Origin of the sequence: Aeromonas sp. Prich7-2, assembly GCF_017939255.1 — a bacterium.
In the GTDB taxonomy this organism is placed as follows: domain Bacteria; phylum Pseudomonadota; class Gammaproteobacteria; order Enterobacterales; family Aeromonadaceae; genus Aeromonas; species Aeromonas caviae.
This window is the reverse complement of record NZ_JAGKRI010000010.1, coordinates 1-55,935: the sequence shown is the minus strand read 5'-3', so window position 1 is coordinate 55,935 and position 55,935 is coordinate 1. Positions and strand designations below refer to the sequence as shown.

The following is a 55,935-nucleotide window of genomic DNA, read 5'->3' as shown; positions in this document are numbered from 1 at the left end:
CCTTCATCGTCCACGCCCGCAAGGCCTGGCTGAGCGGCCTGAGCCCGAAAGAGAACCGCGAGATCCCGCCCCTCGATTATCCTCGCGTCTACCGGGTCAAGCAGGATTATCCGGAACTGACCATTGCCATCAACGGCGGGGTGACCAGTCTGGAACAGACTCTTGAACATCTGCAGCACCTCGACGGGGTCATGATGGGCCGCGAAGCCTACCAGAATCCCTACATTCTGGCCCAGGTGGACAATCTGGTGTTCGGCGAGAACCATGCCGTGCCAAGCCGCCACGAGGTGGTGCGGATGATGCAGCCCTACATCGAACAGGAGCTGGCCAAGGGCAACTACCTCTCCCACATGACCCGCCACATGCTGGGGTTGTTCCAGAACATGCAGGGGGCGCGCGCCTGGCGTCGCCATCTGAGCGAGAATGCCTGCAAGCCGGGGGCCGACATCCAAGTGGTGCTGGACGCCATGGCCAAGGTGCCGGAGTTCGCGCCGGCCGACGCGGTGGAGTGATCATGTACCGCTTCACCGGATCCTGGCTGCACAAGGCCCTGGTGCGTCTGTGCGCCGGCCTGCTCACCATTCTCGGCATCAAGCTCAGCGCCTTCTATTTCATCGGGCTGCTGATCGTGCTGGGGCTGCACCGGGACCAGATCCTGGGCTAAGCGCCCCACGCTCCCGAACAAGAAAAAGCCGGCGCCCCTGCGCCGGCTTTTTTGTCACCACGGAGGTGACCCGACAGTCTGGCTTACTCTTCCTGAACCATGAACTGGAGTTCAGGGGGAGAAGAGGTCAGCACATCGGCGCAGTAATCCCAGGTCGAGATGCGGTAGTGCTGCAAATCTTCATCCAGGTGCAGTCCATCGGATTCCTGATGGAACCAGCTGGCGAAACGGGACGGGGTGATGAGCTGGATCTGCTCCTCGATGACGTGGCTGTCACGCCCCTCCGCCAGATCGCAATCCTCCATCACCCGCACCGCGAAGATGTGGCGAAAACTCACCCGGCACAGGGGCAACGGAGGCAGATCGATACTGCGAGCACGCCCCAGCATGACGGTCAGGGTGTCGCTCCAGATATCCTGATGCAGTTCGGCCACGACTAGGCCGGGAGGGAGTTGACGAGAGGGAGCCCAGGGGACGGCTACCTGCCGAATGGCATTTTTCTGTTCCATATCCACCTCGCTACAGCGCATGCCATATCCTGAGTGTATCTGAAACAAATTTTGACGAAGATGGCAAGAAAAAACCCGGCACAAGCCGGGTTTCATTTGATTACAAGACGACCTTATTTGACGGCGTCTTTCAGCGCCTTGCCAGCCACGAAGGACGGCACATTGGCAGCTGCAATCTGGATCTCTTTACCGGTTTGCGGGTTGCGACCGGTACGGCCCGCGCGATGGTTGACCTTGAAGGTACCAAAACCCACCAACTGAACGGCATCGCCCTCTTTCAGACTCTGGGTAATACCATTGATGATCTCTTCCAGAGCGACTTTGGCCTGAGCTTTGCTCAGGTCTGCTTTGGCGGCAATTGCATCGACAAGTTGAGCTTTGTTCATAACATTTCCTTTATGATCGGGCATTTAGCACCGGGCCACTCTATTCAAAAAAAAACACTCAGGCAAAGGCTTTATCAGCCGGATTGGCTTGAATGCTGGGGTTTTCATCAAGATCTGCGGAAATAGTCACATATATCGCCCCCTTGTCCCCTGGATGGGCGACAGGATGCGAAGTACCGGTGGGGAGAGGCATGCAAATCCCCGCCTGATGTAACAATATCCCTACACTCCTATTGACGGTCAACTGGATTTTCCCTAGTTATAGGAGTGTCGTCAGTCGATGAGAATGACCGAAGGCATGCGACCCGAGAGCCGCATGCCATGCCCATGGAGGGACTATGTTAACTGAACTGGAAAAAACCAAGCGCGCACTGGCAGGCAAGCACAGAGCAATAGATGACTGGCTGGATGCCAGACAGGCGTTGCTGGTCGAGTACATGCGACTGGCAGGCCTCATGCCCGCCAAGTGCAAGCAACGCACCCTCCCAGGCCACGTCGAACTGCAACGTTTTTGCGAACAACTGGTCGATTACGTCAGCGCAGGCCATTTCGAGATCTACAACCATGTCGTCACCGCCTTTGAGCAAGCCAGCGGGGACAAACTGGAGCTGGCCAAGCGCATCTACCCCCATATCCGTGCCTGTACCGAATTCGCGCTGGAGTTCAACGACAAGTACAGCAACGCCGACGAAGCCCAGTTGCTGCAACTGGACGAGGATCTGAACCAGCTCGGCCCCGTGCTGGAGGACAGGTTCAAACAGGAGGATCGGCTGGTCAAGGCGCTGCAGGTGGTGGAATCCCTCAGCCATCAGCAGGTCTGATATTCAATATCGGAGCCAGTTCAATATCCTGGCGTGCCAGCTGGATTACACTCTGCAACATGAAGGATGAGCATCTTGCTCGCACGCAGACCGGAGACGACCATGGCCGAGCGCCGCCACTTTACTCGGATTTTCTATTTGACCGCCGCCAAGCTCACCCAGGGTGAACACCAGTGGCGCACCCAGCTGGTCGATGTCTCCCTGCAGGGAGCCCTGCTGCTCAGACCCGAGGATTGGGTCGCCAGCGAGGACAAGGAGTACGAAATCTGCTTCGTGCTCGGGGGCAGCGACATCGAGATCAAGATGCAGGTCGAGCTGACCCACGAAGCCAGCAAGAAGCTGGGGTTTTACTGCCACCACATCGACATCGACAGCGCCACTCACCTCAAGCGGATGATCGAGCTGAACATCGGAGAGGAGCAACTGCTCCATCGTGAGCTGGAGCAGTTGCTGCAAGAGCACCGAGACCACGTCCCCCCCGAATCCTGAACGGGCGGGCAGAAAAACAAAGGAGCGTCCATACGCTCCTTTTTCATGGTCGGTTACAGGGCCTCGAGGGCATCGGAGAGTTTCTTCACCGGCACCACCTCCATCCCCTCGATGGGATGTTTGGGCGCATTGGCATGCGGGACGATGGCTCGGCGGAAACCGTGCTTGGCCGCCTCCTGCAGTCGCTCCTGACCCGAGGGCACGGGCCGTATCTCGCCGGAGAGTCCCACCTCGCCAAAGACCACCAGATCCTTGGGCAGGGCCTGATCCCGGAAGCTCGACACCATGGCCAGCAGCAGCGCCAGATCCGCGCTGGTCTCCTCGACTTTGACGCCACCCACCACGTTGATGAACACATCCTGATCCGCCATCTGCAACCCGCCGTGACGATGCAGCACCGCCAGCAGCATGGCGAGACGGTTGTGGTCCATCCCCACCGCTACCCGGCGCGGATTGGAGAGCTGGGAGTAATCCACCAGCGCCTGCAACTCCACCAGCAGGGGGCGCGTGCCTTCCCAGATCACCATGACGATGGAGCCCGGAGCCTGCTCCTCCCCGCGGCTGAGGAAAATCGCGGAAGGGTTGCTCACCTCCTTCATTCCCTGCCCGGTCATGGCGAAGACCCCCAGTTCGTTGACCGCACCGAAGCGGTTCTTGTGGGAGCGCAGGGTGCGAAAACGCGAGTCGTGCCCGCCATCCAGCAGCACGGAGCAGTCGATACAGTGCTCCAGCACCTTGGGACCCGCCAGGGTGCCGTCCTTGGTGACGTGGCCCACCATGAAGATGGCCACATGATTCTGCTTGGCATAGCGTGTCAGCAGCGCCGCCGACTCCCGCACCTGGGAGACGGACCCCGGCGCGGACTGCACATCCGCCACGTGCATCACCTGGATGGAGTCGATGACCATGATCTGAGGTTGCTCCTGCTGGGCGATGAGGCAGATCTGCTCTACGCTGGTCTCGGACAACATGCGCAGCTTGTCCGTGGGCAGACCCAGCCGACCGGCCCGCATCGCCACCTGTTGCAGTGACTCCTCACCGGTCACATAGAGGGTCTTCATGCGCTGCGCCAGGCCGCACATGGTCTGCAGCAACAGGGTCGATTTGCCGGCCCCGGGGTTGCCGCCGATGAGAATGGCCGAACCGGGGACCACGCCGCCACCGAGTACGCGGTCCAGCTCCTTGAAGCCCGAGCTGAAACGGGGGATCTCCGTGGTGGCGATCTCCGCCAGGGTCTGCACCTGGCTGCCGACGGCGCCCGCATAACCGGTATAGCGAGCGCTCTTGCCGGGTGTCGTCACCCCCAGTCGCACCTCGGTGATGGTGTTCCACTCCTTGCACTCGCTGCACTGGCCTTGCCAGCGGGTGAAGTCGGCTCCACATTCGGAACAAACATAGGCGGTTTTGTTTTTGGCCATGGATAACTCGGGGACAGGATGAATTCCTGCTTGATATACTTGTTTGCGACCGGCAGATCAAACCCAGAATCGGAAAAGTGACTTTCCGCGGCAGGAATACATGGATTCAGAACAACCACTACATCTGATAGAACAACTTGTCCCCCTGCTCCGGGAAAAGGACTTCGACGAAATCTTCAACCGTCTAACCCAGAACGAAAATACCAACAGCCGGTTCCTGCTGAAGATGGAACTCAAACGCAAGTGCACCCCCTGCCGGCGCGTCATCGACATGCGCAACGAGCTGGGCGCCCTCTGTCAGGTGCATGAGTTCGACGGGGTGACCCACTTCATGCCCGCCGAGGCCATCGAGCTGTTTCAATCCCAGTGCTACCTCTACCGGGACAGCTACACACTGGGGGTCTACGAGGCGCTGCAAGCCTGGTACAAACTCAACCAGGGGCGCAGCGACAATCTGGCGCTGCCCATCAGCCCGTTTCGTCCGTTCGATGTCAGCGCCATCCCCTTCGCCAGCCATTACGGGCGGCAGGAAGAGCGCATGCACTTCAGCTCTCCCATGGTGCTCCAGCTCGCCAACGGCGAGAAGATCCTCGCCAAGAGCTCCGACATCTCCCTTGGCGGCATCCGGGTATCCGTGCCCTATCTGCCCGACTACCAGACAGGCGACCTGATAGCCGTCTTCTTCACCGGACTGGAACGCGATCATCCCCATCCCCTGCTGCGTGACCCGGTCAGCTACCAGATCCTGGGGGAGGAGAGAAAAGAGGACAAATTCTGGCTCAGGCTGCTCAAGAACGGCGAGCATCCGGTGTTTGACGAGTTCCTGCGCGACTTCATCGAGCGCAACCGCAGCCGCTATCGCGTCAGCGTCGACTACCTGCTCTCCGCCGCCGTCATCAAGGGGTATGAGCAGTTCTATCTGCCGCGCATGACCGGCATGCCCCTCTATTTCGGCAAGGGCAGCGTCCCCGCCCTCGAGATCGCCCTGCGCACCGAGAACAACCAGCACATTCTCGAATACTGGCGCGACGCCAAGAACCGCGACATGCTCGCCAGCCTCTTCACCGCTGCCCGCATGCCCTCGTTGCTCCCAGGCAAAGCGGGGCTGCGCGAGACGCTGATCTACTGCTTTACCCATGCGGTACGCAGCCACCTCTACTTCTTCTCCGCGACCCGGGAGGAGCTGGAACAGAGCGGACTGACCGCGCTCTTCTTCCAGATCGGCGCCCGCCGCCCCAGCTGGCGGGTATACAAGTTCAGCATGGAAGCCTGCACCCTGCGGGAGGCCGACCTCGACAACCCCCAGGGCGGGGCGAGCCCGTTGCAGGACAGGCTGCTGCGCGAGCGCCTGGCCCAGCTCGGATACGTAGGCATGCTGCAGGAGATAAACCTGGACAACCAGCGCGACGAGTTCCAGCGAGAGACGGGTCAGGATCCGCTCAACGCCAACGCCTTGCAGCGCTTTGGCCATGACATCCATGCCGCCCCCTTCGAGATAGAGACGCTGCACTATGTGCAACTGCGCAAGGAGGCGCGCTACATGCACAAGACGGCCATCGTCTTGCATCACAAGGAGCGATCCTGGGTCGGCTGGACCCGAGACATCTCTGCCCACGGCATGCAAATCGAGCTGGAGGAGCCGTTCGACGGGGAGAAGGGAGACATCATCACGGTGGCTCTGCCCCGCTTGCAGGAGCTCGCCAGGAACATGGACCTGCAACGCCTACCCTATCGGCTGGTCAGCCTCAACCTGAGCAGAACCGTGCTGCATCTGTGCATCGAGGGGACGGCCGAGCGCCATACCGGCCACCAGTTCTTCAGCCTGCTGATCGAAAGCAACCAGAACAAGCTCAAGACCACCCGGGAGTTCAATCGCTATCGCGGCATGGCCAGGGCGCTGCGCAACCTCTACACCCACCACCTGTTCAACACCCCCGTCTATGTGAACAAACTCAAGGCCGCCCCGAAACTGGCCGCGGCCGGCCTCTCGCCACAACCACGCAGCCTTTCCCGTCTTCTGCGCATCTGTGCCGAGCAGGATCAGCAGTTGAACCTGTATCCCCTGTTCCAGGGGGCTCTGCTCAAGGCCCTGCTGCTCAATCCCCTGCGCGCCATCGAGCGGGAAGACAAGCCGGAAGAGGAGGAGGTCTACATCGCCGCCCTCCACTCCCAGGGGGGAACCCCCCTGTTTCGCAGCCACCTGGCCAGCAGCTTCAGCTCACCGGATCAAAAGCGCCGCTTCATCGAGCTGGCCCGGCAACAGGGCGAGTTCTATTCGGTACTGGTGGGTATTTCGCGCACCGGCCGCCCGGACACCAGCTTCATCGCGGGTGAACTGGACTACATCGCCAAGTTCGCCATTCACAAGGCCAAGAAGCTGGAAGAGGAGCTCTGGAGTGTCGTGGGCGTGGGTGAACTGACCGATACCACCGAGGCGACCCTGTTCCGCCTTGGCATACCATCCGGGCCCCGCTAGCCAGCAGGGCCGGGAGACAACAAAAAACGGGCACGCAAGTGCCCGTTTTTTGTCTATCAGGCAGCCTGGGGGTTACGCAGCCAGGCGAGGATGTCGGGGAAGTGATCCTCCTGTGCCTGGGGGGCCGTCAGCATGTTGATGTGGTCGTAATCGAGGCGGTTGCCGTTGTCCCGCCCAAGGCGGGTGTGGCGGGCGGCCGAGCCCATCTCGTCGCTGAAGCGGCGCACGTCGACGGGGTGGCCAAGTACCTTGTCCGCCTTGGCGGAGATCATCCAGAGCGGGGGCCAGTTGACCCGGCTCGCCGCCTCGTCATAGGCGAAGCCGTCAAAGGGGTCCAACCAGGGCCCGCACTTGACCCAGGGGATGGTCTCCTGCAAGTAGCGCAGGGGCTCATCATCGGCCCCTATCTTCAACCGGCGGGCGGCCAGAAACCCCCGGCGGCGCGCCAGCCAGGGGGCGAGCCGGTTCCAGATCAGATCCACCTTCAACCAGCGCTCCGGGTTCTGCACCGAGACCCCCCGCTTGGTGCCGAAGAACACCAGGCTGGCAACCTGCTCCGCCAGCTCGGGGAAGCGCACCAGGGTCGAGGCCATGATGACGCCGCCCCAGGAGTGGGCCATCCAGTGCACCCGGGCACCGGCATGGCGGGCCGATACCCAGCGCTGCAGGGCGGGCAGATCCTCGGTGATCAGCTCATGCTGGCCGTGGCCGGCCCGCTCGGCGATGGTCGGTGTGCTCAGACCCCGACCACGCAGATCCGCCACATAGACCTGATACCCGTGGCGAGCCAGAAAGCAGGCCAGCCCCTTGCCCGATTCGGTGTAGAAGATGCGGCCGTTCTCGATGGCCCCGTGCACCATCAGGATGGGGTCGGCATGCACCGCGACACCGGGCTGGATATGGCGCACATGGAGTCGATGCTCACCGCAGGGGACAAACAGGGATTGCTGTAACAGTTCCATCTCGTGATCGGCTCCTCCTTGAGCGGGATCAGCACCAGCGTCGGTCGCGACAAGCCAGGGCGCCGAGCAGGCAGAGCACCCCTTCCAGATCGTGGTGATTGAGGGTCGCCGCCGCCTGGGCACGAACCAGGGGTTTGGCATGAATGGCAATGCCAAGCCCCGCCACCCCCATCATCTTGAGATCGTTGGCCCCATCGCCGACCGCGACCGTCTGGGATGCAACCACCCCGTACTCCGAGGCCAGCTGTTGCAGCGCCTCGGCCTTGGCGGCGGCATCGACGATGGGGCCGCTCACCTTGCCGGTCAGCAAGCCCCCTTCCACCGCCAGCTCGTTGGCGAAAATGGCATCCAGACCCAGAGCACGCTGCAACTCGCCGGCAAAGCGGGTGAAGCCACCGGAGGCGATCGCCACCTTCCAGCCAGCCTGCTTGAGGGCATCGACCATGAGTGGCAGGCCCGGCATCCAGGGCATGTCGGCCGCCACCTCGTCGAGGATGGTGACCGGCGCCCCTTCCAGCAGCGCCACCCGGGCACGCAGACTGTCGGCAAACTCCAGCTTGCCCTGCATGGCCGCCGCGGTAACGGCCGCCACTTGCTCACCGACCCCGGCCAGCCGCGCGATTTCGTCGATGCACTCTATCCTGATCGCGGTGGAATCCATGTCCATCACCAGCAGACCGGGCTCACTCAGGGTAGGCAGGGCGGCCAGATGACACAGGTCGATGTCCCACTCCTGGGCTTTGAGCGCCTGCACCAGCTCGGGGGAAAAGCGGTTGGTGCCAAGCAGCAGCAGCGGAATACCGGCCTGCTCCCCTGCGGGATAGAGGCTTGACTCAAGCCCCAGGGCATCCAGCTGCTGGGCCAGGCGGGCCAGATGACCGGCCTCCAGCCCCTTGCCAAACAGGACAATCCAGGCGCTGTCGTGGGCGTTGGCCGCGGGCAGCAGGGCTTCGTTGGTGAGCTGCCAGCAGGGAGCACAGCTCAGGGCCCCGGACCAGTCGTGCAGGGAGCGGGGAAGTTGGGACAACAACATAAGAGAGACGCCTTCCTTGGAAATCATGGGGTTCATCATGCGGGCCCAGAGTAGCGTATTGCTTTTTGTACAGGCAAGCGCCAAGATCCCGCCTGCGGTGCGGGCAGACATGGAAACAGACCACCCTGTTTCCCGCTTCGCGGCACCGGGGCACCAGCCAGCCCCGCTCATCCATTACCAGAGGCCCGGTTCTGTGCGTCATCTTCCCATCAAACGTGTTGTCAGCCTGGCGGCGGGAGTCCTGCTCGGTCTCTGGGTGCTGGTGCTGCTCATCCACATGCAGGGAGAGAGCCAGGCCGCCCTGCACGCGGCGGCACGGGACAGGGCACAGGCGCTGGTCGCCTATGCCGCCCGGGACATGCGCCGCTGGATCAAGGAGGACAAGGAGAGCGAACTGGAGAGACTGGCGCAGGATCTGGCCGCCGAGCCTGACATTCTGGATGTCACCCTCTATGACGCCCGCGGCATTCCCCTCGCCCAGTCGGACAACGCCCTGCCGCTGGACAGTCTGCTGCCCATCGGCAGCGACAACAAATCCCTGCCGGAGCAGGGCAAGGGGCGCATCCAGTTCGTCCAGGAGATCCAGGACGGAAACCTGACCCTGGGCTATCTGAGGATCACCCTGGAAGAGCAGAAACTGCTGGCCGCACAAGATACCCATCTCAAGGTCAACCAGGAGAAACAGCGCCTGATGCTGCTGGTGATGCTGCTGGCCGGCCTGCTCATCTCCTACGGGGTCCGTCGCAACTACATGCGGGTGCGCAAGCACAAGAAACAGAGCAAACCCGCCGCTCCGCAATAAGCGGGAGTGGATCACATCCTCCGGCTTGTATATAACACTGGCAAGATCACTGGCAGGAGAGCCACATGATTGCCCCCCCCTTACCGCTGGATGAACACAGTCGACTGGAACGACTGCGCATCCTCGGCCTGCTCGACCACGAGCCCATCGATCAGCTTGATCGCCTCACCCGGCTCATCACCAGGCATTTCGCACTCCCCATCGCCATGGTCTCCCTGACCGACGTGAACAGGCAGTGGTTTCTCGCCCGCACCGGGGTCGATATGTGCGAGATCAACCGGGAGCACTCCTTCTGCGGTCATGCCATTTTGCGCCCCGACATCATGCAGGTACCGGATGCCAGACGGGATCTCCGCTTTGCCGACAATCCGCTGGTGACCGATGATCCCGGTGTGGTCTTCTACGCCGGCCGACCCCTGCGCGCCCTCGATGGCGTGGTGCTCGGCACCCTCTGCCTGGTGGACCATGTGCCGCGCCATCTCGACGAAGATGCCTGCCGGGATCTCGACGACTTCGGCCGCCTGGTGGAGAACACCCTGCACGATCTGGAGCGGCGCCACCAGGTGCGCACCCTCAATCAGGTGCTGGAAGACAAGGAGCATCTCTTCACCCTCACCTTCAACCAGTCGTCGGTGGGCATGGCCCTCTCCTCCCTCGAAGGCAAGTGGCTGCGGGCCAACCCGGGGCTGGAGCGGCTGCTCGGTTACAGCGAGCATGAGATGCTGAGCCGGACCTGGCTCGCCATGACCCATCCCGAAGATCTGCAACGGGAGCAGCCCCTGTTCGATGCCCTGATCGCGGGGCAACGGCAGGATTACCGGCTGGAGAAGCGGATGATCCGGGCCGATGGCACCCAGTGCTGGGTCCAGCTCAGCGTGACCCTCTGCCAGAGCCGCACCATGGCCCCCCACATGATCGCCGTGTTTGCCGACCTCACCGAGCGCAAACAGGCCGAGGCCGAACTCGTGCGGCTGCAGCAAGGGCTCGAGCAGCAGGTGCAGTCACGGACCCGGGAGCTTTCCCGCACGGTGGAACAGCTGCATCAGGAGATGCGCGAGCGCGGCGCCATGCAGCAGCAGCTGTGGCAGGAGCAGCGCCGCTTGCAGCACATGCTGGAGCACACCAGCAATGCCTTCCTCGAGCTCGATGCCGATTTCATCATCACAGGCTGGAACCCGGCCTCCACCACCCTGCTCGGCTGGCACGCCGACGAGATGCTGGGCCGTCCCCTCTTCGGGCTGCTCGGCGCCGAGCATCCCCTGCTGAGCCTGTCAGGCAACCCGCAGAGTCCGCCACGGCGGCTGGAGTGCGACATCATCACCCGCACAGGCCGGCACATCCCGGTCGAGGTGATTGCCGAGCGTTACCAGTTCGACGGCAAGGTGCGCATCGCCCTGTTTTTGCACGACATCACGGCCCGCCGCCAGGTGCTCGCGGAGATCGAGCGTGGCCGTGCCCGACTGCGGGCCATCACCGATGGCCTGCCGGTCACCATCAGCATGGTGTCGCCCGAGGGGCGTTACCTGTTCGCCAACCAGGCCTATTGCCGCTACTTCGGGCTCGATACCGAACAGATGCGGGAAATGAGCGTGCGGGACGTCATCGGCGAGGAGGCCCACGGCAGGGCCATGGCCTATGTGGCAAAGGCCCTCGCCGGTGAGCAGGTGAGTTTCGAGCACCGTTTCGATCTCCCCATAGGCCGACGCGACCTCAGGATCACCATGATCCCGAGCCGGGGCGACGAGCCCGGGGTCTACATCCTCGGCAGCGACATCACCGAGTTCAAGGCGCTGCAAAGCCAGCTGGAACACGAGGCGGCTCACGACCCCCTCACCGGCCTGCCCAACCGGCGCGCCTTCACCCTGCGCCTCTCCCGGGAGCTGGAGCGGGTGCGCCAGAATGCCGAACCCCTGGGCCTGCTGTTCCTCGATCTCGACGGCTTCAAGGGGATCAACGACAGGCTGGGACACCACGTCGGCGATGCCCTGTTGCAACGCTTCGCCCAGGTGCTGAGTGCCGAGGTGCGCCCGGGGGACATGGTGGCGCGCCTGGCCGGCGACGAGTTCACCATCATACTGCCCGCCCTGCGCCAGCCGGAACTGGAGCTGCCCGCCCTGTGCGAGCGGCTGCTGGCGGCCATGGCGGTTCCTGGGGACGTGGCCGGTCACCGGCTGCCCCTTGCCGGCAGCATAGGAGGCGCCCTCTGCCAATCGGGCCAGTATTGTCACATCGATGATCTGCTGCACCGGGCCGATGCCGCCATGTACCAGGCCAAGCAGTCGGGCAAGGGGCGCTTCGCCCTCGATCTCTGACCGTGCTTCGCATAAAAAAACGGCGGCCCGAGGGCCGCCGTTTTTTTATGCGCGAGGGGGATCAGTTGTCACCCAGCAGGACGGAGTCCAGCGCGATTTCGATCATGTCGTTGAAGGTCAGCTGACGCTCTTCGGAGGTGGTCTGCTCACCAGTACGGATATGGTCGGAGACGGTGCAGATGGTCAGCGCCTTGGCACCGTACTCGGCGGCCACGCCATAGATACCAGCAGCTTCCATCTCGACACCCAGGATGCCGTATTTTTCCATGACGTCGAACATGGAGGGGTCCGGGGTGTAGAACAGATCGGCGGAGAAGATGTTGCCCACGCGCACGGCCACACCCTTGTTCTTGGCGGCCTGAACGGCATTGGCCACCAGGTCGAAGTCGGCGATGGCGGCGAAGTCGTGGTCCTTGAAGCGCAGACGGTTCACTTTGGAGTCGGTGCAGGCACCCATGCCGATCACCACGTCACGCAGTTTCACGTCTTCACGCACGGCACCGCAGGAGCCCACGCGGATCAGGGTCTTCACGCCGTAGTCGGTGATCAGCTCTTTTGCGTAGATGGAGCAGGACGGGATGCCCATGCCGTGACCCATGACGGAGATGCGACGACCCTTGTAGGTGCCGGTGAAACCGAACATGTTGCGCACGTCGCACACCTGCTCGACGTTCTCCAGGAAGGTTTCGGCGATGTACTTGGCACGCAGGGGGTCGCCCGGCATCAGCACGGTATCAGCAAAGGCGCCATCTTTCGCATTGATATGAGGAGTTGCCATTCTCTTTATTCCTTCACACTAGGTTGAGTTTTATTGTCTTTATGGATTGTCCGCTGCCTGCGCGGCGGCGGTACATTACAGGAAACCGGGGCCCTGTGGCACCCCGGGCAGGCGAACCGGCCCGGGGTCACCATCACAGGAAGCTGGTACCGTATTGCAGCTTGGGCAGGCCGTGGTAGGCCGCGATGCTCTGGCCGATGTCGGCGAAGGTCTCGCGACGACCGACGGAGCCCGCCTTGACCGGCTTGCCGTAGAACAGTACCGGAATGTATTCGCGGGTGTGGTCGGTACCGCTCCAGGTCGGGTCACAGCCGTGGTCGGCGGTCAGCACCACCACGTCGCCATCCTGCAGCAGGTCGAACAGCTCCGGCAGGCGGGAGTCGAAGTACTCCAGCGCATCGGCGTAGCCCTTGACGTCACGGCGGTGACCGTAGGAGGAGTCGAAGTCCACGAAGTTGGTGAAGACGATGGTCTGGTCACCGGCCGCTTTCACCTCTTCCAGAGTCCTGTCCCACAGCTCGGTCAGACCGGTCCCCTTCACCTGCTTGGTGATGCCCTGCTGGGCATAGATGTCGGCGATCTTGCCGATGGAGACCACCTGGCCACCCGCTTCCTTCATGTAGTCCAGCACGGTCGGCGCCGGCGGCAGCACGGAGTAGTCGTGGCGGTTGCCGGTGCGCTTGAAGTTGCCCTTGCCGCTGCCCACGAACGGACGCGCGATGACGCGGCCGATGTTGTAGGGCTCCAGCAGCTCGCGCACGATGTGGCACAGCTCATAGAGCTTCTCGAGGCCATAGGTCTCTTCGTGGCAGGCGATCTGGAACACGGAGTCGGCGGAGGTGTAGAGGATCGGCTTGCCGGTGCGCATGTGCTCTTCGCCCAGATCGTCCAGCACCTGGGTGCCGGAGGCGTGGCAGTTGCCCAGATACCCGGGCAGACCGGCCTTCTCGACGATGGCATCCAGCAGCTCCTGCGGGAAGCTGTTGTGATGGTCGTGGAAATAACCCCACTCGAACAAGACGGGCACGCCGGCAATCTCCCAGTGACCGGACGGGGTGTCCTTGCCGGAGGAGAGCTCCTGGGCAAAGCCGTAGGCACCGATCACCTCGACATCCTTGTTCAGTCCGGCCGGGAAGGTGCCGCTGGCGAGTTCGCCCGCGTGGCCCAGACCCAGCTTGCTGAGGTTTGGCAGGTTGAGAGCGCCACGGCCCTCGATCTCACCGGCGGCGCACGCCTTGGCGATATGGCCAAGGGTATTGGCACCCACGTCGCCGAACTTGTCGGCATCGGCGGCAGCACCAATACCGAAAGAGTCCATCATCAGAATAAAGGTACGTTTCATGGGACTTCCCCTTGTTACAAATCAGCCAGACCGATGCGACGGTAAACCTCGGGCAGCGCCTCTGGTCGGGTGTCGCCGATCTTCACGGCAGCCTGCACCATGCGGGCAGCCTCGGCAAATTGAGCTTCTGTCTGAGCGTGGATCAGGGCGAGCGGCTTGTCAGCATCGACGCTCTGACCCAGGCGGATAAAGTCGGTCAGACCGACCGCATAATCGAGTTTGTCGGCGGCGGCGCGGCGACCACCGCCCATGGCGACCACCGCCAGGCCCAGTTCACGGGTATCCATCGCGGTGACGAATCCGCTGTGGGCCGCGTAGACGGGGCGCACGATGGCGGCTTTGGGCAGGTAGGCGTCGTAGCGCTCCATGAAGTCGGCGGGACCACCGAGGCCGGTCACCATGCGCCCGAAGATCTCGGCTGCCTTGCCATTGTCCAGCACCGCCTGCAGCTTGGTGCGGGCATCGCCGTCATCGCTGGCAAGACCGGCGGAGATCAGCATCTCGGCGCACAGGGCCATGGTCACTTCGTGGATGCGCGGGTTGCGATACTCACCGGTCAGGTAGCGCACCGCTTCGCGCACTTCCACGGCGTTGCCGGCGCTGGAGGCCAGCACCTGGTTCATGTCGGTCAGGAGTGCAGAGGTGCGGCAGCCGGCCCCGTTGGCCACGGCGACGATGCTCTTGGCCAGTTCCTCGGAGGCTTCAAAGGTCGGCATGAAGGCGCCGGAGCCCACCTTCACGTCCATCACCAGCGCTTCGAGCCCGGAGGCAAGCTTCTTGGAGAGGATGGAGCCGGTGATCATGGCAATGGACTCGACGGTGGCGGTGATATCCCGTACCGCATAGATACGCTTGTCCGCCGGGGCGAGATCGCCGGTCTGGCCGATGATGGCGACACCCGCCTCTTTCACCACTTTCAGGAAGCGGTCGTTGTCGACCGAGGTCTGGTAGCCGGGAATGGCATCCAGCTTGTCCAGGGTACCGCCGGTGTGGCCGAGACCACGGCCGGAGATCATGGGCACGAAACCGCCGCACGCAGCGACCATGGGGCCCAGCATCAGGGACACGACGTCACCCACACCGCCGGTGGAGTGCTTGTCGACGATGGGGCCGCCCAGGTTGAGGTGATCCCAGGTCAATACCATGCCGGAGTCGCGCATGGCGCAGGTCAGGGCAACCCGCTCATCCATGGTCATGTCCTTGAAGTAGACCGCCATCGCCAGGGCCGCGATCTGCCCCTCACCGATGGTGTTGTTGGTTATGCCTTGGACGAAGAATTGAATCTCTTGGGTACTGAGCGCTTCACCGTTGCGCTTCTTGCGAATAATTTCTTGAGGCAAAAACATCTTTCATTCCCTCCGTGCATCACGCACGAACACAGACCGAACCAGATCCGGAAGGGGGCGGCGCACCGCCCCCTGCCACCGCTTAGTAACCGCTGGTATTAGCAGGCTTGTCGCCATGCCCCAGGGTCGCCAGCAGGCTGGCCAGCAGGCTGGAGGCGCCGAAGCGGAAGGTGCGGGCGGATACCCAGTCCTTGCCCAGGATCTCTTCGGCCATGGCCAGGTACTGACCCGCCACGGCGGCGTCTTTCACGCCACCGGCCGGCTTGAAGCCCACTTTCGGGTTCTTGGCCTTGATCACTTCCATCATGATGCGGGCAGCTTCCGGGGTCGCATTGACCGGCACCTTGCCGGTGGAGGTCTTGATGAAATCGGCACCGGCGTCGATGGAGATCTCGGAGGCGCGACGGATCAGCGCCTCTTCCTTCAACTCGCCGGTCTCGATGATCACTTTCAGCAGTACCTTGGCGCCGCAGGCTTCCTTACATGCTTTGACCAGATCGAAGCCGACCTGTTCATTGCCGGCCATGAAGGCGCGGTACGGGAAGACCACGTCCACCTCGTCGGCACCGTAGGCCACGGCGGCGCGGGTCTCGGCCACGGCGATCTCGATGTCGTCGTTGCCGTGGGGGAAGTTGGTCACGGTCGCGATGCGCACGTCGGCGGCGCCGATGTCACGCAGGGTCTTGCGTGCGATGGGGATGAAACGGGGGTAGATGCAGACGGCGGCGGTCAGGCCGGCCGGAGACTTGGCCTTGTGGCACAGGTCGATCACCTTCTGATCGGTGTCGTCATCGTTCAGGGTGGTCAGGTCCATCAGGTTCAGGGCACGTTGGGCGGCCACTTTCAGATCAGTCATGCTATGTCTCCAAAGTCTTGTTAAGCCCCATCACCCGCGATCGGCTTCACCGAACACCAAGGGTCGGCAGAGACGTTCCCGGAGCAACGGGATATGGAATTGCAGCGCAAATGCACAGGCAATACGGCTGCAAATAAGGCAAGAGCCCTGTCACTTTCTTACAAAAGTGCGGACTTGGTTCCATGAAGACTTGAGAAAGGCCGACTACGCAGACCCGACTTCCCAATCAATTCCATTTGACCGCCAACACCCGGATTCACCGGGCATTAGTCAATGCCAGCACCCTGCTGGCATCGCCTATTTCAGCCGAGATACCCCGTGTTTGCAAGCCGGATTTGCCAATTTCAGAGGTACCTCACACCCGGCAAATCCAGCGCTGGAAGGCGCTTAAGAGAAGAAGCGGGTCAGGATCCAGGAGTAGGCAATGCCCCCCAGATAGACCCCCACGATCCCCATGACGCCGGAGAGGACGGGCGGCGCCGGTATCGGCAACTTGAGGAAAGAAAACAACACCCCAACGATAAAGCCGGCCGCCATAGCCAGTAGCACTTCATTCATAGAACCTCCGATTTGACTCACTTTATTATTAGTCTTGACAGGAAAACGGTTGTCACCACCCCAAACGAGAACGCCACAGCAAATCGCTGTGGCGTTCGTCTTTATCCTGTCAGTCAGGCGATGTTACATGCCGGACAGCGCCAGGAAGAAGCCTGCGATGGTCGCAGACATCAGGTTGGACAGGGAACCTGCCAGCACGGCCTTCAGACCGAACTTGGCGATGGTGCCGCGACGGTTCGGTGCCATGGAGCCCAGACCACCCAGCAGGATGGCGACGGAGGACAGGTTGGCGAAGCCGCACAGGGCGAAGGAGATGATCGCCTTGGTGTGCTCGGACATGGCCACACCGTTGATCAGCACTTCATCCTTCAGGTAGGGGGCAAAGTTCAGGTAAGCCACGAACTCGTTGACCACCAGCTTCTGACCGATGAAGGAACCGGCCACGACCGCTTCGCTCCAGGGCACGCCGATCAGGAAGGCCAGCGGGGAGAACAGCCAGCCCAGCAGCAGCTCCAGGGAGAGTTGCGGGTAACCGAACCAGCCGCCCACACCGGAGAAGATGCCGTTGATCATGGCGATGAGGCCGATGAAGGCCAGCAGCATGGCACCCACGTTCAGGGCCAGTTGCAGACCGGCGGAGGCACCGGCGGCGGCAGCGTCGATCACGTTGGCCGGCTTGTCGTCCAGCTCACCTTCTGCGGTGTTCTCGTCGTAGCTCGGGGTCTCGGTTTCCGGTACCAGCAACTTGGCGAACAGCAGACCACCCGGGGCAGCCATGAAGGAGGCGGCGATCAGGTATTCCATCTTGACGCCCATGGAGGCGTAACCGGCCAGCACGGAGCCGGCAACGGAAGCCAGACCACCACACATGACGGCGAACAGCTCGGAGTCAGTCATCTTGGAGATGAAGGGACGTACCACCAGCGGGGCTTCGGTCTGACCGACGAAGATGTTGGCAGTGGCGGAGAGGGATTCGGTACGGGAGGTGCCCAGCACCTTCTGCAGACCGCCGCCCAGCAGCTTGATCACCCACTGCATGATGCCGAGGTAGTAGAGTACCGCGATCAGGGAAGAGAAGAAGATGATGACGGGCAGGACGCGGAAGGCGAAGACGAAGCCACCGCCACCGAACACTTCGAACATCTTGTTGCCAACCAGACCACCGAACAGGAATTCGATGCCGTTCTGGCCATAACCGATGACGCTGGAGACGGCGTCGGACACGCCCACCAGGATGTCACGACCGACCGGCACGTAGAGCACGAAGGCCCCCAGACCGGCCTGGATGGCAAAGGCGCCACCTACGGTACGAATTTTGATTGCCTTGCGGTTGCTGGAGAACAGCACCGCAATAAGGATGAGCGTCGCCATCCCTACCAGACCCATTATCAGATTCATTATTAACACTTCCTCTTTAGTAGCACCTGCCAGCTTGTTAACGATTTGTGTATTGAAGCCGCTAATCAAGGGTGCGCATTATACTAATTACGGTGCGACAAAATAGAATACTGGTCACATTTTATAAGCCACAAACGGCCTGAACATCGTTTAATTAGACCGCAAACGATTTTTATGGGCCCTGTTTTTTATCACTCGGTCATCATTTGATAATCAAATGTTAATTTCATGATTTCCTGGGGGGAACAGCCGCCGGGCGGAGTCATGTAACACCGAAATAACATCCTCCAGCGGTTGCTGCCGCAATTGTGCCAACAAGCGGGCTATGGTCGGCAGGCTGGCCGGCGTGTTCACCTCCCCCTGCTGGCCTTGCAGCGGCATGTCGGGAGCGTCGGTTTCCAGCAGCAAGGCCTCCAGCGGCATCTGGCGTATCGCCTCCCGGGTCTTGTTGGCCCGCTCATAGCTGATGACCCCCCCGATCCCCAGCCTGAAACCCAGTTGCCAGAACACCTCCGCCTGATGCAGGGAACCGCTGAAGGCGTGAATGACCCCCCCTTGTGGCGGTGTGAAGCGCCGCAGGATCTTGGCGACCGTGTCGTTGGCACGCACCGAGTGGACGATGAGGGGCAGCGCATGCGCCATGGCCAGCCGCACCTGCGCCTCGAACATCTCGACCTGCCCCTCCTGCGACACATGGGAGCGCAGATCCAGCCCGCACTCCCCCACGGCCACCAGCCCACGGGGCCGACTCGCCAGCAGGGTCTCCAGCCGGGTCAGTGCATCCCGGGGCTGCTTGCCCACATACCAGGGATGGATCCCCAGGCCATAGCGGATGTCGTCGTGGCGCCCGGCCAGCGCCATCACCCGCCCCCAGTTTTCCTCTCCCACGGCGGGGATGATATACTCGCCCACCCCCAGCTGGCGCCACCGGGTCAGCAGCGCCTCCCTATCGGCGTCAAAGACCGGAAAATCGAGGTGGCAGTGGGTGTCTATCAATTCCATGTCGCGCTTACCTGTCTGTCGTACTCAATGGGTTCATTCCATGCCAACACACGTTTCCCGAGGCTTTACCCTGATAGAACTGGTGCTGGTCATCATCGTGCTGGGGATCCTGGCCGTGACCGCCCTGCCCCGCTTCATCAACATCCAGGACGACGGGCTCAAGAGCAGCGTCTCGGCCACGGCGGGCAGCTTTGCCAGTGCCGCCCGGCTCGCCCACGCCGGCTGGGCGGTCAAGGTAAAGGGGGGAGCCCCTGGCACTCTACAACTTTAGCGGCATGGGCAGGCAGGATCTCGACATCAACAGCCATGGCTGGCCGGTGGGCACCAAGGAGGACCAGGGAGGTCAGGGGCCCGATACCGTCTTCCCCGGTGGCGACAGCGATCAGATCTCCGTCAGCAGCCGGGACGACTGCGAGAGCCTGTTTGGCGCCCTGCTCGATACCGACCTGACGGTGGCCGATGAGTTGCACCAGGATTCGGACAGTGACTACATCTCCCGGCTCATCCCGGCAGACGCTCAGGCTGACGGCGCCCTTCGTCACGACAACTGCCGCTATACCCTGCGCAGCTCCGTTGGCCGCTTCCCGACATACCCCGATGGGCTATCGTTCGACTACAACAGCGTCACTGGCGCCGTGACCCGCCAGTTCCAGTGAGGTCGTCGCCCTTCTCCGGGCGCTTCTCGTCTTCATCATGGCGTACCGGCGCGCAGCAGCGCCGGTTCTCCGGTGTGAGTCCCCACTCCTGGCACCAGGCATCGTAGCGAGCCAGCCAACGCAGCAATATCCCCTTCATGGGCGCCTCCTTGTCTTGATGGTTTCCCCACAAGCCTGCCCCAATCCAGCGCCCCAGACCAGCATCTCGGGGCCAGCGGCGTCATGGCCTGTCCAGCGGCAGCAGCAGCCCCATGGCAATCTCGTCCACATAGCCCTCGTCCAGCCGATAGGCCTGCCGTCTCACCCCTTCCTCCACGAACCCGCACTTGCGATACAAGGCGTGGGCCACCTCGTTGTGGGCCATCACTCCCAGCTCCAGCCGGTGGATACCGAGATCCCTCGCGGTCGCGATCAGGGTACGCAGCAACCGTTCACCCCATCCCTGCCCGCGCGCCGACGAACGCAGCCCCATCACCACCAGGGCGCAGTGGCGGTTGCGTGCCAGGCCGCCACCAAGGAGCGCGGCAAACCCTTGCACCTCCCCCGCCAGCTCCAGCAACCACATGGCCTGATTGGGGGCCGCGGCCATGGCCTCGAGCCGCCTGCGCTGCCCCGCGATGTCCGAGGGGCGCTCTCCCGCTTCATACAGCATGAAGCGGGTCTCCCTGTCCAGTTGCCCGAAGAAGTGATCCAGCACCGCCGCATCCTCCACCCCTGCCATACGAATCATCACGCCGATCTCCCTGCCTGGTGGTTCTGCCGACCACGACCATAAAAAAACGACTCCCTCAGGAGTCGTTTCTATCAGAGCCATCTGGCTAACGCCACGCCCTCGGCCCGATCAGGCTTTCGCTGACAGGCTCAGGCGAGCAACGGCTTCCACGTGCATGGAGTGCGGGAACATGTCCACCGGCTGCACCTCGTCCAGCACGAAGCCCTGCTTGACCAGCCAGGCGAGATCCCGGGCCAGGGTCTGGGGGTTGCAGGAGACATAGACCAGCCGGCGCGGCGCCATGGCCACCAGGGTCTGCAATACCGCCTTGTCACAGCCCTTGCGGGGCGGATCCATCACCACCACATCGGCACTCACCCCGTCGGCATGCAGGGCAGGCATCAGCTGCTCCGCCTTGCCCACGTGGAACTCGGTCTGCTCGATGCCGTTGAGGGCCGCATTGCGACGGGCGTCGCTGATGGCACTCTCCACCGACTCAATCCCCACCACCTTGGCGGCCTTGCCTGCCAGGAACAGGGAGATGGTGCCGATGCCGCAATAGATGTCGAACACCGTCTCGCTGCCGGTCAGCTCGCAATACTCCAGCGCCTTGGAGTAGAGCACGTCGGTCTGGCTCGGGTTGTTCTGGAAGAAGGAGAGGGGCGAGATCTCGAATTCGAGCTCGTGGATCTTGTCGCGGATCACACCGCTGCCCAGCAGCACCCGGTTCTTGTCACCCAGGATGCGGTTGGTACGCACCTCGTTGATGTTCTGCACCAGGGTGGTGACCGGCAGATCCGCCAGGGCCGCCAGCAGCTCGGCTTCGAACGGCAGCGCTTCGCCCAGGGTCACCAGCACCACCATCAGCTCGCCGCTCTTGAAGCCCTTGCGGGTCATCAGGTTGCGCACGCAGCCGGTGTGGGCCACCTCGTCATAGGCCGCGATGTCGTGCTCGCGCATCCAGTTGCGTACCCGGGCGTTGAGCTCCACGTGCAGCGAATCCTGCACCGCGCAATCATCGGCGGTGATGAGGTCATGGGAGTGCTTGCGGTAGAAGCCGATCTCGGCGCCCGCCTCGCTGCCACGCACCGCGTACTGGGCCTTGTTGCGGTAGGCAAACGGCGTCTCCATGCCGAGGATGGGGTTGACCACGGCCTCACCCAGCCCGACCTGCTCCAGTGCGCTCTGCACCAGGCTCTGCTTGAGGGCAAGCTGGGCCGGATAGGCCAGCGGGCGCACCTGGCAGCCACCGCATTCGGTGTTGGGGCAAAAATCGGCCACCCGATCGGCAGAGGGCTGGGTCAACTCGACCAGCTTGCCGTGCAGGTAGTTCGGTTTGACCTCGGTCAACTCGACCAGCGCCTGCTCACCGGGCAGCAGACCCTCGACAAACAGGGGGCGATCGAACAGGCGACCCTTGCCATCCCCCTTGTCGGTCAGTTCCAGAATATCGATCTGATGTTGGTGTCCCACTAACGGCATGAGCGGCTCCGAAGGCATGAAAGAGAGGGTGACGACGGGGCAGACCCGGCGACCCCGAATAAAGGGTGGCAGAGTTTAGCGGAGATCCGCCCAAAATGCAGGCATAAAAGACCCCGCAAACACAAATAGCGACCCCGGCCACCAGCGGCCCGGTCCGGGCAGCCTGGCCAGTCCGCCCCAATAAAAAAACCGCCGGACGGGGCCGGCGGTATGACATTCATGGCAGCAGGATCAATGGCTGTAGGCTTTCTCGCCGTGGCTGGTCACGTCCAGCCCTTCGCGCTCGGCATCTTCCTTCACCCGCAGACCGATCAGCAGGTCCACCAGCTTGTAGGCCACGGCCGAGACCAGGGCGGTCCAGACCACGGTCACCCCCACGCCGATGACCTGTACCTTGACCTGGGCCAGGATGGAGTACCCCTCGGCCACCTGGTTGGTCACATAGTCCCACACCCCGGTGCCGCCCAGATCCGGGCTGGCGAACACCCCAGTCAGCACGGCACCCAGGATCCCGCACACCCCGTGCAGGCCGAACACGTCCAGGCTGTCATCGGCCCCCAGCAGACGCTTGAGACCGTGCACGCCCCACAAACCGGCCACACCGCTGAGCAGGCCGATGATGAGGGCGCCCCCCACACCGACGAAACCGGCGGCAGGGGTGATGGCGACCAGGCCCGCCACCGCACCGGACACGGCGCCAAGCAGGGAGGGACGGCCCTTCATCGCCCACTCGGCGAAGGTCCAGGAGAGGGCGGCAGCGGCCGGTGCGATCCAGGTGTTGGCGAAGGCCAGGGCCGCCGTGCCGTTGGCTTCGAGGGAGGAACCAGCGTTGAAGCCGAACCAGCCGAACCACAGCAAGGCGGCACCGATCATGGTCATGGTCAGGCTGTGGGGGGTCATGGGGTCACGGCCATAGCCAACCCGTTTGCCCACCATGAAGGCCCCAACCAGACCGGCCACCGCGGCGTTGATGTGCACCACTGTGCCGCCGGCGAAGTCCAGAGCGCCGTGCTGGAACAGATAGCCTGCGGTGGCACCGGCCGCTTCGGCGGCGGCCGCATCCGTGTAGGCATCCGGACCCGCCCAGTACCACACCATGTGCGCCATCGGGATATAGGCGAAGGTGAACCAGATCACCGCGAACAGCAGCACCGCCGAGAACTTCATCCGCTCGGCAAAGCCGCCGACGATGAGCCCGCAGGTGATGGCGGCAAAGGCGCCCTGGAACACCACGTAGATGAACTCGCTGATCCCGACCCCCTTGCTGAAGGTGGCGGCGATGGAATCCGGCGTCACCCCCATCAGCAGCACCTTGTCGAAGGAACCGTAGAAGGCGCCGCCCTCGGTGAAGGCCAGGGAGTAGCCGTAGACCACCCAGAGGACGGTGATGAGGCAGAACAGGGTGAACACCTGCATCAGCACACTCAGCATGTTCTTGGCGCGCACCAGGCCGCCGTAGAAGAGGGCGAGGCCCGGCACGGACATCAGGATCACCAGGGCCGCCGCCACCATCAGCCAGGTATTGTCCCCCTTGTTGATGGTCACGGTCGCGGCCGCCTGTACCACATCGGCCTGCGCGGCCACCTCTTCGGCCCAGCCCGGGGCGGCCATGGTGGCGGCCAGCGCCAGCAGGCCAGTCATTACGAGTCTCTTGAACATACAGCCCTCTCCTTGTCGTCCCGGCATCCGGGTCCATTTCCTGATATGCATTTCCAACCTGGCCACCTGCCCACCGCACCTGTGTGGCTCACGGAGACATCATGGCGACATGACATGGGGAAAGCATAAAGCAGGCCAAGAAAAATAATCCTTTTATTTCATGGCGTTATGTTTTTATCACATTCAACACGCACCATCTTGGCGCACGATGCCCGGTTACAGGGGGAAAATCGCACTTTGGCTGTGCATTGCCGGGAAAATGCACCAGGATGACCCAATCGCCTCACAATGACGGGGCGAACCCGTGGTGATGTCACCCTGGCAGGCTTATCTATCCCGCTAAGGTATTTATGAAATAAATGAAATGGGCCATACCATGGTGAAATCAAATGAGGCTGACGGCCAATATCCCCCCACCCGAGGGGCACAAGCACGATAAGAGTGCAAACTCGCGCCATTCGTCTGGCTTGCCCCGAAATGCCCGGTCATACTGGCAAGCCATCATCCCCTGTTCCCAGCGCCGCGAGGAGCCCATGCCCAATCTCAACGTGACCGAAATCAAGGCGTTCGTGCCTGCCCGGGATTTCCCGCTGTCAAAGCAGTTCTATCAGGATCTCGGCTTTACCCTGGCCTCCGATGGCGACGGCGTGGCCTATTTTCATCTCGGCAACGCAAGCTTCCTGCTGCAGGATGGCAACCCCCCGGGGCTGGCCGAGCAGCTCATGATGCACCTCCTGGTGGAGGACGTGGCCGCCTGGCAGGCCCAAGTGGAGGCGAGCCATGTCGCCGCCCGCTATGGCGTCAGGGTCACGGAGCTCGTCACCCAGCCGTGGCGCATGAAGGAGTTCTGTCTGTACGATCCCTCAGGCGTGCTGTGGCGCATCGCACAGAATATCGACTGAGGGGATGGCAGTCCGAGAGGCTGATGGCCCGAGAGCCTGTGGCTCTGAGGGTCTGAGGGTCTGAGGGTCTGAGGGTCTGAGGGTCTGAGGGTCTGAGGGTCTGAGGGTCTGAGGGTCTGAGGGTCTGAGGGTACACCTCTTCGCACCGCCCGGAAAAACAAAAGGCCATCCGCGAGGATGGCCTTTTGTCATGGAATCTGATGGTGCCCGGGGTCGGACTCGAACCGACACGTATTGCTACGGCGGATTTTGAATCCGCTGCGTCTACCGATTTCGCCACCCGGGCAGCTGCGAGGGATTATACGAATGGCGCTTGGCCATGCAAGGTGTTTTTCTTGCGCCCACCGTTGTTTGCTCATTTATTCAACGCCTTGCCGATGCCAGGCCAGTTACATAGAATGCCCGCATCATATTAATGGAATAATCATCATGGCCAAGCGCAAGACCCCCTCCCCTCTCCAGCCTGCTCCCCGGCATCCGTCTGCCGGTCTGCTGCGCCGTCTCGGCGCCCTGCTCTATGACTATCTGGTGGTGATTGCCCTGCTGATCATCGCCGGCTTCATCGGCATGGGGGTGGCCCACCTGCTGCTGGCCACCGGCATGGCGCACGTCCCCGAGGGCAAGGATGCCGCCTGGCTGCTCACCAGCCCCCTCTACAGCGCCTGGCTGGCCTTCGTCATCTGCGGTTTCTACACCTGGTTCTGGGTCCGCGCCGGCCAGACCATCGGCATGCGGGCCTGGCGCCTGCGCATCCAGAACCTGGACGGCAGCAACATTCGCGTCACCCAGGCCCTGATCCGGCTCGCTACCTCGGCCTTTGGCCTGGGCAACCTGCTGTGTGTGTTCAATCGCGCCCGCCCCCGCGCCTTCCAGGACATCTGGGCCGAGTGCGAGGTGGTGGTGCTTGGCAAGACGGAAAACCTGGAGCAGCTCAATCGCTGATCCCAAGACGGCAACGAAAAAGGGCACCCCGAGGTGCCCTTTTTGTTGACCAGAACTGACGGCTTGCAGCCCAGAACCTTGACGGAAACGGTGCATCGAGAGCAATGGCCGCCTTTTGTCAGCAACCCGCCGTCCTTCAGGCCGCTACTGCTTGCGGCTCAGGATATAGAAGGAGATGCCGCCAAACAGCAGGCTGGGTGCGATGGCCGCGAGGATGGGCGGGACCGCATAGACCAGGCTGACCGGGCCGAACACCCTGTCGCTCACATAGACCGCGAAGCCGGTCATGATCCCCATCAGCATCCGCGCCCCCATGCTCACCGAGCGCAGCGGACCGAAGATGAAGGAGGAGGCGAGCAGTATCATGGCCACCACGGAGAGCGGTGAGAGCAGCTTGCGCCACATCTCCAGCTTGTAGCGTCCGGCATCCTGCTTGTTAGCATCCAGATAACCGATGTAGTCCCGCAGCCCCGAGATGGGCAGGTTCTCGGGATCGATGCTGACCACCCCGAGCTGCTTGGGGGTCAGCTCGGATTGCCAGGCCATCTGGGCATGCTCTTCGTCCTGGATCCGGGTGGGATCGTCAAACCGGGTGATGTGCACCTGTTTCAGCAGCCAGTGGTGATCCTCGAACACCCCCTCCTTCGCCTGCACCACGTCGATCAGGTTGCGGGACGGAGTGAAGCGGTAGAGGGTGATGCCGGTCAGGGCGCCATCGTTGCGCACCCCGTTGATGTTGACGAAGTTGTTGCCATCCCGTGCCCAGACCCCGTAGGCCGAGACCGTAAGCCGCCCTTCCGACATGGCCCCCGCCTTGATGTCATCCGCCATCCGCTTGGCGGCCGGTGCGACGTACTCTCCCATCAGCCCCACCAGCAGCATCAGGGGAATGGCGGTCTTGAGCGCCGCCATGACGATGCTGATCTTGGAGCGTCCCGCCGCCTGCATCACCACCAGCTCGGAGCTGGTCGCGAGCTGGCCCAGACCGATGAGGCCACCGAGCAGGGCAGCCAGGGGGAAGAAGAGCACCGCCTCCTTGGGCATGGAGAGCAGCACGTAGTAGAGGGCGTTGAGCATGTCGTAGTTGCCTTCCCCGACCGCCTTCAACTGCTCCACGTACTTGATGAGCGCGGCGAGCCCGACCAGGGTCAGCTCGCACAGCAGGATCGACATGAAGATGACCCTGCCTATGTATCTATCGAGAATGCCGAACATCAGCAGAGACTCCCAGGTTGCAGCATCACGCTGACTTTCTCTTGAACAATTGCCCTTTGACCCCGTTCCACCAGCTGGTGCCCTGCAGGTTGAGAGGCAACCCTATCAGCAGCAGATAGACCAGGGGCACCAGGAACATCCCGGGCCAGTGGGGCAGACGCCCGCTGTCGATGGCCGACCGGGCGGCGCTGAGCAGCAGGAAATAGGAGAGATAGAGCAGGATGGCCGGCAGCAGCTTGGCGTAACGCCCTTGACGGGGATTGACCCGCGCCATCGGCACCACCAGGAAGGTGAGCACCAGGATGGAGAGGGGCAGCGACAGGCGCCACTGCAATTCGGCCATCAGCTGGTTGTCCTGGGTGCCGAGCAATGCCAGGGTCGGCTTGGCCGCCGCCTTGCGGTTGGATCGCTCCATCTCCTGCTGGCGGATCACCAGGCTGTATTCACGAAACTCCGAGACCTGGAACTGCTTGCCGGTGAAATGCCCCTCGTAGCGCGAGCCATCCTTCAGGGTCAACCACTGCAAGCCGTTGCTGTCGGCGGTCACCTGCCCCTCGTTGGCCACCACCACTGACGGGGGTGAGCCCCCCTCGGCCCGTTGCAGCACGAAGATTTTCTGCAACTCCGACCCCTTGTCGTTCAGATCCTGGATGTAGGCCACCAGGCGCCCCTTGTCGAGCTCCATGAAGCGACCGGCCTGCAGGAAAGAGATACCGGGATCGGCCTTGAACTCGTCGATCACCTGGTACTCCCGCTCCTTGGCCTGGGGGGCGACCCAGCCGGTATTGAACGCCGCGACGGCGGCGGTCAGCAAGGCCAGCACCAGGGCGCTGCCCATGATGAAACGGTGACTGAAACCCACCGCGTGCATCACCGTCATCTCGCTTTCCGCGTACAAACGGCCGTGAGCAAACAGAATGGCTAAAAACAGACTGATAGGCAGCATCAACAACGCCATATTCGGCAGGTTGAGCAGCAGGAGGGTGGATACCAGGCGCGTCGGCACCTCACCATCGGCGGCATCGCCAATGATCTGGATAAATTGCTGGCTGACGAAGATAAGCAGCAGCACGAACAGCACCGCCAGCTGGGTTTTCAGGGTCTCCCTGAACAAATATCGGAAAACGATCACAGTCATTCCCAAGTAAACTTGTGTTTTTAGTCGAATGCCTGAAAAATAGGGCCCTATATTGGATTTTTACCAGTTTGAACTGCGGAGCCTGTGACTGTTCGCTCCGCCTCTGATACCCCAACAAGCACCGCATTATTCAATAAATGGTGCCTTTTGTCTTTAGGATGTAGGAGATTCCATGGAGTTCAGTGTAAAGAGTGGCAGTCCTGAGAAGCAGCGCAGCGCCTGCGTCGTGGTCGGCGTTTTTGAGCCCCGCCGCCTCTCTCCGGTTGCCGAACAGCTGGACAAGATCAGCGACGGCTACCTCAGCTCGCTGCTGCGCCGTGGCGACCTGGAAGGGAAACCGGGCCAGATGCTGCTGCTGCATCAAGTACCGGGCGTGCTCAGCGAGCGCGTACTGCTGGTCGGGTGCGGCAAGGAGCGCGAACTCGACGAGCGCCAGTACAAGCAGATCATCAACAAGACCATCACCACCCTGAACGAAACCGGCTCCATGGAAGCGGTCTGCTTCCTGACCGAGCTGCACGTCAAGGGTCGGGATACCTATTGGAAGGTGCGTCAGGCGGTGGAAACCACCAAGGCGGGCCTCTACAGCTTCGATCAGTTCAAGACCAACAAGGCCGAACCGCGCCGTCCGTTGCGCAAGCTGGTCTTCAACGTGCCGACGCGTCGGGAACTGACCATAGGCGAGCGCGCCATCAACCACGGCCTGGCCGTGGCGAAAGGGGTGCGCATCTGCCGCGACGTGGCGAACATGCCGCCCAACGTCTGCAATCCCGCCTACCTCGCCTCCCAGGCCCGCCGTCTGGCGGATGCCTATGACAACATCACCACCAGGGTGGTGGGGGAGCAGGAGATGGCCGAGCTCGGCATGAACTCCTACCTGGCAGTGGCCCGTGGTTCCGAGAACGAAGCCATGATGGCCATCATCGAATACAAGGGCAACGCCGACGCCAAGCCCATCGTGCTGGTGGGCAAGGGGCTGACCTTCGACTCCGGCGGCATCTCCATCAAGCCGGCAGACGGCATGGACGAGATGAAGTACGACATGGGTGGCGCCGCCTCCGTGCTCGGCACCATGCACGCCCTGGCCCAGTTGCAGTTGCCCATCAACGTCATCGGCGTGCTGGCGGGCTGCGAGAACATGCCGGGGGGCAACGCCTACCGCCCCGGTGACATCCTCACTACCATGTCCGGCCAGACCGTCGAGGTGCTCAACACCGACGCCGAAGGCCGCCTGGTGTTGTGCGATGCCCTGACCTATGTGGACCGCTACGATCCCGAGACCGTGATCGATGTGGCGACCCTGACCGGTGCCTGCATCATCGCCCTGGGCCACCATACCTCTGGCCTCTTGGCGAACCACAACCCCCTGGCCCACGAGTTGCTCAACGCCTCCGAACAGGCCGGCGATCGCGCTTGGCGCCTGCCCCTGTTCGACGAGTATCAGGAGCAGCTGGAAAGCCCGTTCGCCGACATGGCCAACATCGGTGGCCGTCCGGCCGGTACCATCACCGCCGCTGCCTTCCTGTCGCGCTTCACCAAGAAATACAACTGGGCCCACCTGGATATCGCAGGGACCGCCTGGAAGAGCGGCAAGGAGAAGGGCTCCACCGGCCGTCCTGTGCCCCTGCTGACCCAGTTCCTGCTCAACCGGGCCGGCGTGGCGGACGTCGAAGACAAGGAGTGATCCCCTTCCCCATCGACTCGAAGAGCGATGCGAGAAGGCGTTACCCTGTATCACAAGGAAGAGGCCTGCCTCTTCCTTGTTTCATTGAGAGAATCCGGGAAGTCCGTGCCAGACGCGGCTCCCGAAGACGGCCAATCGCTGTCCGTCACAGCCAAACGGGACCGACCTGATGAGCCAAGTGACCTTTTACCTGATGAGCCTGCCCGATGATGCGGATGCCTCCGCCGTCGAGCGCCTCGCCTGCCAGCTTGCGGCCGATGGCTGGAGCGCAGGTCACCTCTATCTGCTGTGCGAGGACGAGGCCCAGGCCCTGCGTCTGGACGAGCTGTTGTGGCAGTTGCCGCCCGATCGCTTCGTGCCGCACCAGTTGCAGGGGGAGAGCGGTCAGGCCCCGGTGGAGATAGGCCATCAGCCGCCACGGCGGCGCTATGCCTGCCTCATCAACCTGGCCCGGCAGACACCTTTGTTTGCAGGACACTTCGCTCAAGTGGTAGATTTTGTCCCCACTGACGAAACGCAAAAGCAGCAAGCCCGCGAGCGCTACAAGCACTATCGCCAGGCGGGCCATACCCTCGAGATGAGGGATCAGCCCGTCCTTGCCGCACCGGATCCGGCGCAGCCCTGACTGTGCCACCCTCGATCCACGACGAATCAACACCAGAATCCATCCATCCAGAATACGGCGAGACCATGGAAAAGACTTTTAATCACAACGCCATCGAACAGGCGCTCTACCAGCACTGGGAAGCCCAGGGCTACTTCAAGCCCCACGGCGACACCAGCAAAGATTCCTTCTGCATCATGATCCCGCCGCCGAACGTCACCGGCAGCCTGCACATGGGTCACGCCTTCCAGCAAACCCTGATGGATACCCTGATCCGCTACAACCGCATGCAGGGCAAGAACACCCTGTGGCAGGCGGGTACCGACCACGCCGGTATCGCCACCCAGATGGTGGTTGAGCGCAAGATCGCCGCAGAAGAGGGCAAGACCCGCCACGATTACGGCCGGGAAGCCTTCATCGACAAGATCTGGCAGTGGAAGGAAGAGTCCGGCGGCACCATCACCCGTCAGATGCGCCGTCTGGGTGACTCCGTGGATTGGGAGCGCGAGCGCTTCACCATGGATGAGGGCCTCTCCGCCGCCGTCCAGGAAGTGTTCGTGCGCCTGTACGAAGACGGCCTGATGTACCGCGGCAAGCGTCTGGTGAACTGGGATCCCAAGCTCAACACCGCCATCTCCGACCTGGAAGTGGAAAACCGCGAGATCAAGGGCCACATGTGGCACCTTCGCTACCCGCTGGCCAACGGCGCCAAGACCGCCGAAGGCCAGGATCACCTGATCGTCGCCACCACCCGTCCGGAAACCATGCTGGGTGATACCGCCGTGGCCGTGAACCCGGAAGACCCGCGCTACAAGGCGCTGATCGGCCAGCACATCCTGCTGCCGCTGGTGAACCGTCTGATCCCCATCGTTGCCGACGAACACGCCGACATGGAGAAAGGCACCGGCTGCGTGAAAATCACCCCGGCACACGACTTCAACGACAACGAAGTGGGCAAGCGCCACAACCTGCCGATGATCAACATCTTCACCCTGGACGCCCACGTGCGTGCCGAGGCCGAAGTGGTCGATACCAATGGCAACCCGAGCACCGCCTATGACGCCGCCCTGCCGACCGAGTTCGCCGGGATGGAGCGCTTCGCCGCCCGCAAGGCCATCGTCGCCAAGCTGGACGAGCTGGGCCTCCTGGCCGAGATCAAGGATCACGTGCTGCAACAGCCTTACGGCGATCGCGGCGGCGTGCCCATCGAGCCCATGCTGACCGACCAGTGGTACGTCCGCGTGGCCCCCATGGCCAAGACCGCCATCGAGGCGGTGGAAGATGGCCGCATCCAGTTCGTGCCGAAGCAGTACGAAAACATGTACTTCTCCTGGATGCGCGACATTCAGGACTGGTGCGTCTCCCGTCAGCTGTGGTGGGGTCACCGCATCCCGGCCTGGTATGACGATGCCGGCAACGTCTACGTGGGCCGCAACGAAGAGGAAGTGCGCGCCAAGCACAGCATCCCGGCCGTAACCGTACTGCGTCAGGACGAAGACGTGCTCGACACCTGGTTCAGCTCCGCCCTGTGGACCTTCTCCACTCTGGGCTGGCCGAACAACACCGAGGCACTCAAGACCTTCCACCCGACCGACGTGCTGATGAGCGGCTTCGACATCATCTTCTTCTGGATTGCCCGGATGATCATGATGACCATGCACTTCATCAAGGACGAAAACGGCCAGCCGCAAGTCCCGTTCAAGACCGTCTACATCACCGGTCTTATCCGTGACGAAGAGGGCCAGAAGATGTCCAAGTCCAAGGGCAACGTGCTGGACCCGCTCGACATGATCGACGGCATATCGCTGGAAGATCTGCTGGAGAAGCGCACCGGCAACATGATGCAGCCGCAGATGGCCGAGAAGATCGCCAAGCGTACCGCCAAGCAGTTCCCGGAAGGGATCGATGCCCACGGTACCGACGCCCTGCGCTTCACGCTGGCAGCGCTGGCCTCTACCGGTCGTGACATCAACTGGGACATGAAACGCCTGGACGGCTACAACAACTTCTGCAACAAGCTGTGGAACGCCTCCCGCTATGTGCTGATGAACACCGAAGATCAGGATTGCGGCTTCTCTTCGCAAGGGAATGGTGGCGAGATGCAGTTCAGCCTGGCGGATCGCTGGATCCAGTCCCAGCTGCAAGTGGCCATCCGTGACTTCCGCACCGCCCTCGATACCTACCGCTTCGACATCGCGGCAGGCGTGTTGTACGAATTTATCTGGAACCAGTTCTGTGACTGGTATCTGGAGCTGACCAAGCCGGTACTGACCAAGGGCTCCGAGGCCGAGCAGCGCGCTGCCCGCCACACCCTCGTCAGCGTCCTCGAGAACCTGTTGCGCCTGGCACACCCGATCATCCCGTTCATCACCGAGACCATCTGGAAATCGGTCGCCCCGCTGGCTGGCGTACACGCCGACACCATCATGATTCAGGCTTTCCCGGAGTTCGACGCCGCCAAGGTGGACGACGCCGCGATGGCGGATCAGGAGTGGGTGAAGGAGTTCATCGTCAGCATCCGCAACATCCGCGCCGAGATGAACGTGGCCCCGAGCGTGCCCCTCAACGTGCTGCTCCAGTGCGATGCCAAGGATGCCCAGCGCGCCGCTGACAACGAGGCCTTCCTCAAGTCGCTGGCCCGTCTGGAATCCATCCGCGTACTGGCGGCCGGTGAAACCGCCCCGCTGTCGGTGAAGAAGCTGATCGGTGCCACCGAGCTGATGATCCCGATGGCCGGTCTCATCGACAAGGAAGCCGAGCTGGCCCGTCTGGCCAAAGAGGTGGCCCGTCTGGTGGGCGAGTGCGGCCGCATCGAAGGCAAGCTCGGCAACGAAGCCTTCGTCGCCAAGGCGCCGGAAGCGGTCATCACCAAGGAGCGCGAGAAGCTGGAAGATTACCGTCTCCAGCTGACCAAGCTGGAAGCCCAACAGGCCGAGATCGCCGCGCTCTAAGCCACAGCGCAACATGACAAGCCCCCGTTTATCGGGGGCTTTTTCATGTCAGGGGTTCAGTTCTCCCTCTCCTGCCCCGCGGTTTTATCCCTCCCGCCGGGGCGATATTCAAAAATTCACGAGCCAAATCACCTCCTTTCACAAGCGCAGAGCCCGCAAATTCATTACACTGCCAGCGGTCTTTTCTATCGGGAGTGCTGCTGCAGTATGGAAATATTGATCCTGTTTGGATTGATTTTGCTCAATGGCGTCTTCGCCATGTCGGAAATCGCCATCGTGACGGCACGCAAGGCACGCCTCGCCAAAATGGCGAGCGAAGGGAGCCGCTCCGCCGCCATCGCCCTCAAGCTCGGGGAAGATCCGACCCATTTCCTCTCCGCCGTGCAGATCGGCATCACCAGCATCGGTCTGCTCAACGGTATCTATGGCGAGTCCCTGCTGGCCCAGCCCTTCGCTCTCTGGCTGCAGGAGTGGGGGCTCTCCCCCAAGAGCAGCAGCCTGCTCGCCACCGTCATCGTGGTCGTGCTGGTCACCTATCTCTCCATCGTGGTAGGGGAGCTCGTGCCCAAACGCCTCGGACAGCTCAGCGCCGAGCGCATCGCCTGTCTGGTAGCCCGCCCCATGCTCTGGCTGGCGACCCTGACCCGTCCCTTCGTCTGGTTGCTCTCCGCCTCCACCAACGCCAGCCTGCGGCTGCTGCGGGTCGATCAGCGCAGCAGCAACAACGTCACTCAGGAGGAGATCCACGCCATGCTGGTGGAGGGCTCCGAAGCGGGGGTGATCGAGGACCATGAGCACACTATGTTGCGCAACGTGTTCCGCCTCGACGAACGCAGCCTGGCCTCCCTGATGGTGCCGCGCAGCGACATCCGCTATCTGGACCTGTCACTGCCGCTGGAAGTGAACCTCCAACGTCTGGTGGAGTATCGCCACAGCTTCTTCCCTGTCTGTGACGGCAGCTTGTCGGATCTCGTCGGCATCCTCAACGTCAGCAAGGTGCTGCACGCCTACATCAAGGGAGAGCCCATCGATCTGGCGGCGCTGACCCAGGACGGCAGCCTGCTGCCGGAGACCCTCAACGGCCTGGAGCTGCTCAACCACTTCCGTACCCACTCCGAGCACATGGTGCTGGTGGTGGACGAATATGGCGAGCTGCAGGGGCTGGTCACCCAGCAGGATCTGCTGGAAACCCTGGCCGGCGACTTCCAGCAGGAAGATGGGGAGGACAACTGGGCCTTCCAGCGCGCCGACGGCAGCTGGCTGCTCGACGGCCTCATTCCGCTGCCAGAATTGAAGGACTGTCTGGAGCTGGTTCGTCTGCCGGAAGAAGAAAAACATCACTATCACACCCTTGGAGGGCTTATCATGCTGCTCCTTGGCCGCCTTCCCCAGACCGGAGACCTGGTCACCCTGGAACAGTGGCAACTGGAAATCGTGGATATGGACGGCCTGCGCATCGACAAGGTACTTGCCATGCCCTTGACCGACCAACCCAGCTAACCTGCGGAGTTTGCATGTATGGAGCAGTTTTACCACCTGGCTCACGCCTTTATGCATCAGGATCTGGCGACACTCTCTGATCCCAAGATGGTCTTCATGGTCTATGTCGTCCTGCTGACCTTCCTGGTGCTCGAGAATGGCTTTATCCCCACCGCCTTCCTGCCAGGGGATACCCTGCTGATCCTGACCGGCGTGCTGATCTATCAGGGGGTGTTGCCGATGGCGGTGGTCCCGCTGCTGATCATGGCGACCTTCGTCGGTACCTGGCTTGGCTACATGCAGGGGCGTTTCCTCGGCCACACCCGGATGTATCACAGGCTGATGTCCCACCTTGATGACAAGCACAAGGAGAAGGTGCACTACCTGCTCAACAAGTACGGCATCATCACCCTGATCACCGCCCGCTACATCGCCTTCGTGCGTACCGCCTACCCCTATATCGTCGGCGCCAACGAGATCCCCCAGGGGCGCTTCCTGGTGGTCAACCTGATCAGCTCCATCATGTGGATCTGCCCCCTGGTCGGGCTGGGTTACTACCTGAGCCACACCAAGCTGGCCGCGCAGTATGAGTCCCAATTTCTCAGCGTCATTCTCTACCTGCCGGTCGTGCTGCTGGTGGGCGGCCTCATCGCTCTGGTCTGGCGCTGGTGGAGCAGACGCAAGCCCGGCGTCTCCAGAGAGTGAGACAGACCACAGGGTCGCCCACAGGCGGCCCTTTTTTTATGGAAAATAGTGGCGAATTCCCCCTGCTCGCTCTTGTAAAGCAGGGGCAAAAATGAGTGAATCTAGCGCCTTTTTTCGCTGTGGATGGAGTTGGTTGTATGGGGTGTTGGATTCGCGCAATCGCGCTGGTAGGTGGATTGATGGGACTGCTGGGTTCGCAGACAGCCCTGGCGACCCCCAACCCGGCCAAGCTGCAGCTCAAATCGGGCAGTGCCCTGGTGATGGACGTCAACACCGGCAAGACCCTGTATCAGAAAAACCCCACCCGGGTGCGCCCCATCGCCTCCCTCACCAAGCTGATGACGGCGCTGGTGGTGCTGGATGCCCGCCAGAACCTCAATCAGACCCTGACCATCGATCAGAACGACAGGGACAACATCAAGCACACCTATTCACGGGTGCGCATGGGCACCCAGGTCAGCCGCCGTGACGCCCTGCATCTGGCGCTGATGTCCTCCGAAAACCGCATGGCCTCGGCGCTTGCCCGCCACTACCCGGGGGGTCGCCAGGCCTTCATCCGCGCCATGAACAACAAGGCCAGACAGCTCGGCATGCGCAACACCCGCTACTATGACTCCACCGGTCTCTCGACCCGCAACGTCTCCACCGCCCAGGATCTGGCCAAGCTCCTCTCTGCGGCCTATCGACAGCCGCTGATCCGTGAATTCACCCAGGACACCAGCAGGGAGATGCGCTTTCACAAGCCGGCCTACAGCCTGATGTTCAACAATACCAACCCGCTGGTGAAGAACCCGGACTGGGATGTACGCCTCTCCAAGACAGGCTATACCGACGAAGCGGGCCGCTGCCTGCTGATGCGTGCCAAACCGGATCGTCAGGAGCTCGCCATCGTACTGCTCAACTCGGTGGGCAAACGCACCCCTGTCGGGGATGCCAACCGCATCCGCAAGTGGCTGAAAAGCTGATTCTCTCCACGAAGACATGAAAGGATGCCGCGGCATCCTTTTTTATTGCCAGCCAAACGCCTCAGCAGGCCGCCAGAGGGCGCCAGCCCCGCACAGCATAGATGCGCATGGTTCGTGCCCCCAGGTAGCCACAGGCACGACCACGGGATGCGTCAGCAGCCTGCCAGGCAAGACACGTGGAGAGTGGTGACCCGGGGGCACGTGCAGCAAGGGGGAACCGTCCCCCATGGGAGCGTCAGGGAGAAGGACACGAGAGAGACAACCCCATGATGGGGAGGAGGATATCGCCCATAAAAAAACAGCCCCGACTGACGTCGAGGCTGTCTGTATGGTGCGCCCGAGAGGATTCGAACCTCTGACCACCTGGTTCGTAGCCAGGTACTCTATCCAGCTGAGCTACGGGCGCTCACAACTTGTTGCACTGCTTGAAATATGGTGCGCCCGAGAGGATTCGAACCTCTGACCACCTGGTTCGTAGCCAGGTACTCTATCCAGCTGAGCTACGGGCGCTCATAAATTGTTGCACTGCTTTAAACATGGTGCGCCCGAGAGGATTCGAACCTCTGACCACCTGGTTCGTAGCCAGGTACTCTATCCAGCTGAGCTACGGGCGCTCATAAATCATTGTATTGCTTGAAATGGTGCGCCCGAGAGGATTCGAACCTCTGACCACCTGGTTCGTAGCCAGGTACTCTATCCAGCTGAGCTACGGGCGCCCTGTTTTCAAACGATAAAAAAAGCTTACTCAACAGTAAGCCTTCCTTAGTGCCGACTTGCTTATGGTCAACACATGACTCCAAGAGTCAAATATGGTGCGCCCGAGAGGATTCGAACCTCTGACCACCTGGTTCGTAGCCAGGTACTCTATCCAGCTGAGCTACGGGCGCAAAATGGCGGAGAAGGGGGGATTCGAACCCCCGATGCGGGTATAAGCCGCATACTCCCTTAGCAGGGGAGCGCCTTCAGCCTCTCGGCCACCTCTCCGTTTGCGGGGCTGATAATACTTCACAGGGATTTTTAGTCAAACACTTTTTTGGAGAAAACAGAGCGTTCGCTCAGCATTTGGCCAAAGAGTGGAATATTCAAGCAATATCGACACTTACCCAGTAGTTTCGCGCTCTGCAGGCCGATTTGCAGGCCCCTGAAAAACAAAAGGCGACATCCGGGATGTCGCCTTCAGGCAGCCATGAAATGGCTTAGAAATTCGGTTGGCCCGGGACTTTCTCGGCCTGTATCCGCATGTAGATCTCTTCGCGGTGTACGGAAACCTCTTTCGGTGCATTCACACCGATACGAACCTGGTTCCCTTTTACGCCCAGTACGGTAACGGTTACTTCGTCACCAATCATCAGGGTTTCCCCTACACGACGAGTCAAAATAAGCATTCGCTTGCTCCTGTATCCTGTTTTGTATTTATATCGATATGCGCCATTATCTTACAAAGATACCGATATGGTAAATGGTTGAAACTAAATCAATCAGGGATTGTTTCCCAAGGGCTGCTCATGAGGCTCTTGATCCAACCCGAACGCCGAGTGCAACGAACGCACGGCCAGCTCCAGGTACTTCTCGTCAATCACCACGGATATCTTGATTTCAGAGGTGGAGATCAGCTGCATGTTGATCCCTTCCTCACCCAATACCTTGAACATGGTGCGCGCTACACCAGGATGATTCCACATGCCGACCCCGACGATGGAGACCTTGGCGATCTCTCCGTTGCCCTGCACGCAGGCGGCCCCCAGCTCGCTGGCGGTCTCCTCCAGCAAGGCGCGGGCCCGGCGATAATCATCGCGATTCACCGTGAAGGTGAAGTCGGCGGTACCATCCCCCATGGTGTTCTGCACTATCATGTCGACATCTATGTTGGCGTCGCTGATCGGATTCAGGATCTGCGCGGCCACGGTCGGCCTGTCCGGCACACCCAGAATGGTCAGGCTGGCCTCGTTGCGATTGAACGCAATGCCGGATACCAGGGGTGCTTCCATCCTCTCACCTCCATATGTGATTAAGGTTCCCTCTCCGTCGACGAAACTCGACAGCACCCTTAGCGGCACGCGGTACTTGCCCGCGAACTCGACCGAACGGATCTGCAGCACCTTGGCTCCGAGACTCGCCATCTCGAGCATCTCCTCGAAGGTGATGGTATCGAGGCGACGCGCCTTGGGCTCGATGCGCGGATCCGTGGTATACACCCCGTCCACATCGGTAAAGATCTGGCACTCATCTGCCTTGATGGCCGCAGCCACGGCCACCGCGGTGGTATCCGAACCCCCTCGGCCCAGGGTAGTGATGGCATTATGCTCATCGCGCCCCTGGAAACCGGCAATCACCACCACCTTGCCGGCACCGAGTGCGGCTCCCACCTGCTCGGTGTCGATACGGGTGATGCGCGCCTTGCCATAGGCGGAGTCGGTGTGGATGCGGACCTGATCACCGGTCATCGAGACTGCGGGGCAACCGCGCTTGTTGAGCGCAATCGCCAGCAGTGCAATGGTGACCTGCTCACCGGTGGAGATCAGCACATCCATCTCGCGCCGGTTGGCATCCTGGTCCAGCTGCTGGGCCATGCCCAGCAACCGGTTGGTTTCGCCCGACATGGCGGAGACCACCACCACCACGTCATGTCCCTGGGCACGGGTCAGTTGAACCCGCTCAGCAACTGCCTCGATCCGCTCCAGCGTGCCGACCGAGGTGCCACCGTACTTCTGTACATAGAGTGCCACAGATCACCTCGCCCGCTTACAGGCGCTCTTCCAGCCAGGAGTGAACGGATTGCAGCGCCGCCGGCACCGCCTCAGGCTGGGTACCACCCGCCTGTGCCATGTCGGGACGACCACCGCCCTTGCCACCCACCTGCTGGGCCACCAGATTGACCAGCTCACCAGCTTTGACCTTACCGGTCAGGTCATTGGTCACGCCCGCGATCAGGTTGACCTTGCCATCACTGCTGGTTGCCAGCAGCACGACACCGGATTTCATCTGGTTCTTCAGCTCGTCCAGCATGCCGCGCAGGGATTTGGGGTCGACCCCTTCCAGGGCGGCAACCAGCACCTTCTGGCCATTGATGTCGATGACCTGACTCAGCAGGTCGTTACCCGCCTGCGCCGCCAGCTTGGCTTTGAGCTGTTCCAGCTCGCGCTCCATCATCTTGGCCTTGTCCAGTACCTGGCGCACCTTGTCGGCGATGGAAAACTGATCGCCCTTCACCAGCGCGGCGGCCTCTTCGATCTGTTCACCCAGCTGGTGCATCAGATCGATGGCGCTCTTGCCGGTGACCGCTTCGATACGACGCACGCCAGCCGCGATGCCGCTCTCGGCAATGATCTTGAAGAAGCCGATGTCACCGGTGCGCTTGGCGTGAGTACCGCCGCACAGCTCGGTGGAGTAGTCGCCCATGCGTACCACACGCACATCGTCTTCATATTTCTCGCCAAACAGCGCCATGGCACCGGCTGACTTGGCCTCTTCCAGCCCCATCAGCTGGGTGGCCACCTCGTGGTTGGCACGGATCTGGGCGTTGACGAGCTCCTCGATCCGGCGAATGGTCGCCATGGTCAGCCCTTCGAAGTGGGAGAAGTCGAAGCGCATGCGCTCGGCGCCCACCAGGGATCCTTTCTGGGTCACGTGCTCACCCAGCGCCTGGCGCAAGGCCGCGTGCAGCAGGTGAGTCACGGAGTGGTTAAGGGCGATGGCCTGACGACGGTCGCCATCGACCACGGCCTCGACCTCGGCTCCCTTCTCCAGGGTACCCAGTTCCAGATAGCCCTTGTGGATGATCGCCTTGCCCGCTTTCTGGGTGTCGGTGACGGCGAAGATGCCGTCATCCACCTTGAGGATGCCGCTGTCACCCACCTGACCGCCGGACTCCGCATAGAAGGGGGTCTCCGCCAGCACGATCACGGCCTCTTCACCAGCGATGAGGCCATTGACCTCGACACCATCCTTGTAGATACCGACCACCTGAGTGTTCTGGCTCAGCTGTTTGTAACCGGTAAAGGGGGTCTCGAAATCGAGCTTCAGCACGTCGTTGTAGTTCACGCCGAAACTGGAAGCCTCTTTCGCGCGGGCGCGCTGCTTCTCCATCTCGGCCTTGAAGCCCTCTTCGTCGATGCCGATCTCGCGCTCGCGCACCACATCGGCGGTCAGGTCGGCCGGGAAGCCGTAAGTGTCATAGAGCTTGAACACCACTTCACCCGGGATCACCTTGGCATCACCGAGGTTGGCCAGGGCGTCTTCCAGCAGCAGCAGACCTCTGTCCAGCGTGCGGACGAACTGCTCCTCCTCGATGCGCAACACTCGCTCGACCAGCGGCAGCTGGGCGATCAGTTCCGCCGCCACATCCTTCATCTGCACGGCCAGCTCGGCAGCCAGCTTGTAGAAGAAGACGTCGGTAGCACCCAGCTTGCGGCCGTGACGCACGGCGCGGCGGATGATGCGGCGCAGCACGTAGCCGCGACCTTCATTGGAGGGCATGACACCGTCAGCCACCAGGAAGGCGCAGGAACGGATGTGGTCCGCGATGACGCGCAGGGACTGGTTGCTCAGATCCGTGGTGCCGACAATCTCGGCCGCCTTCTTGATCAACGCCTGGAAGATGTCGATCTCATAGTTGGAGTGCACCCCCTGCATGATGGCGGAGATACGCTCCAGACCCATGCCGGTATCCACGGACGGACGGGGCAGCGGCTCCATGGTGCCGTCAGCCTGACGGTTGAACTGCATGAAGACCACGTTCCAGATCTCGATGAAGCGGTCGCCATCCTCTTCCGGTGAACCGGGAGGGCCACCCCAGATGTGATCGCCGTGGTCGTAGAAGATCTCGGTGCAGGGACCGCATGGGCCGGTATCGCCCATGGCCCAGAAGTTGTCGGATGCATAAGGAGCACCCTTGTTGTCACCGATGCGCACGATGCGATCGGCCGGCACGCCGACCTCTTTTTCCCAGATGTCGAAGGCTTCGTCATCAGTCGCGTAGACGGTCACCAGCAGGCGCTCTTTGGGCAGCTTGAGGGTACCGGTCAGGAATTCCCATGCAAACCGGATGGCGTCCTGTTTGAAGTAGTCACCGAAGCTGAAGTTGCCCAGCATCTCGAAGAAGGTATGGTGACGGGCGGTATAGCCGACGTTTTCCAGGTCATTGTGCTTGCCGCCAGCCCGCACGCAACGCTGGGCCGTGGTGGCACGGTGATAGGCACGCTTGTCGGCGCCAAGGAACACGTCCTTGAACTGGTTCATCCCTGCGTTGGTGAACAGCAGGGTCGGATCGTTGTGCGGTACCAGCGAGCTGGAAGAGACAACCTGGTGTCCCTGGGTGCGGAAATACTCGAGAAACGCAGCGCGAATCTCTGACGTGGACATGTACATGGAAAATCCTGCTTGATTCGAATACGGACTTTTAACCGCATTAATGTAAGTTTTCTGCAGGGTAAAGTAAAACGTGGGGACCCTTGGCGGGTGAAATAGCCCCCAAGGGGCCAGCGTTTGGCAGCAGCACCCGCAAGCACGTCGCAACAGGGGGGCTTCGGGATGCCTCGCTCGACCACAGGGCCACCATCGACAGACCCGGCGAAGGGCTGATATTCCCCACCAGCCGCACCGCACACCAAGGGAAATCCTGCCCATAGGTCCAACCTCGGCGCGCCACTATTGCTCACCTTGCATGGCTGAGAGGGCGTAACGGGCTTGCTCCTGGGTAAAACCACGCCCCATCAGATATTTGAGCCACTTCAGGCGCAGTTTGAAGTCGGCAAAGTCGGTCGCCTTTGCCCGACGCGACAACAACGCAAGCGCCAGTTCGAACCAGTCGAGCTCGGGTTGATCCAGGGCCGCCTCGATCTGGGTGTCATCCAGCCCCTTGCGACGCAGGTCGAAGCGGATCCTGAGCGGACCATGGCCTTTGGCCGCACCGGCCCGCACCGCCATGGCACCGTAACGATCGTCATTGACCCAGCCATAGCCACGGCAATGGTCGAGTACAACGGCGACCACCTCCTCCTCGAATCCCTTCTGACGCAGGCGTCTGGCCAGCTCGGATTCAGCACTTTCGCGGCGGGCAAGACTGCGCATGGCAAAGGCGCGGGCGGCGGCGACCTGCTCTTCAAAGGTCAATTCGACGGGCTCGCCCGGCTCGTTCACTGATTCATCCACCATAAACAACAAGGCCGGGTATCAACCCGGCCTTTCCTCATTCCTTATTCGAACTCTTGTTCGTTTTCGGCTTCAAACTCGGCGTATTCGGCAGCCGTGGCCTTCTCCTCCACCGGCGCGGCGCCGGAGAGCAGCAGCTCGCGCAGCTTCACTTCCACCTCGGCAGCCAGTGCCTTGTTTTCGGAGAAGAGCTTCATCACGTTGGCTTTACCCTGGCCGATCTTCTCGCCGTTGTAGCTGTACCAGGCACCCGCCTTGTCGATCAGCTTGTGCTTGACGCCCAGGTCCACCAGCTCGCCCTCCTTGGAGATGCCGGCACCATAGAAGATCTGGAATTCAGCCTGCTTGAAGGGTGGCGCCACCTTGTTCTTCACTACCTTGACGCGGGTCTCGTTACCGACCACTTCGTCACCCTCCTTGATGGCGCCGGTACGACGGATGTCCAGGCGCACGGAAGCGTAGAACTTCAAAGCGTTACCACCGGTGGTGGTCTCCGGGCTGCCGAACATGACACCGATCTTCATCCGGATCTGGTTGATGAAGATGCACAGGCAGTTGGCGTTCTTGATGTTGGCGGTCAATTTACGCAGCGCCTGCGACATCAGACGAGCCTGCAGGCCGACGTGGGAGTCACCCATCTCCCCTTCGATTTCCGCTTTCGGGGTCAAGGCCGCCACGGAGTCGACGATGATGACGTCGACGGCATTGGAGCGCACCAGCATGTCGCAAATCTCCAGTGCCTGTTCACCGGTATCCGGCTGGGAGATGAGCAGGTCGTCGACGTTGACGCCCAGCTTGGCGGCATAGATAGGATCCAGTGCGTGCTCCGCATCGACGAAGGCACAGGTCTTGCCCTTCTTCTGGGCTTCGGCGATCACCTGCAGGGTCAGCGTAGTTTTACCGGACGATTCCGGACCGTAGATCTCGACGATACGACCGCACGGCAGACCACCGATCCCCAGCGCCACGTCCAGAGAGAGGGAGCCGGTGGAGATGGCTTCGATATCCATGGTCTTGCTGTCGCCCAGACGCATGATGGAGCCTTTGCCAAACTGCTTTTCGATCTGGCCCAGCGCAGCCGCCAGTGCCTTCTGTTTGTTCTGATCCATGCCAATCTCCGCTGGGAATCGTGAGTAAGAAGTGAAGTTGGGCTAAGTATACTGTTTATGTATACAGTATCAAGCCCAATTTATTTGAGCAGTGCCAGGAGTCCGGACAAGGCCTGTCTGACCGCCTGCTGGCGCACCTGATGGCGATCCCCATCGAAACGTGCGAGCAGGGAGTGGTGACGACCGGTACGATCTGCCCAGGCAAACCAGACAGTGCCGACCGGTTTCTCCTCGCTGCCACCACCAGGCCCGGCGATACCGCTGATGGCCACGCAGATACCCGCATCGGAGCGAGCCAGGCAGCCCCGGGTCATCTCCAGCACCACGGGTTCGCTGACGGCGCCGTGGCGCAACAGGCTGTCGATGCTAACGCCGAGCATCTGCTGTTTGGCTTCGTTGGTGTAGGTCACGAAACCGCGATCGAACCAGGCAGAGCTGCCGGCAGTATCCGTGATGGCAGTGGCAACCCCGCCGCCGGTACAGGATTCCGCCGTGGCGGCCAGCCAGCCTCTGGCCAGCAGTGCCTCGCCCAGTTCCCGGGATAAGCGGGAGATCTCTGCTTCAAGTCCCATCATCGCGTCCTCTTCCGGCCTCTTCCAGGCGAAATATGGCGCTCATTATGCAGTTGCCCCGCTCCTCGGGCAACCGACCCCGGGGCCACTGCGTCAGCAAGTTGTCGTCGCTTAAGCTCCAGTACATGGCTGCTCGTTATCATGTTCCAACACCGCCATGCATGCGGTTTCCATCCCATCAGACCAAGGAGAAAGCCGGATGATGCATCCGTTCAACGTCGCCATGACAGCCCTCGCAATGTGTATCGCCACCCATGCCTTTGCCACCGAGGGCACCGCCGAGCTGCAGAGCGAGACCACCCTGGCCCAGGAGCTGAACCTCTCCAGCGCCCAGGTGGAGCAGATCAAAGGGCTGCGCGAGCAGGCCACCAGGGAGCTGGGCTCAATCAAGCTCGATGCCATCGGCCAGGACGTCATCGTCAACATGATCAAGTCCGGCAAATGGGATGAAGTGGCGGCGAGGAAGCAGTTGCAGACCATCAGCGACGTACAGGCCGAGGCCCGCTACCATCGCGCCCACTACCTCTTCGAGGTGAGCCGGGTGCTGACGCCCGAGCAGAAAGCCAAGCTGCACGAGATGCTGAGTGGCGGCGAGGCCATGTACTAAGGGCGACACTCTCCCCGTCTCTCCCATCCCCGCATCCGTGCGGGGATGCTATTTCTCCTCCCCCATGCCTCTTTTCGGCCAGGCTCCCCCCAGGCCACTCTGGTCAGCATCATCCGGATGCACAGATCCGCGACGGGATGCCGGCTTTGCCCCCAAGACGGAGATTCCTCCTCACCATCTTGCCTCGAGCATGTAGAATGGCCCCCAGATTCAGACCCATGACGGCAGACGTTTGCCCGCAAGAGCACCTTCTGGAATAGCACATGACAGCACAATACCAAGCGCCAGGCGCCAACTTGAGCGCCCACACCCCCATGATGCAGCAGTATCTGACTCTCAAGGCCGAAAACCCGGAGATCCTGCTGTTCTATCGCATGGGTGACTTCTACGAGCTCTTCTACGACGACGCCCGCAAGGCCTCCCAGCTGCTCGACATCTCCCTGACCAAGCGCGGCCAGTCGGCCGGCAGCCCCATCCCGATGGCCGGGGTGCCCTATCACGCCATCGAGGGGTATCTCGCCAAGCTGGTACAGCTCGGCGAATCGGCCGCCATCTGCGAGCAGGTGGGGGATCCCGCCACCAGCAAGGGGCCCGTGGAGCGCAAGGTCATTCGCATCATCACCCCGGGTACCGTCTCCGACGAGGCGCTGCTCAGCGAACGGCAGGACAACCTGATCGCCGCCGTCTACCACGATGGCCGCCGCTTCGGTTACGGCACCATGGACATCGGCTCCGGTCGCTTCTTCATCAACCAGTTCGAGAAAGAAGAGACCCTGCTGGCGGAGCTGCAACGCACCAATCCGGCGGAGCTGCTCTACCCCGAATCGTTCGCCTTCCTGCACCATGTCGAGGGTCGCCGCGGTCTGCGTCGCCGCCCGGAGTGGGAGTTCGAGCTCGGCACCGCCCGCAAGCTCTTGTGCCAGCAGTTCGGCACCCAGGATCTGGTGGGCTTTGGGGTCGAGCAGAGCGAGACCGCCCTGTGCGCCGCCGGCTGCCTGATGCAGTACGTGAAAGACACCCAGCGCACCGCCCTGCCCCACATTCGCAGCGTGCGCCTGGAGCAGCCCGATCATGCGGTCATCATGGATGCCGCCACCCGCCGCAATCTGGAGCTGACCCAGAATCTGGCTGGCGGCCACGACAACACCCTCTCCGCCGTGCTCGATTGCACCGCCACGCCGATGGGCAGCCGGCTGCTCAAGCGCTGGATCCATCAGCCGATCCGCGACCGGGTGATCCTCAAAGGTCGCCAGAGCACCATCAAGGAGCTCATCGAGCAGAACCTCTATGACGAGTTGGGCGGATTGCTGCGCCAGGTCGGTGACGTGGAGCGGGTGCTGGCGCGTCTCGCCCTGCGCAGTGCCCGCCCGCGCGATCTGACCCGGTTGCGGCAGGCTTTCGCTCAGCTGCCCGAGTTGCAGCGGCTGCTGGCGGAGAGCGAGCACGAGGCGGTGCAGCAACTGCGCGAGCGGGCGAGCACCTTCCCCGAACTGTTCGACCTGCTGGAGCGTGCCGTGATGGAGGTGCCGCCGGTGCTCATCCGCGATGGCGGCGTCATCCGTGAAGGGTTCAATCAGGAGCTGGACGAGCTGCGGGATCTGGCCAACGGCGCCACCGCCAGCCTGGCCCGCATCGAGGAACGGGAGAAGGCGCTCACCGGCATCAACACTCTCAAGGTGGGCTACAACAAGGTGCACGGCTTCTATATCGAGGTGAGCCGTGCCAACAGCCACCTGGTGCCGGCTCACTACATCCGCCGCCAGACGCTGAAAAACAACGAGCGCTACATCATCGATGAGCTGAAGAAGTACGAGGACAAAGTGCTCACCGCCCAGGCCCAGGCGCTGGCGCTGGAAAAACGTCTCTACGAAGAGCTGCTCGACGCCCTGCTGCCCCACCTCGGCGATCTGCAGGAGTCTGCTGCCGCACTGGCGGAGCTGGACGTACTGGCCAACCTGGCCGAGCGGGCAGAGACCCTCGACTATCGCTGCCCCACCCTCATCGATGAGGATCAGATCATCATTGAAGCGGGCCGCCATCCGGTGGTGGAGCAGGTGATGACCGACCCCTTTATCGCCAACCCCATCCGGCTGGAGAGGGAGCGGCGGATGTTGATCATCACCGGCCCCAACATGGGCGGTAAGTCCACCTACATGCGCCAGACTGCGCTCATCGTGCTGCTGGCCCATATCGGCGCATTCGTGCCCGCCGACAGCGCCCGCATCGGCCCCATCGACCGCATCTTCACCCGCATCGGGGCGTCGGATGATCTCGCCTCCGGCCGCTCCACCTTTATGGTGGAGATGACCGAAACCGCCAATATCCTCAACAACGCCACCGCCCGCAGTCTGGTGCTGATGGACGAGATTGGCCGCGGCACCAGCACCTACGACGGCCTCTCCCTGGCCTGGGCCTGCGCCGAGCAGCTGGCGAGCAAGATTGGCGCCTACACCCTGTTCGCCACTCACTACTTCGAGCTGACCCGCCTGCCCGAGCTGATGAGTGGGCTGGCCAACGTCCACCTGGATGCGGTGGAGCACGGCGACACCATCGCCTTCATGCACGCGGTGCAGGAAGGTGCGGCCAGCCGATCCTACGGCCTGCAGGTAGCGGCGCTGGCCGGGGTGCCGAAATCGGTGATCCACCAGGCCCGCCACAAACTGCACGAGCTGGAGAGTGCCACTCCGGTGGCCGCCGGCGAAAGCCGTCCGGCTCCGGTAACTCTCGCCCCGCAACCCCATCCTGTGGTGGAGGAGCTGGCAGCAGTTCGCCCGGACGAGCTGACCCCGCGCCAGGCCCTTGACCTGCTCTATCGACTCAAGCAGATGCTGTAGCTACCGACCGCCGAACAGGCATGAAAAAGGGGAACCGCGAGGTTCCCCTTTCGTTTGACAGAACCTGTCATCAGCCCGGACCGATGCGATCCATCAGGCTCAGATTGACCGACCCCGGATGGCGCTTGAGCTTCTGCCTGTATTCGAACTGGTGCTGGCTCTCCTGTTTGAGCCCCTGCATCAGGGAGTAGCACATGGCCAGCATGATGACCGAGAAGGGCAGCGCGGCGATGATGCTGGCGGCCTGCAGGGCGGCAAGCCCGCCGGAGACCAGCAGAATGGCCGCGACCAGCCCCTGCCCCAGTCCCCAGATGGCACGGTGCAGCACGGGGGGATCCTGGTCGCCGATGGAGAGCAGCGTCGTAATCACGAGCGTGCCCGAGTCGCTGGAGGTGATGAAGTAGGTGCAGATAAGCAGGGTCAGCACCCCCTTGGCAATCCAGCCGAAGGTCTCCCAGTGCAGCAGTTCCACCGTCTTGTAGAGCGCCATGGTGACATCCTGATTGACCGCTTCCACCACGCCGCCGCCACCGAACAGCTCCAGGTTCATGGCAGTCCCGCCGAACACGGTGAGCCAGAACATGCCGAGCAGGGAGGGCACCAGCAGAACACCGAGCACGAATTCACGAATCGTGCGGCCCTTGGAGATGCGGGCGATGAACATGCCGACAAAGGGTGCCCACGCGATCCACCAGCCCCAGTAAAATGCGGTCCAGCTAGACTGCCAGGCCGAGGTACCGTTGGCTTCGGTATTGGTCCAGAAGCTCAGCTTGACGATGTTCTGCAGGTAATCACCGATGTTCTGCACATAGGCGTTGAGTATGTAGGTGGTCGGCCCCAGCACCAGGAAGAGGCCCAGCACGAACACGCTCAACCAGATATTGAGTTCGGAGAGGATCTTCACCCCGCGCCCGACGCCGGAGATGGCCGACAGGGTGGCAATCAGGCTGATGCCACCGATGAGCCAGAGCTGGTTCGCTTGTGACACGCCCATGCCGAACATCTGATTGAGGCCGGTGTTCATCTGGGAAACTCCCAGCCCAAGGGAGGTCGCCACCCCGAACACGGTACCGAACACCGCCAGCACGTCGGCGGCATGGCCCCAGAAGCCGTAGATGCGATCGCCAAGAATGGGGTAGAGCACGGAGCGGATGGCCAGCGGCAACTTGCGCCGGTAGCTGAAGAAGGCCAGCGACAGGCCGACGATCACATAGATGGCCCAGGGGTGCAGACCCCAGTGGAAGAAGGTGAGGCGCATGGCGATCTGGGCCGCTTCCGGCGTCATACCTTCGGTGATGAAGGGGTTGCCCTGCAGGTGATACATGGGCTCGGCGATACTCCAGAACACCAGGCCTATGCCCATGCCTGCGCTGAACAGCATGGAAAACCAGGCAAAGTAGCCAAACTCCGGTACCTGGTCGTCGTCGCCCAGCCGGATGCTGCCAAAGCGGCTGAACATCAGGTAGACGGCGAAGAACAGGAACAGGGCGACCACCAGGATGTAATACCACTTGAAGCCAGCAATGATGGTGTCCTTGGCCCCGGTAAACCAGGTGCCTGCGGTATCCGGATCAAAGACGCCGAACAGCAGGAAGAGGGTCACGACGGTCAGGGCCGTCATGGCCATGGTGGGATTGAGGCCTTTCAAAAGCCCTTTGGTTGCTCGCATCGGGCCTCCTTAGTCGTTGTTGAAAAAGTCTTCACCCACGTGATCGCCGGCACCGCCGATGGCGCGATAGGCCAGACGACCTGCCACCTGCTCACGGTGATCCACCAGGGTCACCGACGGCTGGCCGTTCACTGCGTGGCGTTTGCCGAGGAAGATAGCCATGGGCACCCCCAGATTGGAGACACCGCTGGTGATCCAGAGGCGGTTGAAGTCATAGGAGCCACCGATGAACTCCAGCTGTGCCAGCCCATTGTCCAGACCCGCCAGATAAAAGTTCATGGCACTCTCGTCGGGGAAGAGGTGAACCAGCACATAGGCATAGCGCAGCTCATTGACCAACTCCTTTAGACTGAAAGAACCTGTGTTGCTGCAAGAGAGCGGCAGCTCACCATCGTAGTGGTGTACCTTGAGGTTGTTGGGGTCCTCGTCATAGGCAGGTTGATAACGCACAAATGCTGCGGTGTCCGGCAGTTCATAGCGAACTCTGACCACACGCAGGTCGGCAACCAGGGACTTGATATCCAGGTCGTCATGCATGATTTCACTCCTCAAATATCGGGTTGGAATGGGGCAATTGTCCGATAACCTAACACAATATTCATTAGAGCTAAAACCATTACATCAAAAACCATATTGACCTTGTTATGGATTAGGCGGAGAATTTCGCGCCTCTCCACAGCCCTGCGATGACCCAGACCCCATGGAAAAACATGATGAAGTGCTGATCGCCCTGCGCCAGATCATCCGTGCCATCGACATGCACTCCAAGCGCTTGATCAAGGAGGCCGGCCTGACCTCGCCTCAACTCCTGCTGCTCAAGGGCATCGACGAGCTTGGCCAGATCTCCATGCGCCAGTTGGCGGATCACACCAACATGAGCCAGGCCACCGCCACCACCATCATGGACCGGCTGGAGAGCCGCCAGCTGGTACAGCGCATTCGCAGCGAAACCGACAAACGCAAGGTGCATGCAACGCTCACTGACGCGGGACGCGCCCTGCTTGCCCAGGCTCCGACCCCCTTGCAGGAGAGTTTCATTCAACGTTTTCAGGCGCTGGAGAACTGGGAGCAAGGGTTGTTGCTCTCATCCCTGCAACGCATCTCCGCCATGATGAATGCCGACGGCATCGATGCCGCCCCCGTGCTGAGTGTCAGCCCCCTGACCGAAGAGCGGGCCTGAAATCCTGAAGTCCGTTTACATGTTTTCAGTTAACTTCTGGCACTCAGAACCCGATGTACCGCATCGGGGATTCTGCATTGCGAGGCCTAATGCGATCATTCTAGGTTATAACTACCCACCACCTTATGCACCATCTTCCTCGTCTACACCAGGTCCTACGGGCTTTGCTACAGCAACTCTCCTTTCAGTATCCCGTTCACCCGCTCTGCCAGCGCATTCTGATAACAGTCATACCCATCAGTCATCGAGTACTGTACTCCGTACCGTTCATACAGCGTCTGATTCAAGCCTGAGCAATACTGCACCCTGCCGTCCGAGTGATGGATAAACTCCCCGCTGCCACGCCGTTGCTTCAGTGCTCTGCGCCATCACAACCAACTCAGCATGCATCCCTTCGTGCACGTGATGCCCCGCTATCTTACGCGAGCAGGCATCCGTCACCAGGCTCAGGTAGAGTGGCCCGCTCTTTGCCGGCAGGTAAGTGATGTCGGCAACCAAGACCTGCCCTGGCGCCACCGCAGTGATTTTCACCGGGCCGGGTTTGAGCAAGTTGGGATGGCGATAGAAACGCTGAAAACTGTGGAGCGTCTTGTGATAGGCCCGTTTGGGCTGCACCAACAGACGGTGCTCGGCCAATATCCTAAACAGTCTGTCCCACCAGACCGTCAGCCCAGCATCGTCTTGGCCCTGCAGCAGATAATGCTACTTGTGGATGCCCACCCGTAGTGAACTTTGCGCACAAAGCTCACTACCTGCTGCCCTTGTGCATGACGCAGGTCGGCGACCCGATTGCGATTGTAGTCAGCCTAACGGTTTATTCCGAGGAACCAGCAAGCACTGAAGATGGTCAGCTTTTCGACATACCGCTGCGAGAGAGCTTACCAGGTCGTTTTTTACGATTGAGGCGCCTTCAAAGAACTGAGCCTCCAGGCTCATCTGCGCCAGCTACTCGAGCTCCTTGATACGCTGTTCAGACATTTGGTTGCCGGGATCAGGCATGATGTGATCCTGCCAGCTCTAATCGATGCTCCCTGGCTCCAACCCTGCAGACCATGCTTATGCAACCATACCAGAATGGTCGAATTGCCCTGAATGCCATATTGGAATTGTGTCTACTGGTAGGTGAGTTCACCTTTTTCAATCTGCTCGACCAGGGACAATTTAAACCTCAGTGAGTAATCGCGCTGTGTGCGTTTCACAAGGTATAAGCCATATTCAGGACGGGGACAGTGGGAAAAGAAAAAGCCCAGCATTGCTGCTGGGCTTTTTATTTGGCTCCTCCTGCTGGGCTCGAACCAGCGACCTGCGGATTAACAGTCCGTCGCTCTACCGACTGAGCTAAGGAGGAATTATTCGTGGTGCCCAGAGACGGAATCGAACCGCCGACACGGGGATTTTCAATCCCCTGCTCTACCGACTGAGCTATCTGGGCAAATGGTGCCGGCTACCGGAATCGAACTGGTGACCTACTGATTACAAGTCAGTTGCTCTACCTACTGAGCTAAGCCGGCACACTTCAAACCATTGTGCATGAACACGTTTTTATTTCATGGCACCAAAATATGGTGCCCAGAGACGGAATCGAACCGCCGACACGGGGATTTTCAATCCCCTGCTCTACCGACTGAGCTATCTGGGCGTGGGCGCTATTAAACGGATTTTAGGGCAGGTGGTCAACGGGAAATTTCACTTTTCGTCTCGTTCGTCTCTTTTTTGCGCAGCATCATCCATTTTCATCACTTCTGCTGGCGGGACCGCTCCCCGGCGCCCCCAGAGGCGGGACTCCTCCCCCTTGAGCAGGCGGGTAATATTCTCGTGATGACGGATCAGGATGAGACAGGAGAGCAGGGAGACCGGCAACGTGTATTCCGGTTTGAGCAGATAGGTAAAGAGCGGAGTCAGCAACACGGTCACGATGGATGCCAGTGACGAATAGCCGCTCACCAGCAGCACCAGCAGCCAGGTGGTGATGACGGCGCCCCCCATGGCAAAGCCGATGGGCAGCATGGTACCGAGGGCGGTGGCGACGCCCTTGCCGCCACGGAAGTGGAAGAAGAGGGGGTACATGTGGCCCAGACAGGCGGCCACCCCGATAAAGCCGAGGTAGACGGGCTTGATCTGCAGATACCAGGCGAGGTAGACGGGGGCCATCCCCTTGAGCACGTCGAGAAGCAGTACGATCAGCGCCGCCATCCGGCCGCCGAGGCGCAACACATTGGTCGCCCCCGGGTTGTGGGAACCATGGTCACGGGGATCCGGCAGACCCGTGATGCGGGAAACCAGCACGGCACTGGACAGCGAGCCGCCCAGATAGGCCAGAATAATCATCAAAATCGTCAGGGCCGTCATCTTGGTCGTTTTTACCACGATATGAATGGGGTATGATGCGGGCCACATTCCCAGGCCCGGGCTTGCCCGAAAGCGTGTCGCCCAAACCGGCCGCCAGCGGCAATCTGCTTGCCGGGCCTGCATCCCTGCGCTGTTTTCACAGCCCATCAAGAGTAAAGAAGAAGTACTGTCATGGACAAGGTGTTTATTCGCGGACTCGAGGTTTTGACCACCATAGGTGTATATGAGTGGGAGAAGGGCATTCGCCAGAAGCTCTGTTTCGACCTCGAGATGGGGTTTGACAATCGCCCAGCCGCCGCAACCGACGATATCAATCTGGCGCTGGATTACGCCACCCTCTCTCGCAAGATCTGTGATCACGCCCAGGGCAAGATAGTGGAGCTGGTCGAGACCATGGCCGAGCAGGTCGCCGCTCTGGTGCTGGAAGACGAGCGGGTACAGTGGGTCAAGGTGACCCTGACCAAACCGGGTGCCGTGCCCAATGCGGCAGGCGTCGGGGTCGAGATCCTGCGCCATCGCACGCCGGCTGCGAGCGCCAACTGATGACCCGCATCTATATAAGTCTGGGATCCAACATCGCTCGGGAACGCCATATCCGCGCCGGCCTCGATGCCCTGCACGCCGAATTCGGCGAGTTGCAGGTCTCCCGGGTATTCGAGAGCGAGGCAGTGGGCTTCAACGGCCGCCCCTTCTACAACCTGGTGGTGGGTGCCGATACCGAGCTGCCCCTGGCGACCCTGTGCCAGCGGCTGCGCGCCATGGAGTTCGCTCACGGCCGCGAGCCGGATGCCAAGAAGTTCGCCCCGCGCACCCTGGATCTCGATCTGCTGCTCTACGGCGAGCTGGTCTGCGAGACACCGCTGGTGCTGCCGCGCGGCGAGATCCTCACCAACGCCTTCGTGCTCTGGCCGCTGGCGGAGCTGGCTCCCACATTCCGCCACCCCATCGATGGTCGCACCATCGGTGAGCTGTGGGCAGGTTACGACAAAGCCTCCCAGCGCCTTGACCCCATTCCCTTCCACTGGAAAGCGGGCGAATTGCAGCATCACTGAACAACAAGGGCACCCTCGGGTGCCCTTGTTGATGACTCCGCTGATGATGGATAAGAAACGGTGATTGGGCCTGCGCCGGTGCAAGTGGCAGGATGACCGCCATCACAGGAGAACCCCATGCCACTCGATGCCATTCACGACTTCAACCGTCAGTTGCTCACCGACCTGCCCCACCAGCGCTTCGAGCACGAACCCATCCTCGATTACGCCACCGACGAGCGGGTCAAGGCTCGCCTCGGCTGGCAGGCCGAGTTCAGCAAGACCCTTTTCCTCAAATTCAAGGATGGTCGCTTCGCCCTGCTGCTGACCCACAGAGACGGCCGGCTCGACAGCAAGGCGGTCAAGGCGGCGCTCGGTGCCAAACCCTCCATCTGCACCGCTGACGAGATGCAGACCGAGATTGGCTGCCTGCCGGGAGCCGTCTGCCCCTTCCTGCCACGCGCCGACATCCCCCTGCTGGTGGATCCCGTGCTCATGAATCACCATGCCTTTACCTGGACGCCGGGCCACCCCGAGCAGACTTTCCTGCTGGAGACCACCCACCTGGCCGGACTGCTGGCCCGATTACCCTGCGACGTGAGCTACCTGCCCGCCCCCTGAGCCTGGGACTCAGCGCTTTTCCCGCGCCAGCTGGGCGAAGATCAGCGCCGCCAGCATGGACATCAGGCCGATGCACAGATAGGTGAGGTGGAACCCCTCCAGCCAGCGGCCACTCTCCTCGGGCTGGCCGATGGAGAAGAGTCCCAGCAGGCTGGCGGCGATGGCCACCCCCAGGCTCATGGAGAGCTGCATCACCACCGACAGCAGACCGTTGCCGCTGCTGGCGTGCTCGCTGCTGAGATCCTGCAGGGTCAGGGTGTTCATGGCGGAAAATTGCAGGGAGTTGATGGCGCCAAAGACCGCCAGCCACACCAGCAGTACGCCGTGGGGCACCTGGTTGTCGATGAAATAGAAGCTCGCGATCATGGCCCCGAGCGCCAGGGTGTTGCCGATCAGGATGCGGCGATAACCGATGCGCGGAATGAGCTTGTTCACCAGCGTCTTGGTCAGCATGGCGCCGATCACCGTGGGGATCATGGTCATCCCCGCCTTGCTCGGGGAGAAGCCGAGCCCCAGTTGCAGGAAGAGCGGGGTGAGAAACGGCATGGCGCCGCTGCCGAGGCGGGCAAACAGATTGCCCCAGATACCGATGGCGAAGGTGGACGTCTTGAACAGCGCCAGACTGAACAGGGGCTGCTCCGCCGTGGCGGCATAGAGCCAGTAGCTCGCCATGGCGGCCAGACCGAACAATACCGCAAACAGGGCCCAACCGGTTGAGATGCTGTGCTCCCCCAGGCCTTGCAGACCGACGGATACCAGCACCATGCCGACACTGAACAGCACAAACCCCTGCCAGTCAAACCTGGCGGTGTGCTGGCGAAGGTCGGGCATGAAGTGCCAGCTCGCCACGAAGCCGAGCAGGCCCACCGGCAGGTTGATGAGGAAGACCCAGTGCCAGCTCGCCACCTCCACCAGCCAGCCCCCCAGGGCCGGGCCGATGAGGGGGCCGAGCAGACCGGGGATGGTGACGAACGACATCACCCTCAGCAGCTCATGCTTGCTGTAGACCCGCAGCACCGCCAGACGCCCGATGGGCATCAGCAAGGCCCCCCCGACCCCTTGCAACACCCGGGCGATCACCAGCATGGGCAGGGTGTTGGCGATGGCACAGGCCAGGGAACCCAGAGTAAACAGCAGGATGGCGACCAGATAGACCCGGCGGGTGCCGAATCTGTCCGCCAACCAGCCGGAGGCGGGAATGAGCAGGGCCACCGTCAGCATGTAGGCGATGATGACGGACTGCATCTGCAGCGGACTCTCGCCCAGGGCCTCGGCCATGCTGGGCAGGGCGGTGTTGAGGATGGTGCCATCCAGTGTCTGCATGAAAAAACCGACCGCCGTCAGCCAGGGCAGCCATTTGCGCTGGGCGGGCGTCACCATCGGGGAGCTGTCAGGCATGGTTCTGTCTCTCCTCATCACATAAGAAAATCTATGGTCACCCCCTTTTTTGCAACCTTGATTTCGGGTGTTGTGGTTGGCTTGCTTAAATCTATCCGGCGTCTTGATGGAGAATGTTCTCCGCGCCACGATGAGAATCGCGCCTGACTGTCCTAAAAAGACCCTCGGC

Annotated in this window: 50 protein-coding genes, 11 tRNA genes and 2 pseudogenes (1 of these 63 only partly in view); 22 read left to right on the top strand and 41 right to left on the bottom strand. The window is 61.6% G+C overall.

Annotated features, from left to right (window positions below; all coding sequences use genetic code 11):
* Both dusA and J9892_RS03075 read left to right on the top strand, forming a co-directional pair.
* On the top strand, window positions 1-512 hold the 3' portion of the coding sequence (gene dusA / locus J9892_RS03080; protein WP_210537973.1) for a tRNA dihydrouridine(20/20a) synthase DusA. 475 nt of this gene lie to the left of the window's left edge; only the last 512 of its 987 coding nucleotides appear in the window; its start codon lies off the left edge, out of view; it ends in the stop codon at window positions 510-512.
* A gap of 2 nt (window positions 513-514) precedes the next feature.
* A complete protein-coding gene (locus J9892_RS03075) occupies window positions 515-664 on the top strand; it encodes a hypothetical protein (protein ID WP_080944170.1) in 150 nt (49 codons plus the stop codon).
* Window positions 665-747: 83 nt separating this feature from the next.
* Here the strand turns inward: J9892_RS03075 and J9892_RS03070 are convergent, their stop codons facing one another.
* Window positions 748-1,173, bottom strand: a complete 426-nt coding sequence (locus J9892_RS03070) for a hypothetical protein (protein ID WP_029313758.1) — start codon at window positions 1,171-1,173, stop codon at window positions 748-750.
* A 113-nt stretch (window positions 1,174-1,286) separates the two neighbouring features.
* Window positions 1,287-1,559, bottom strand: a complete 273-nt coding sequence (gene hupA, locus J9892_RS03065; RefSeq protein ID WP_005305063.1) for a nucleoid-associated protein HU-alpha — start codon at window positions 1,557-1,559, stop codon at window positions 1,287-1,289.
* A 338-nt stretch (window positions 1,560-1,897) separates the two neighbouring features.
* Here hupA and J9892_RS03060 point away from each other — a divergent pair, with 338 nt between their 5' ends.
* Both J9892_RS03060 and J9892_RS03055 read left to right on the top strand, forming a co-directional pair.
* Window positions 1,898-2,380 (top strand): Rsd/AlgQ family anti-sigma factor, encoded by a 483-nt coding sequence (locus J9892_RS03060; protein WP_029313757.1) that lies wholly within the window; start codon window positions 1,898-1,900, stop codon window positions 2,378-2,380.
* 102 nt (window positions 2,381-2,482) lie between these two features.
* Window positions 2,483-2,869, top strand: a complete 387-nt coding sequence (locus tag J9892_RS03055) for a PilZ domain-containing protein (RefSeq protein ID WP_029313755.1) — start codon at window positions 2,483-2,485, stop codon at window positions 2,867-2,869.
* A 53-nt stretch (window positions 2,870-2,922) separates the two neighbouring features.
* Here the strand turns inward: J9892_RS03055 and radA are convergent, their stop codons facing one another.
* Window positions 2,923-4,287, bottom strand: coding sequence for a DNA repair protein RadA (gene radA, locus J9892_RS03050; protein WP_010673036.1), 1,365 nt, complete (start codon window positions 4,285-4,287; stop codon window positions 2,923-2,925).
* Between the two features lie 100 nt (window positions 4,288-4,387).
* Between radA and J9892_RS03045 the strand changes: the two genes are divergently transcribed.
* The gene (locus J9892_RS03045) at window positions 4,388-6,763 is read left to right on the top strand and encodes a PilZ domain-containing protein (RefSeq protein WP_102949145.1); all 2,376 of its coding nucleotides are present in this window, start codon (window positions 4,388-4,390) and stop codon (window positions 6,761-6,763) included.
* A 56-nt stretch (window positions 6,764-6,819) separates the two neighbouring features.
* Here the strand turns inward: J9892_RS03045 and J9892_RS03040 are convergent, their stop codons facing one another.
* On the bottom strand, window positions 6,820-7,725 hold the full coding sequence (locus tag J9892_RS03040; RefSeq protein WP_043153013.1) for an alpha/beta fold hydrolase: 906 nt from the start codon (window positions 7,723-7,725) through the stop codon (window positions 6,820-6,822).
* Between the two features lie 28 nt (window positions 7,726-7,753).
* A complete protein-coding gene (serB, locus tag J9892_RS03035; protein WP_202043095.1) occupies window positions 7,754-8,758 on the bottom strand; it encodes a phosphoserine phosphatase SerB in 1,005 nt (334 codons plus the stop codon).
* 193 nt (window positions 8,759-8,951) lie between these two features.
* On the opposite strand from serB, the gene J9892_RS03030 reads away from it, so the two are divergent.
* Together J9892_RS03030 and J9892_RS03025 are read left to right on the top strand one after the other, a co-directional pair.
* A complete protein-coding gene (locus J9892_RS03030) occupies window positions 8,952-9,560 on the top strand; it encodes an AhpA/YtjB family protein (RefSeq protein WP_010673032.1) in 609 nt (202 codons plus the stop codon).
* A gap of 65 nt (window positions 9,561-9,625) precedes the next feature.
* Window positions 9,626-11,872, top strand: coding sequence for a PAS domain S-box protein (locus J9892_RS03025; protein WP_043153008.1), 2,247 nt, complete (start codon window positions 9,626-9,628; stop codon window positions 11,870-11,872).
* Window positions 11,873-11,933: 61 nt separating this feature from the next.
* Here J9892_RS03025 and deoD read toward each other — a convergent pair whose 3' ends face one another.
* The 7 genes from deoD to J9892_RS02990 all read right to left on the bottom strand — a co-directional run bounded on the left by deoD (window position 11,934) and on the right by J9892_RS02990 (window position 19,152).
* Complete coding sequence (deoD, locus tag J9892_RS03020; protein ID WP_005341325.1) at window positions 11,934-12,650, bottom strand: purine-nucleoside phosphorylase; 717 nt, start codon at window positions 12,648-12,650, stop codon at window positions 11,934-11,936.
* A gap of 133 nt (window positions 12,651-12,783) precedes the next feature.
* Window positions 12,784-13,992, bottom strand: coding sequence for a phosphopentomutase (locus tag J9892_RS03015; protein WP_039039948.1), 1,209 nt, complete (start codon window positions 13,990-13,992; stop codon window positions 12,784-12,786).
* Between the two features lie 14 nt (window positions 13,993-14,006).
* Window positions 14,007-15,338, bottom strand: coding sequence for a thymidine phosphorylase (gene deoA, locus J9892_RS03010; RefSeq protein WP_043153005.1), 1,332 nt, complete (start codon window positions 15,336-15,338; stop codon window positions 14,007-14,009).
* An 82-nt stretch (window positions 15,339-15,420) separates the two neighbouring features.
* Window positions 15,421-16,194: a deoxyribose-phosphate aldolase gene (deoC, locus tag J9892_RS03005; RefSeq protein WP_039039946.1), complete on the bottom strand. Its 774-nt coding sequence runs from the start codon at window positions 16,192-16,194 to the stop codon at window positions 15,421-15,423.
* A gap of 387 nt (window positions 16,195-16,581) precedes the next feature.
* The gene (locus J9892_RS03000; RefSeq protein WP_010673027.1) at window positions 16,582-16,752 is read right to left on the bottom strand and encodes a DUF1427 family protein; all 171 of its coding nucleotides are present in this window, start codon (window positions 16,750-16,752) and stop codon (window positions 16,582-16,584) included.
* Window positions 16,753-16,875: 123 nt separating this feature from the next.
* Window positions 16,876-18,150, bottom strand: coding sequence for a NupC/NupG family nucleoside CNT transporter (locus J9892_RS02995; RefSeq protein WP_010673026.1), 1,275 nt, complete (start codon window positions 18,148-18,150; stop codon window positions 16,876-16,878).
* A 213-nt stretch (window positions 18,151-18,363) separates the two neighbouring features.
* Window positions 18,364-19,152: a TatD family hydrolase gene (locus J9892_RS02990; protein ID WP_102949142.1), complete on the bottom strand. Its 789-nt coding sequence runs from the start codon at window positions 19,150-19,152 to the stop codon at window positions 18,364-18,366.
* A gap of 40 nt (window positions 19,153-19,192) precedes the next feature.
* Between J9892_RS02990 and tppF the strand changes: the two are divergent.
* A pseudogene (gene tppF / locus J9892_RS02985) lies at window positions 19,193-19,808 on the top strand (type IVa pilus pseudopilin TppF).
* Here the strand turns inward: tppF and J9892_RS02980 are convergent.
* The 4 genes from J9892_RS02980 to amt all read right to left on the bottom strand — a co-directional run bounded on the left by J9892_RS02980 (window position 19,777) and on the right by amt (window position 23,661).
* Window positions 19,777-19,947: a DUF5363 family protein gene (locus J9892_RS02980; RefSeq protein WP_164882078.1), complete on the bottom strand. Its 171-nt coding sequence runs from the start codon at window positions 19,945-19,947 to the stop codon at window positions 19,777-19,779. The pseudogene tppF and the gene J9892_RS02980 sit on opposite strands and share 32 nt — an antisense overlap.
* 81 nt (window positions 19,948-20,028) lie before the next feature.
* Window positions 20,029-20,538 carry a GNAT family N-acetyltransferase gene (locus J9892_RS02975; protein WP_210537978.1) on the bottom strand — a complete coding sequence of 170 codons (510 nt, stop codon included), beginning with the start codon at window positions 20,536-20,538 and terminating at the stop codon, window positions 20,029-20,031.
* 111 nt (window positions 20,539-20,649) lie between these two features.
* Window positions 20,650-22,002: a 23S rRNA (uracil(1939)-C(5))-methyltransferase RlmD gene (gene rlmD / locus J9892_RS02970; RefSeq protein WP_052816281.1), complete on the bottom strand. Its 1,353-nt coding sequence runs from the start codon at window positions 22,000-22,002 to the stop codon at window positions 20,650-20,652.
* A 231-nt stretch (window positions 22,003-22,233) separates the two neighbouring features.
* Window positions 22,234-23,661: an ammonium transporter gene (gene amt / locus J9892_RS02965; protein ID WP_010673021.1), complete on the bottom strand. Its 1,428-nt coding sequence runs from the start codon at window positions 23,659-23,661 to the stop codon at window positions 22,234-22,236.
* Between the two features lie 533 nt (window positions 23,662-24,194).
* Between amt and J9892_RS02960 the strand changes: the two genes are divergently transcribed.
* On the top strand, window positions 24,195-24,563 hold the full coding sequence (locus J9892_RS02960; protein ID WP_161470420.1) for a VOC family protein: 369 nt from the start codon (window positions 24,195-24,197) through the stop codon (window positions 24,561-24,563).
* 201 nt (window positions 24,564-24,764) lie between these two features.
* Here J9892_RS02960 and J9892_RS02955 read toward each other — a convergent pair.
* A tRNA-Leu gene (locus tag J9892_RS02955) sits at window positions 24,765-24,849 on the bottom strand.
* Between the two features lie 143 nt (window positions 24,850-24,992).
* On the opposite strand from J9892_RS02955, the gene J9892_RS02950 reads away from it, so the two are divergent.
* Window positions 24,993-25,505, top strand: a complete 513-nt coding sequence (locus J9892_RS02950; RefSeq protein ID WP_010672963.1) for an RDD family protein — start codon at window positions 24,993-24,995, stop codon at window positions 25,503-25,505.
* 144 nt (window positions 25,506-25,649) lie between these two features.
* On the opposite strand, the gene lptG is transcribed toward J9892_RS02950, so the two are convergent.
* Window positions 25,650-26,720, bottom strand: coding sequence for an LPS export ABC transporter permease LptG (gene lptG / locus J9892_RS02945; RefSeq protein ID WP_010672962.1), 1,071 nt, complete (start codon window positions 26,718-26,720; stop codon window positions 25,650-25,652).
* A 25-nt stretch (window positions 26,721-26,745) separates the two neighbouring features.
* Window positions 26,746-27,858 (bottom strand): LPS export ABC transporter permease LptF, encoded by a 1,113-nt coding sequence (gene lptF, locus J9892_RS02940; protein ID WP_029313726.1) that lies wholly within the window; start codon window positions 27,856-27,858, stop codon window positions 26,746-26,748.
* Between the two features lie 172 nt (window positions 27,859-28,030).
* On the opposite strand from lptF, the gene pepA reads away from it, so the two are divergent.
* From pepA to pbpG, 6 genes are all read left to right on the top strand, one after another.
* Entirely contained in the window at window positions 28,031-29,542 is a 1,512-nt protein-coding gene (gene pepA / locus J9892_RS02935; protein ID WP_010672960.1) for a leucyl aminopeptidase, read from the top strand.
* 169 nt (window positions 29,543-29,711) lie between these two features.
* Window positions 29,712-30,167: a DNA polymerase III subunit chi gene (locus J9892_RS02930; protein WP_161470422.1), complete on the top strand. Its 456-nt coding sequence runs from the start codon at window positions 29,712-29,714 to the stop codon at window positions 30,165-30,167.
* A 65-nt stretch (window positions 30,168-30,232) separates the two neighbouring features.
* Window positions 30,233-33,097 carry a valine--tRNA ligase gene (locus J9892_RS02925; RefSeq protein ID WP_171864939.1) on the top strand — a complete coding sequence of 955 codons (2,865 nt, stop codon included), beginning with the start codon at window positions 30,233-30,235 and terminating at the stop codon, window positions 33,095-33,097.
* Between the two features lie 207 nt (window positions 33,098-33,304).
* The gene (locus J9892_RS02920) at window positions 33,305-34,597 is read left to right on the top strand and encodes a hemolysin family protein (RefSeq protein WP_029313724.1); all 1,293 of its coding nucleotides are present in this window, start codon (window positions 33,305-33,307) and stop codon (window positions 34,595-34,597) included.
* 18 nt (window positions 34,598-34,615) lie between these two features.
* Complete coding sequence (locus J9892_RS02915; RefSeq protein ID WP_010672956.1) at window positions 34,616-35,281, top strand: DedA family protein; 666 nt, start codon at window positions 34,616-34,618, stop codon at window positions 35,279-35,281.
* 137 nt (window positions 35,282-35,418) lie between these two features.
* The gene (gene pbpG / locus J9892_RS02910; protein WP_052815403.1) at window positions 35,419-36,246 is read left to right on the top strand and encodes a D-alanyl-D-alanine endopeptidase; all 828 of its coding nucleotides are present in this window, start codon (window positions 35,419-35,421) and stop codon (window positions 36,244-36,246) included.
* A 329-nt stretch (window positions 36,247-36,575) separates the two neighbouring features.
* Here pbpG and J9892_RS02905 read toward each other — a convergent pair.
* From J9892_RS02905 to pncC, 12 genes are all read right to left on the bottom strand, one after another.
* A tRNA-Arg gene (locus J9892_RS02905) sits at window positions 36,576-36,652 on the bottom strand.
* 27 nt (window positions 36,653-36,679) lie between these two features.
* A tRNA-Arg gene (locus J9892_RS02900) sits at window positions 36,680-36,756 on the bottom strand.
* A gap of 27 nt (window positions 36,757-36,783) precedes the next feature.
* A tRNA-Arg gene (locus J9892_RS02895) sits at window positions 36,784-36,860 on the bottom strand.
* A 25-nt stretch (window positions 36,861-36,885) separates the two neighbouring features.
* Window positions 36,886-36,962 (bottom strand) — tRNA-Arg (locus tag J9892_RS02890).
* 94 nt (window positions 36,963-37,056) lie between these two features.
* Window positions 37,057-37,133 (bottom strand) — tRNA-Arg (locus J9892_RS02885).
* A 4-nt stretch (window positions 37,134-37,137) separates the two neighbouring features.
* Window positions 37,138-37,230, bottom strand: a tRNA-Ser gene (locus tag J9892_RS02880).
* 212 nt (window positions 37,231-37,442) lie between these two features.
* Window positions 37,443-37,631: a carbon storage regulator CsrA gene (csrA, locus tag J9892_RS02875; protein WP_005315760.1), complete on the bottom strand. Its 189-nt coding sequence runs from the start codon at window positions 37,629-37,631 to the stop codon at window positions 37,443-37,445.
* Window positions 37,632-37,724: 93 nt separating this feature from the next.
* The gene (locus J9892_RS02870; RefSeq protein ID WP_052815402.1) at window positions 37,725-38,972 is read right to left on the bottom strand and encodes an aspartate kinase; all 1,248 of its coding nucleotides are present in this window, start codon (window positions 38,970-38,972) and stop codon (window positions 37,725-37,727) included.
* A gap of 16 nt (window positions 38,973-38,988) precedes the next feature.
* On the bottom strand, window positions 38,989-41,613 hold the full coding sequence (gene alaS, locus J9892_RS02865; RefSeq protein WP_041212325.1) for an alanine--tRNA ligase: 2,625 nt from the start codon (window positions 41,611-41,613) through the stop codon (window positions 38,989-38,991).
* 279 nt (window positions 41,614-41,892) lie between these two features.
* Window positions 41,893-42,399 carry a regulatory protein RecX gene (locus J9892_RS02860; protein ID WP_052815401.1) on the bottom strand — a complete coding sequence of 169 codons (507 nt, stop codon included), beginning with the start codon at window positions 42,397-42,399 and terminating at the stop codon, window positions 41,893-41,895.
* 41 nt (window positions 42,400-42,440) lie between these two features.
* On the bottom strand, window positions 42,441-43,505 hold the full coding sequence (gene recA, locus J9892_RS02855; RefSeq protein WP_043154135.1) for a recombinase RecA: 1,065 nt from the start codon (window positions 43,503-43,505) through the stop codon (window positions 42,441-42,443).
* 80 nt (window positions 43,506-43,585) lie between these two features.
* Window positions 43,586-44,077: a nicotinamide-nucleotide amidase gene (pncC, locus tag J9892_RS02850; RefSeq protein ID WP_029313644.1), complete on the bottom strand. Its 492-nt coding sequence runs from the start codon at window positions 44,075-44,077 to the stop codon at window positions 43,586-43,588.
* Window positions 44,078-44,276: 199 nt separating this feature from the next.
* On the opposite strand from pncC, the gene J9892_RS02845 reads away from it, so the two are divergent.
* Both J9892_RS02845 and mutS read left to right on the top strand, forming a co-directional pair.
* Window positions 44,277-44,684: a Spy/CpxP family protein refolding chaperone gene (locus tag J9892_RS02845; protein ID WP_052815400.1), complete on the top strand. Its 408-nt coding sequence runs from the start codon at window positions 44,277-44,279 to the stop codon at window positions 44,682-44,684.
* Window positions 44,685-44,947: 263 nt separating this feature from the next.
* Entirely contained in the window at window positions 44,948-47,518 is a 2,571-nt protein-coding gene (gene mutS, locus J9892_RS02840) for a DNA mismatch repair protein MutS (protein WP_210537972.1), read from the top strand.
* Window positions 47,519-47,588: 70 nt separating this feature from the next.
* On the opposite strand, the gene J9892_RS02835 is transcribed toward mutS, so the two are convergent.
* On the bottom strand, window positions 47,589-49,187 hold the full coding sequence (locus J9892_RS02835) for a BCCT family transporter (RefSeq protein WP_049636524.1): 1,599 nt from the start codon (window positions 49,185-49,187) through the stop codon (window positions 47,589-47,591).
* A gap of 9 nt (window positions 49,188-49,196) precedes the next feature.
* On the bottom strand, window positions 49,197-49,724 hold the full coding sequence (locus J9892_RS02830; RefSeq protein ID WP_010672814.1) for a hypothetical protein: 528 nt from the start codon (window positions 49,722-49,724) through the stop codon (window positions 49,197-49,199).
* Window positions 49,725-49,887: 163 nt separating this feature from the next.
* Between J9892_RS02830 and J9892_RS02825 the strand changes: the two genes are divergently transcribed.
* Complete coding sequence (locus tag J9892_RS02825) at window positions 49,888-50,367, top strand: MarR family transcriptional regulator (protein WP_010672813.1); 480 nt, start codon at window positions 49,888-49,890, stop codon at window positions 50,365-50,367.
* 267 nt (window positions 50,368-50,634) lie between these two features.
* Here J9892_RS02825 and J9892_RS24555 read toward each other — a convergent pair whose 3' ends face one another.
* The 7 genes and pseudogenes from J9892_RS24555 to plsY all read right to left on the bottom strand — a co-directional run bounded on the left by J9892_RS24555 (window position 50,635) and on the right by plsY (window position 52,716).
* Entirely contained in the window at window positions 50,635-51,003 is a 369-nt protein-coding gene (locus tag J9892_RS24555; protein WP_223930540.1) for a hypothetical protein, read from the bottom strand.
* A gap of 395 nt (window positions 51,004-51,398) precedes the next feature.
* A pseudogene (locus J9892_RS24550) lies at window positions 51,399-51,620 on the bottom strand (hypothetical protein); the annotation flags it as partial.
* A 19-nt stretch (window positions 51,621-51,639) separates the two neighbouring features.
* Window positions 51,640-51,715: transfer RNA gene (locus tag J9892_RS02815), tRNA-Asn, on the bottom strand.
* An 8-nt stretch (window positions 51,716-51,723) separates the two neighbouring features.
* Window positions 51,724-51,799: transfer RNA gene (locus J9892_RS02810), tRNA-Phe, on the bottom strand.
* A 3-nt stretch (window positions 51,800-51,802) separates the two neighbouring features.
* Window positions 51,803-51,878, bottom strand: a tRNA-Thr gene (locus J9892_RS02805).
* A 52-nt stretch (window positions 51,879-51,930) separates the two neighbouring features.
* A tRNA-Phe gene (locus tag J9892_RS02800) sits at window positions 51,931-52,006 on the bottom strand.
* Window positions 52,007-52,053: 47 nt separating this feature from the next.
* Window positions 52,054-52,716, bottom strand: a complete 663-nt coding sequence (plsY, locus tag J9892_RS02795; protein WP_029314836.1) for a glycerol-3-phosphate 1-O-acyltransferase PlsY — start codon at window positions 52,714-52,716, stop codon at window positions 52,054-52,056.
* A gap of 171 nt (window positions 52,717-52,887) precedes the next feature.
* Between plsY and folB the strand changes: the two genes are divergently transcribed.
* From folB to J9892_RS02780, 3 genes are all read left to right on the top strand, one after another.
* Window positions 52,888-53,259, top strand: a complete 372-nt coding sequence (gene folB, locus J9892_RS02790; protein WP_010675798.1) for a dihydroneopterin aldolase — start codon at window positions 52,888-52,890, stop codon at window positions 53,257-53,259.
* Window positions 53,259-53,768, top strand: coding sequence for a 2-amino-4-hydroxy-6-hydroxymethyldihydropteridine diphosphokinase (gene folK / locus J9892_RS02785; protein WP_103858835.1), 510 nt, complete (start codon window positions 53,259-53,261; stop codon window positions 53,766-53,768). The genes folB and folK overlap by 1 nt, the downstream gene beginning before the upstream one ends.
* Window positions 53,769-53,885: 117 nt before the next feature.
* Window positions 53,886-54,368, top strand: coding sequence for a YbaK/EbsC family protein (locus tag J9892_RS02780; protein WP_042864868.1), 483 nt, complete (start codon window positions 53,886-53,888; stop codon window positions 54,366-54,368).
* A gap of 9 nt (window positions 54,369-54,377) precedes the next feature.
* Here J9892_RS02780 and mdtD read toward each other — a convergent pair whose 3' ends face one another.
* Window positions 54,378-55,766 (bottom strand): multidrug transporter subunit MdtD, encoded by a 1,389-nt coding sequence (mdtD, locus tag J9892_RS02775; protein WP_010675801.1) that lies wholly within the window; start codon window positions 55,764-55,766, stop codon window positions 54,378-54,380.
* Window positions 55,767-55,935: the final 169 nt, after the last annotated feature.

What these genes read in the sequence shown, in the direction of transcription:
- J9892_RS02780 (WP_042864868.1), top strand. Translation starts at nt 53,886, where the DNA reads ATGCCACTCGATGCCATTCACGACTTCAACCGTCAGTTGCTCACCGAC.
- amt (WP_010673021.1), bottom strand. Translation starts at nt 23,661, where the DNA reads ATGTTCAAGAGACTCGTAATGACTGGCCTGCTGGCGCTGGCCGCCACC.
- J9892_RS02990 (WP_102949142.1), bottom strand. Translation starts at nt 19,152, where the DNA reads ATGGAATTGATAGACACCCACTGCCACCTCGATTTTCCGGTCTTTGAC.
- folB (WP_010675798.1), top strand. Translation starts at nt 52,888, where the DNA reads ATGGACAAGGTGTTTATTCGCGGACTCGAGGTTTTGACCACCATAGGT.
- recA (WP_043154135.1), bottom strand. Translation starts at nt 43,505, where the DNA reads ATGGATCAGAACAAACAGAAGGCACTGGCGGCTGCGCTGGGCCAGATC.
- pbpG (WP_052815403.1), top strand. Translation starts at nt 35,419, where the DNA reads ATGGGGTGTTGGATTCGCGCAATCGCGCTGGTAGGTGGATTGATGGGA.
- mdtD (WP_010675801.1), bottom strand. Translation starts at nt 55,766, where the DNA reads ATGCCTGACAGCTCCCCGATGGTGACGCCCGCCCAGCGCAAATGGCTG.
- lptF (WP_029313726.1), bottom strand. Translation starts at nt 27,858, where the DNA reads ATGACTGTGATCGTTTTCCGATATTTGTTCAGGGAGACCCTGAAAACC.
- J9892_RS03075 (WP_080944170.1), top strand. Translation starts at nt 515, where the DNA reads ATGTACCGCTTCACCGGATCCTGGCTGCACAAGGCCCTGGTGCGTCTG.
- J9892_RS02825 (WP_010672813.1), top strand. Translation starts at nt 49,888, where the DNA reads ATGGAAAAACATGATGAAGTGCTGATCGCCCTGCGCCAGATCATCCGT.
- J9892_RS02860 (WP_052815401.1), bottom strand. Translation starts at nt 42,399, where the DNA reads ATGGTGGATGAATCAGTGAACGAGCCGGGCGAGCCCGTCGAATTGACC.
- radA (WP_010673036.1), bottom strand. Translation starts at nt 4,287, where the DNA reads ATGGCCAAAAACAAAACCGCCTATGTTTGTTCCGAATGTGGAGCCGAC.
- pncC (WP_029313644.1), bottom strand. Translation starts at nt 44,077, where the DNA reads ATGGGACTTGAAGCAGAGATCTCCCGCTTATCCCGGGAACTGGGCGAG.
- mutS (WP_210537972.1), top strand. Translation starts at nt 44,948, where the DNA reads ATGACAGCACAATACCAAGCGCCAGGCGCCAACTTGAGCGCCCACACC.
- J9892_RS03055 (WP_029313755.1), top strand. Translation starts at nt 2,483, where the DNA reads ATGGCCGAGCGCCGCCACTTTACTCGGATTTTCTATTTGACCGCCGCC.
- J9892_RS03070 (WP_029313758.1), bottom strand. Translation starts at nt 1,173, where the DNA reads ATGGAACAGAAAAATGCCATTCGGCAGGTAGCCGTCCCCTGGGCTCCC.
- J9892_RS02845 (WP_052815400.1), top strand. Translation starts at nt 44,277, where the DNA reads ATGATGCATCCGTTCAACGTCGCCATGACAGCCCTCGCAATGTGTATC.
- deoD (WP_005341325.1), bottom strand. Translation starts at nt 12,650, where the DNA reads ATGGCAACTCCTCATATCAATGCGAAAGATGGCGCCTTTGCTGATACC.
- J9892_RS02925 (WP_171864939.1), top strand. Translation starts at nt 30,233, where the DNA reads ATGGAAAAGACTTTTAATCACAACGCCATCGAACAGGCGCTCTACCAG.
- J9892_RS03025 (WP_043153008.1), top strand. Translation starts at nt 9,626, where the DNA reads ATGATTGCCCCCCCCTTACCGCTGGATGAACACAGTCGACTGGAACGA.
- J9892_RS02830 (WP_010672814.1), bottom strand. Translation starts at nt 49,724, where the DNA reads ATGCATGACGACCTGGATATCAAGTCCCTGGTTGCCGACCTGCGTGTG.
- J9892_RS02975 (WP_210537978.1), bottom strand. Translation starts at nt 20,538, where the DNA reads ATGATTCGTATGGCAGGGGTGGAGGATGCGGCGGTGCTGGATCACTTC.
- deoA (WP_043153005.1), bottom strand. Translation starts at nt 15,338, where the DNA reads ATGTTTTTGCCTCAAGAAATTATTCGCAAGAAGCGCAACGGTGAAGCG.
- pepA (WP_010672960.1), top strand. Translation starts at nt 28,031, where the DNA reads ATGGAGTTCAGTGTAAAGAGTGGCAGTCCTGAGAAGCAGCGCAGCGCC.
- csrA (WP_005315760.1), bottom strand. Translation starts at nt 37,631, where the DNA reads ATGCTTATTTTGACTCGTCGTGTAGGGGAAACCCTGATGATTGGTGAC.
- J9892_RS02835 (WP_049636524.1), bottom strand. Translation starts at nt 49,187, where the DNA reads ATGCGAGCAACCAAAGGGCTTTTGAAAGGCCTCAATCCCACCATGGCC.
- J9892_RS03000 (WP_010673027.1), bottom strand. Translation starts at nt 16,752, where the DNA reads ATGAATGAAGTGCTACTGGCTATGGCGGCCGGCTTTATCGTTGGGGTG.
- J9892_RS02930 (WP_161470422.1), top strand. Translation starts at nt 29,712, where the DNA reads ATGAGCCAAGTGACCTTTTACCTGATGAGCCTGCCCGATGATGCGGAT.
- J9892_RS02950 (WP_010672963.1), top strand. Translation starts at nt 24,993, where the DNA reads ATGGCCAAGCGCAAGACCCCCTCCCCTCTCCAGCCTGCTCCCCGGCAT.
- lptG (WP_010672962.1), bottom strand. Translation starts at nt 26,720, where the DNA reads ATGTTCGGCATTCTCGATAGATACATAGGCAGGGTCATCTTCATGTCG.
- J9892_RS02995 (WP_010673026.1), bottom strand. Translation starts at nt 18,150, where the DNA reads ATGAATCTGATAATGGGTCTGGTAGGGATGGCGACGCTCATCCTTATT.
- serB (WP_202043095.1), bottom strand. Translation starts at nt 8,758, where the DNA reads ATGTTGTTGTCCCAACTTCCCCGCTCCCTGCACGACTGGTCCGGGGCC.
- J9892_RS02920 (WP_029313724.1), top strand. Translation starts at nt 33,305, where the DNA reads ATGGAAATATTGATCCTGTTTGGATTGATTTTGCTCAATGGCGTCTTC.
- alaS (WP_041212325.1), bottom strand. Translation starts at nt 41,613, where the DNA reads ATGTACATGTCCACGTCAGAGATTCGCGCTGCGTTTCTCGAGTATTTC.
- J9892_RS03060 (WP_029313757.1), top strand. Translation starts at nt 1,898, where the DNA reads ATGTTAACTGAACTGGAAAAAACCAAGCGCGCACTGGCAGGCAAGCAC.
- plsY (WP_029314836.1), bottom strand. Translation starts at nt 52,716, where the DNA reads ATGACGGCCCTGACGATTTTGATGATTATTCTGGCCTATCTGGGCGGC.
- J9892_RS03015 (WP_039039948.1), bottom strand. Translation starts at nt 13,992, where the DNA reads ATGAAACGTACCTTTATTCTGATGATGGACTCTTTCGGTATTGGTGCT.
- J9892_RS03040 (WP_043153013.1), bottom strand. Translation starts at nt 7,725, where the DNA reads ATGGAACTGTTACAGCAATCCCTGTTTGTCCCCTGCGGTGAGCATCGA.
- J9892_RS03045 (WP_102949145.1), top strand. Translation starts at nt 4,388, where the DNA reads ATGGATTCAGAACAACCACTACATCTGATAGAACAACTTGTCCCCCTG.
- folK (WP_103858835.1), top strand. Translation starts at nt 53,259, where the DNA reads ATGACCCGCATCTATATAAGTCTGGGATCCAACATCGCTCGGGAACGC.
- J9892_RS02915 (WP_010672956.1), top strand. Translation starts at nt 34,616, where the DNA reads ATGGAGCAGTTTTACCACCTGGCTCACGCCTTTATGCATCAGGATCTG.
- deoC (WP_039039946.1), bottom strand. Translation starts at nt 16,194, where the DNA reads ATGACTGATCTGAAAGTGGCCGCCCAACGTGCCCTGAACCTGATGGAC.
- rlmD (WP_052816281.1), bottom strand. Translation starts at nt 22,002, where the DNA reads ATGCCGTTAGTGGGACACCAACATCAGATCGATATTCTGGAACTGACC.
- hupA (WP_005305063.1), bottom strand. Translation starts at nt 1,559, where the DNA reads ATGAACAAAGCTCAACTTGTCGATGCAATTGCCGCCAAAGCAGACCTG.
- J9892_RS02980 (WP_164882078.1), bottom strand. Translation starts at nt 19,947, where the DNA reads ATGAAGGGGATATTGCTGCGTTGGCTGGCTCGCTACGATGCCTGGTGC.
- J9892_RS02960 (WP_161470420.1), top strand. Translation starts at nt 24,195, where the DNA reads ATGCCCAATCTCAACGTGACCGAAATCAAGGCGTTCGTGCCTGCCCGG.